This window comes from Methylacidimicrobium sp. B4, from assembly GCF_017310545.1.
In the GTDB taxonomy this organism is placed as follows: Bacteria; Verrucomicrobiota; Verrucomicrobiia; order Methylacidiphilales; family Methylacidiphilaceae; genus Methylacidimicrobium.
The window spans coordinates 951,600-1,007,463 of the sequence record NZ_CP066203.1; the positions used below are offsets into that span (position 1 = coordinate 951,600).

Genomic DNA, 55,864 nt, shown 5'->3' on the forward strand with positions numbered 1-55,864 from the left:
CCACCCTTCCCGCTCGCTCCGTCGCCTTCCCAGCGATAAGCACGGGAGCCTATCGCTTTCCGGCCGAACGAGCTGCCCGCATCGCCATGCAGGAGATGGTGAGCTTTCTCGCGAGCCACGCGCTTCCGGAAAAGATCGTCCTGGTCTGCTTCCGAGACGAGACGCTGCTCGCCTCCCGGAAAGCCTACGCCGCCCTCGGCTTGGAGAAAGGGCGACCCGAGGCTTGATCGCCCGTGCTCCCAAGAGCGTTCAGCCGTTCTTCGGGAGCGAGGAGCTCCGGGAAAAACGGCCGAGCCATGCCGTGTTGCCGCCGGGGAATCCGCTGGAGCAAATCCGCTGGAGCCTAGGGGATTCGAACCCCTGACCTCCTCAATGCCATTGAGGCGCTCTACCAACTGAGCTAAGACCCCGGCGAAGTTCCCCATCCTTGCCACTGTTCGAGCCTGCCGTCAAGGGAAAGGCCGTCTCCAGTTCAGCGCGCGGCAGGCTTGGCGGCCTTTTCCAGGAGAGAGAGCTCCTCCTGGGCCTCCGGATCTCCCTGCGCGGCCGCTTTTTCGAGCCAAGCTTCGGCCTCTTCCCGGTTGGGAGCCACCCCTTCCCCGGAGCGATAGAGATGGCCGAGCTCGCGTTCGGCCACGACGTCTCCCATTTCCGCTGCCTTCCGATACCAGAGGGCTGCTTCCCCCGGGTCTCTCGGGACTCCCTTCCCCTCTTCGTAGAGGCGCGCCAAGTGGCGAGCGGCTAACGGATAGCCATGGTCGGCGGCCTTGCGGTACCATTCTGCCGCTCGCTTGGCATCCTGCAGGGCTCCTTTGCCGGTTTCGCAAGCGTTCCCCAGGTTATCCTCAGCCTTGAGCTCTCCCTGCGCGGCCGCCTTTTCCCACCAGGATACGGCCTGCGCGAGGTCCTGGCGGACTCCCTTGCCCTCGGCATAGAGCACCGCCAGATCCGACTGCGCGAAGGGATCCCCGGCCCCGGCGGCTTTCTCGAGCCAGGCGGCTCCCTGCGCGTAATCCTGAGGAACTCCCTCCCCTTGGACGTAGGCGAGGCCGAGTCGGAATTGGGAGGGGGCATACCCCTGCTCGGCCGCCTTCCGATACCAAGACGCAGCCGCAACCGGATCGGCTGGGACTCCCCGCCCCTTGGCGTAGATCCGTCCCAGGCTGTGCTCCGCCTCTGCCTGTCCCGCTGCCGCGGCTTTCCGATACCAACGGGCGGCCTGCTCGTAGTTCTGCTCGACCCCGAGCCCGTGCGCATACAGAACGCCCAGGCTCCATTCCCCCAAGGGATCACCTTGCTCGGCGGCCCGGCGGCTCCACTCCAAGGCCCGGTGGTAATCCCGATCCACGCCTTGACCGACCGTGTAGAGCAGGCCAAGGGTGGCCTGGGCGGGCGCCCATCCCTTCCGAGCGGCCTTCGTGTACCATTGGACGGCCTTCTTCGCATCGGGCTCGACCCCCTGCCCTTCCAGATATGCGGCACCCAACCGGTATTGCGCCTCCGCGCTTCCGCCCTCCGCCGCGCGCACAAGCCTCCGCCAGCCGGCGGGAGCGGTTCCTTCGCCCCCGTGCGGCGGCCCGACGGTTCCCGTCGCCCCCTGGCCGCTCGGGAGAGCGGACCCAAGCACGATGACCAAGGCGAGGAAAAAGCACCGACCGGTCCAAGGACGCGCCAAGGGGATCCTCATGGCGAAAGGGTCTTCCCCGGATGGAATCCACCGCTCCCTTGGCTGATCAGGCACCGGCAGAAAACGCTTCTTGGATTCTCCGGCTGCTCTGGCGCAGCACCTTTTCCGTCGCCTCCCATCCCATGCAGGGATCGGTCACGGAGATCCCATAGCGGAGCTGTGCGAGATCTTCGGGAATCTTCTGGCTCCCTTCGTAGAGGGAGCTTTCGAGCATCGCCCCGATGATGGCGGCCGTCCCGCGCAGCCGCTGATCGAGGATGCTCGCCAACACGGTTTCCTGGACCGCCGGACGTTTCGCCGAGTTCGCGTGGCTGCAGTCGACCACGACGCGTTGGGGCAACCCCGCCTTGAGCAGCCGAATGCACGCTTCCTGAATGCTTTCCGGGTCGTAGTTGCTCCGCTTGTGCCCACCCCGCAGAACCACGTGTCCCCACGGGTTCCCCGAGGTCCGGATCACGCTCGTGAAGCCTTCCTGATCGATTCCGACGAAGCTGTGCGGCTGGAGTGCCGCGCCGAGTGCGTCGACGGCGATCTGCAGCGACCCGTCGGTGCCATTCTTGAAGCCGACCGGCATCGAGAGTCCGCTCGCCATCTCCCGATGAAGCTGCGATTCGGTGGTTCGCGCTCCGATCGCGGCCCAGCTGACCAGGTCGTCGATATATTGGGGCGTGATCGCGTCGAGGAACTCGCTGGCAGTGGGAAGCCCCATTTCGTTGATCTGGAGAAGGAGCTGCCTGGCCAGCCGCACTCCTTCCTGGATGTTGCACGAGCCATCGAGGAAGGGGTCGTTGATGAGGCCCTTCCAGCCGAGCGTGGTTCTTGGCTTCTCGAAGTAGGCGCGCATGACCAGGAAGATCTCGCCCTGCAGATCCTCCTGGAGCAGTCGGAGACGTTGGGCGTACTCCAAAGCGGACACCGGATCGTGGATCGAGCAAGGTCCTACGATCACCAGAAAGCGCTGGTCCTCCCCGGAGAAAATGCGCTGGAGGGTACTGCGGCTCTGATATACGGTCTGGTTCGCGGCCTCGGTCAGTGGAAGGCTTTCCTTGAGGGCGCGGGGCGAGACCAAGCGTTCCACGGAGCGGACGCGGAGGTCCTGGATCGGCAACATCATTTGTGAGAGGGTAGCTCATGGCCGCCAGAAGAGCAACCGGTTCCCGGACTCGCTTGCTCCTCTCGCTGGAACGGAGGCGGAGTCCCGGCGCAGGCGATCGCCAGGGCTCGTCGATGGGGGGCGGGAAGGGGAAGGCGTGCTAACTCCTCTGGAGCGACCCACTTCCCCTCTCCGTGCTCCCTTTCCTGCCAATCGGCCCGGAACAGGGTCAGGCATACGCGGTATCGGGTGATGGCGTAGGAGAGGCGGGCGGCTTCCCCGAGATTTCTCATCCGGTCCGAATCGAGCTCCGGAAGCCGCCACAGGCCGCGGTACCGCACTTGTCGCGAAGGCACAAGCCAGGTCAGGCCGTCCCGGACGATCAGCGCGGCGCACTCCTCGCAACGGGCCGGGGCGCTCTTGCGTCGGGAGGCGATCACCCCTCCTCGGCTCCGGCAGAGCTCGCCCACCGGGCAGCGCTGGCAGCAGGCTTTTCGTGGCATGCAGACCGTGCGGCCCATCTCCATCAGCGCCGAATTGAAGGCCGCGCAATCCCGGGCGGTTGGCAAGAGGGCCTCGGCGATCTCCCATAGCTGATTGGTACCCGTCTCCTCCGGAAGAGCAAAGAGCCGGTGGAAGAGGCGACGGACATTCCCGTCGACCAGGGGGGTCCGCTGCCCGAAGGCGAGGCTGGCAACGGCTCCCGCGGTGTAGCGTCCAATCCCCGGCAGGCGCTCGAGATCCTCCGTCCGCGACGGCAGCCTGCCTTGGTGTTCGGCCGCCAGCAGCCGAGCGATCCGGTGGAGGTTTCGCGCGCGGGCGTAGTAGCCGAGTCCCTCCCACAAGCGGAGCACCTCCTCTTCCGAAGCCTGCGCCAAGGCGAAGAAGTCCGGGAAATGCGCCATCCAGCGCTCGTAGTAGGCGACGACCGTCGCCACGCGCGTCTGCTGCAGCATGACCTCGGAGACCAGAACCGCGTAGGGATCGGGCCTCCGCCGCCACGGAAGATCCGCGGCTTCCTCGCGATACCAGGAAAGCAGGCGCCGGCGCAACTCTTGGCGAAATTTCCTCTCGATCCTCATCGGGATGCGCTAGGGTCTCCTTGTGGTTCCCCTTCTGACGCGGACGCTCCTCCGATCCAAGGACTTTTTCTCGTTGGGGGGCTCCGGATCGGACGATCCGCCTCCGTCCCCTTCGCGGCCGTCTGTATTTTCGTTCTCGCTTCTGCCCGGGCAGATCGCGGAGCTGGGGGAGCGCCTGCGGGAGAAGGGATTCGAGATCCGGACCCTCGAGCACGGGTTCTTCGACGCGCGCGGGCCATTGGTGATCGTCCGCGCCTACCGGAGCGGGAAGGTCCTCGTCCAAGGGAAAGGGGCTAGCGATTTCGTCGAGATGTTCCTGGAACCGGAAATCCTGGGCGAGGCGCGGATCGGATACGAGGAGGCCCGGGAGCCCGAGGCCGACGATCCTCATGCCGGCTCGGACGAATGCGGGAAGGGAGACTTCTTTGGACCGCTGGTCGTCGCGGCGGCGTACGTGGATCCCGAGATCGCCCCGGTTCTCCGCCGCCTCGGGGTGCGGGATAGCAAGGAAATCAAGAGCGATGCACGAGCTGTCCGCTTGGGCGAAGAGATCGCCAAAGCGGTGCGCGGACGGTGTGCCGTGGTGGTCCTTAGCCCGGCCAAGTACAACGAGCTCTACGAGCGTTTCAGCAACCTCAATCGGCTGCTTGCCTGGGCTCATGCGGCCGCCCTCGCCGAGGTCGCCCGCAAGGTCCCCTCCTGTCCGCGAGCCCTGGTCGATCAATTTGCCCGGGCATCCGTCCTCGATCAGGCGATCGGGCGGCAAGGGCTTTCCCTCCGCGTGGAACAGAAGCCCCGAGCGGAATCCGATATTGCGGTGGCCGCCGCCTCCCTTCTGGCTCGAGCAGAGTTTCTTCGCCGGCTTGCGCTTCTCGGAAAGGAGGCGGGGAGGACTCTCCCCAAGGGGGCTTCAGCACAGGTGCTGGCGGCAGCGCGCGAGATCGTGCGCCTCGAGGGAGCCGACCGGCTCCGCCGCTTGGCCAAGGTCCATTTCCGGACCTTCGCCCAAGCGGCGGCGAGCGGCTCTTCACCGGAACGGACCAGGATCTCGTGAGAATCCGCAGCGGTAGCTTCCTCGCGACCCTCTTGCACCGATCTCCAGAGTAAGTATGATGGAGTAGATCGACGGAAAGGGGGCAACCCGAAGGGAGGGCCCGAGCGGGACGACTGAAGGATCGTCTCCAGGCAGCGCCTCTTACAGGGTGCTCGGAGGCGAACATCCGATCCGGAGAGTGGCTGCCATGTACCGCCTTATGGAAGGGCAAACGACGTTGAAGAGCCCCTGGAAACGGGGAGGGGTCCTCGTTCTGGTGGCTCTCCTGGGCGTAGGGCTGGGCCTCGAGATCCGGGAGCTATTCTTGCCCTCCCCGAAGCCTGTCCCCCCACCCCCCGTCGCTTCCGAACCTTTGATTCCCCGCGCCATTCCCGTTCCGCACGGCCTGGAGTCACACGCCACCGCCGGCGGCCTCCTGCAGGAGATCAATCGGGAATATGTCGAAGTCCTCTCGCGGATCCTTCCGAGCGTCGTCAACATCTTCACCGCCCGGCCGGTGAGCGCCGACGCCGGAGAAGCGGTTCCGCCCGCGGAATCCGGCCCGCACAGCTCGAGGCGCACGCTCACGGACGAAGAAACCTCCCTCGGCTCCGGGGTCATCCTCAGCCCCCAAGGGCACATCCTGACCAACGCTCATCTGGTCAAGAATGCTCGGGAGATCCGCGTGCAGATCTTCGACGGCCGCCGCTACCAGGCCAAGCTCCTCGGGCTGGACGAGCCCGCCGACGTCGCTGTCCTGAAAATCGAAGCGAAGGGGCTGGTCCCCGCTCTTTGGGGAGACTCCGACCGGCTCGAGGTGGGAGAGCAGGTGTTCGCGGTAGGCAACCCGTTCGGCCTGAGTGGTTCGGTCAGCCGCGGCATCGTAAGCGCCAAGGGCCGCAACCCGAATCTCTCCGCATCGGGCTTCGAGAATTACATCCAGACCGATGCCGCGATCAACCCAGGGAATTCGGGAGGTGCGCTGATCAATGTCGAAGGGCTCCTGGTCGGCATCAATACCGCCATCTATTCGCGTAGCGGCGGGTCCAACGGCATCGGCTTCGCCATCCCGAGCAAGCTGGCCCGGTTCGCGTATGAGAGCCTCGTCGCGCGCGGAAAGGTCGTCCGCGGCTTCCTCGGGGTAGAGGCCCAAGAGGTCGACGAGGACATGCAGCAGGCCTTCAACTTGCCAGACACCTCCGGAGCCCTGGTCACTCGCGTGGAGCCCAACTCCCCGGCGGCCAAGGCCGGGCTTCGCCGCGGAGATGTGATCGTCCGATACCACGGGATGAACGTGCGTGATCCCGCAGAGCTGCGGCTCTATGTTTCCGAGACTTCGGCCTCCACCGAGATCCCCATCATCTTCTACCGGGACGGACGCTCCCTTACCGTGCAGGCGCAGATTACCGAGCAGCCGGAGCAAGGGGCGCGCACCGAGGAGGGCTCCCGGTGGCAGGTCGTCCGGACCGGAGAGCTGGGTAACGCGTTCGCCGGGCTTCAGATTGTGAACCTGGACGAAGGCTTGCGAGCCCAGCTTGGGCTTCAGGCTCGCGCCGCCGGGGTCTATGTGGTCGATGTCGAGGAGGGGGCGCCATCTCTCGATCTCCTGCAGCCGGGGGACGTGATCGAGGAGATCCGCAAGGTTGGCAAGCCTTCGGAGAAGGTGCGCAACACGGGCGATCTCCTGCGGATCGCCGCGGCGGAGCACGGCAAGGAGCCGGTTCTCTTCTACATCCGCCGGGGCGGCGCGCAAACCTTCGTGCTGGTTCGACCATAAGTATCTTTTTCCGCTTGAGCAAAATCCGCCAAGCCTGCTCTTTGTTTAGAAAAAAGGGAATTTACGACCGAATCGAGATTCGGCAGACTTTAAGCTCATGGGATACTGGCCTGGAGATGGCCGGGGAGAACCGGTTTTTCGTTTACAGAACCGTCCGGTCTACCTGACCGACATCTTCATCGCGTTTCATTGCCTTTCGTTCGTGGTTGGCGTCCTCTCGGTCGCCACCTACCGGCTCTCCTGGTTCCAAGAGCTCTCTCTGAGCCCGCAGGCGGTGCTCTCCCAGGGGAAGGTCTGGCAGATCTTTACCTATGCCTGGGTTCACTCCCCCTCGCTCTGGTTCGCGCTCTGGATGCTGATGTTCTTCTGGTTCGGGCGCGAGGTGGAATTCGCGCTCGGCCGGAGGAAATATTTTTTCCTCTACCTCTCGCTCATCCTGGCTCCCGCGATTTGCGCCGTCCTCTTCAGCCTGGTCGACCCGAGTGGTGGCACCTTCTACGGACCGGACGAAGCTCACATGGCGATCTTCGTCGCCTTCGCAGCACTTTCTCCGGCCGCAGAGCTCATCTTCGGCATCACCGCAAAGTGGTATGCCGTCGTCCTGCTCGCGCTCTACGTCCTCATCGATATTTCCGCCCATGCCTGGACTCCGCTGCTCATGCTCAGCGTCGCCTCCGGCATCGCCTACCTCTCTGTTCGGATGCCTACCGTTTCGTGGATGCACTCCTGGGGAGAGCGGTGGAGAAAGCGGAGCCGCCCCTTCCCGACGCCGCGTACTTCCCCTCCCCCGAAGGGAACGAATGCGCCGGTCGAATCGATCGACACGATCCTCGACAAGATTTCCCGGAATGGCATTGGCAGCCTCACCAAGTCGGAGCGCGAGGCGCTCGAACGGGCCCGCAAGGCTCTCTTGCGGAAGGAGCAACGGAAGTAGCGAGAGGTCGGCTCGCTTTTCGGCAGCGCCGTCGGGCATCTGCCTGCGCCAGGGGAGCGGTCATTCTCGGACGCTCTACACGTTGCCCCGGAGCGTCGCTAATCTTAGGAGAAGCGCGATTCTCTGGTCGATTCTGCCCAAACTTCCTTTTGGGCTCTCGGCCTCTCCCAGTGCCACCGGTAGTCGGTTTCCCCCAAGGAAGAGCCTCTGGATACCCTGAGTGCCGCTCGCACTTGGAAGCGATGCACTCGTTCTGGCCGGGCTCGAATGCCGCCAGCCGTCCTCAGTGGAAGTTGCGCACCCAGATGGTGATCCCGAGACCGAAGAAGATCGCGACCCAAGTCAAGACGATCGCCAATGCGAAGTTGGCGAGCCGCGCCACGGTCTTGCCGGCCACGTAGCGCCCCTCCACCTTTCCGGCCTGCCAGAGCATCAAGAGCAGGAAGCCGAGAGCTGTGCCACCAACGCCGAGGAAGGTGACGAAGAACAAGAGGGTCGAGGCCAGGTCGAGGTTGACCTTGTAGGTCATCGGATCGTAGCCGAGCGGGAGAAGCGCTCCCAGGCGGATCTCCTCCCGGGCAATCCCGACGATCAGGGTATAGCCGACGAAGAGTCCTTGGAAGAGATAGCCCTTCCCGGCCAGCCTCTCCGGCTTTTCCTCCCAGAGCAGAACAAGCAGCCCGACCAGAGTGACGACCGTGATCCAGAGGAAGGGATGGGATGCGGCCTTCTCGATCCCCGCAAACCAGGCCAAGGCGAAGAGGGCCTGCCCGACGAAGCCCCAGCAAGCCCACTGCCGGCCAATCCTCCGGCAAAGCTCCCGGTAGGGCTCCGGAAAGTCGTTCCGGGTGCGGAAATAGTCAGCGTACGCGAGAAGGAAGATCCCGGTTCCGGCAGCGGCGGAAGCGAAGAAGAAGGCAAACCGTGGAAAGGAGAAGGCGTGGACTTTCAGGCCCGACATGTCGGGCACGCCATGCGGCGCATACCAGTCGAGCCACTTGGCGGGAAGGATCGATTGGACGGAAAGGACATGCATCACCCATCCGTTCAGGGCAAAGAGGAGGACGGCCGCCACCGCCCAGAGAAGCTCGAAGGAGGAAGCCCCCTCCTTGTTGCGGAAGGAGAAGATAAACCAGCAGGTATATCCCAGGCCCAGCGCATAGATGAATCCCATGACCCATGCGGCGGAGAGGACGTTGGAGGTATACCACATCGGATCGTAGATCACCTGCGTGAAGAGCAGGGGCGCGACCCCCAGGACGATCGCCAGGGAAAGGGCGACCTTGGTCACTTGCGTCATCGCCCGGGAGAGCCGGCCCCAGAGGGGATCCTTCCGCCGGAGAAAGGCCGCGATCGCAAGGCTCCCACCCCCCAGCACCAGGTTGATGAAGAGGATGTGTAGGGCCCAGGTGAGCACCATGAGCCACTGGAAGAGAGCCGGGGGCGCCGGGATCCCTGCGGGATCGCGCAGGACGTTGAGCATCGATCCCAGGTCGGTGGAAGAAGCGGAGTGCATGGTCTTGGGTCTCCTGGTTCTAGGCTACCGAGATGACGGCGGCTTTGGCTCGACGCTCGACAGGGCGGCGGGCACTTCGGAAGCGTGGGCGATAAAGCAGGCGAGCGCCTCCCTCTCCTTTTCGGAAAGGGGGATCGCTGGCATGTATGGAATCGCTCCGGTGTAGAGCGGACCGTCGAGGAATGCTCGAATCACCCGCGGATCGGTCGTTCCGCCGAACTTCACCGGAAGCGGCCGCAGAAGGCCCGTCTTTTCGAGGCTATGACAGTTGGCGCAGGCGATTGCGGCGATTACTCGACCCGCCTCGAGGCGATTTTCTGGAGTAATCTCCTTGAGATCCGCGGGAACGAAGGGCTGGAGCGCGAGCAGCCCGTGCTGCTGAATGGCCGGGAGCTCCGCCTTGATCCCCTTCCCTGGGACATCACGGGAGATCACCTGGTTGCCGTAGATATACTGACCCGCGACATAGGGCTTGCGCATGCTCTCCCGGGCCCGCTCTTCCGGCCAAAGCCCGAAGAGGAGAAGGAGCAGGGTCATCACGGCTGCTACCGGCATGGGGAGCCAAGAGGGTCTCCAGGCGAGCCAAGCAAGGTAGAGGGCCGTGATTCCAAGCAGCCCGATCAGGAACTGCGAGGTATAGGCCGGGAGACGGGCCGCCAGGATGATTTTTGCGGTCGGGGGAAGCGTCTGGAGATACCAGAAGAAGAGTGGAACCAGCGCGATCAGCCCGACAAACCCCATCTTCGCGATGAAACGGGCGATCTCGCTCCGCTGCGCCTTGTCTCGGACTCCGGCGACGACGATGCTTCCGACGACGGCCGCCGCCACGCACATGAAGGCGGCCCGCATCGACATCTGCGCAAAGATGTTCAGGTTGTAAAAGGCGTCGAGGACCGACCCCGTCCGATACCAGCGCTCCCCTCCCGGCCACATCATGAAAGAGAGGATGCCGATGATCAGGAGGAGGGTTTCCAGGGAGGCGACGGCGAAGAGCCAGGTGAGCTTGAGATGGGTCTTCGGATCGATCTTCCCGATCGTGTAGACCAAGGCATAGACACCGATCACCTCCAGGACGAAAAAGACCCACTCGGTTGCCCAGACCCAGACGAAATTGTGAATCAGCCCGGAGATGCCGCGCGGGCTCGCCACCGTGGTCGAATACCAGATGCCCGGGCCAGTCACCGATCCCCAGATGTAGGAAAAGACCAGGAGAAAGACCCCATAGCGCCGGATGTAGTCGAGCAGCCAGGGCTTGTTCTCCCGATAGGCCTTGGTCTCCAGGAGAGCGAAGAGGAAGGCTGCGCCGATCGAAGTATGGGAAGCCAGAATGTGAATGGTTCCAGTGATTCCCATCACCCATCCCGATCCGATATAGGGCACATACCAAGTCGGATACATTCCCAGGCTTTCCATCGTGAATCCCTCCGCCTTCTCCATCTCCCGCGCGTTGTTGCGCTCCCAACTTGTTATGACAAGATAGCACGCCAGAGAGCGGAGCGTCAAACAACGCTGCCAACGCATGCTCCTCGTGTGACAGTTTTTGGCCGAGCTGCCACGGCAGGCGCACGGCCGGGAGCATCGTCTGGAAGGATGCGAACCGAGCCTCCGGCCCGCCGCCGCCGAAGATCGCTCGAAGAAGCGAGAGGCCCCGAAGGGGCGGCCGCTTTCCCCTTGCACTTTGCCTCCGGACGGGGAAGGCTCTGGTGCACAGAGTTCAATGAAGGTCCTCGTGATCGACATCGGGGGGCACAACGTCAAGCTGCTCGCCACCGGCCAAAAGCGTCCTCGGAAGATTCCTTCGGGGCGCGCCTTTACTCCTCAAGATTTGGTCGCTCGTGTCCCCGAGGCGGTCGGCAGCTGGCCTTTCGAGGCGATTTCAATCGGCTATCCCGGGCCGGTGCTCGGAGGGAGACCCGCGGCGGAGCCCCGCAACCTGGGCTCGGGCTGGCTCGGATTCGATTTTGCGCAGGCATTCGGGACTCCGGTGAAGGTGGTGAATGACGCCGCGATGCAGGCGTGGGGCAGTTATGCCGGGGGAAGGATGCTTTTCCTGGGCTTGGGAACGGGGCTCGGAATGGCACTGATCCTCGACGGTCTCCTCCATCCGTTGGAAGCGAGCCATCTCCCCTACAAGAAGGGCCTGACGTACGAAGAGGTGCTCGGAGAGGCGGGTCTCCTGAGCCAGGGGAAGAAGCGCTGGCGCGAGGAGGTCCGCTGCGTCATCAAGCTTTTCCGAGAGGCCTTCCAGGTCGACTACCTCATGATCGGTGGAGGCAACCGGAAGCTCCTCAAGTCGCTCCCGCCCTACGCGCGCATGGGAGACAACTCTTTTGCCTTCTTGGGGGGCTTCCGCCTGTGGGAGGAGACCGAGCGGGTCCTGGCGGAGGGACCCCAGCCGGCGGCGGATTCCGTGAACATCCCGCCCACCTCGCCTTCCGGCGAGGCTGCACGCCACTCACCCCCCCCGGGCGATGCCTCCTCCCCATCGGAGTAGCTGCTCGTCGACGTGATGCCTGGGGAAGGGAAGCCCCCCAGCAAACGAGCCATGGCCTGGGTCCTCTTCCTCGATTTGGATGCCTTCTTCGCCGCTGTCGAGCTCCTGCAGCGTCCGGCCCTCCGGAACGAACCGGTGATCGTCGCCGTCGGCCATCCGGGAGGGCGCGGGGTCGTTTCAACGGCGACCTATGCCGCCCGCCGCAGCGGTGTCTCGAGCGGCATGTCGCTGCGCCGGGCGCTCTCGCTCTGCCCGCAAGCTGTCGTTCTTCCCGCTCGCCATCATCTCTACGCGGCCTATTCGGAAAAGGTGCGGCAGATCCTCCACGCCCGCTTTGGCAAGGTCGAAGCCCTTTCGATCGACGAAGCCTGTGCGGAGCTGCCGGAGGGGACAGATCCCGAGATGGTCGCCCGCGAGGTTCAAGAGCGGGTGGCGGCGGACCTCGGTCTTTCTTGCACGATCGCCGTGGCAACAAACAAGCTCGTCGCCAAGGTCGCCTGCGACCAAGTCAAGCCGCACGGACGCATCGTAATCCCGCAAGGCACCGAACAGGCATTCCTGGCCCCGTTGCCGGTGGAGAAGCTCCCCGGGGTCGGTCCGCGTACGCAAGGCCACCTCCTCGAGCTTGGCGTCCGGACGATCGGGGAGCTGGCCGCCCAGCCGAAAGAGCGGCTGACCGGGACCCTCGGAAAGCACGGAGCCTACCTTTGGGAGGCCGCCCACGGCATCGACACCAGCCCCGTGCAACCGGAATGGGAACCCAAGTCGATCGGCCGCGAAACGACATTCGAGCGGGATCTCGCCGATTTCGCCATCTTTCGCAAGCACTTGGATCGGTTCAGCCGCGAAGTGGCAGAAGAGCTCCGAGCGGAGCGCTTCCTGGCGAAAACCATCACGGTGAAGCTCCGCTACGGAAACTTCGAGACCCTCGTTCGCCAGGTCACCCTACCCATCGCGACGGCCGATCCGAAGGAGATCGCCGATTTCGCCCTCCGTCTGCTCCGATCGACGTGGCAGAGGGGCAGACCGCTTCGCCTGATCGGCCTCGCAGCGCATGGGTTCGTGCGAGCTTGGCCGAAGCGGGACGCCGGCTCCGCGGCGCTCTGGGAAGGTTAATCCCTGCGGCACGGTCTGCAAAGATTGTAAAGACCCCACCCCGGCTGATAGATTGGCTCTCATCGTGCGGCCACACTCCCATCGCTCTCTTCGCTCTCGCGCGCTTTTTCTTGTGTTTTCGCTTCTCGCCGGTTGGCAATTGGCCTGCCTCAGGGAAGCCCACGCCGCGTCGGTCCCGGAATGGTATCGGAAGCAGGCCAAGGACCAACCCGCCTTTGCGGAGCTGCTGGCCAATCCTCTTGCGTATGACGGACGGGTCGTGATTCTTGGAGGAACGGTCACGCGGACCAAGAGCGCGGAAGGCGTTTTTCGGCTGCAGATCGTTCAACAACCGCTCTCGAAAGGGTGGGGCTCCTCCTACCGACCCAAGAAGGAGGAGACGTCGACCGGCTGTTTCTATGCGATCGTCCCCGGCTTCGTGGATCACTCCGATTTCGTTCGCGGAGCGGAAATGACCATCGCCGGCACGGTAAAAGGCGCTCAGCCCGGACAGGTCGGGGAGCAGAGCTATCTCTTTCCCGTGGTGCGTGCCTCCTGGATGCGGGTCTGGAACGGGCAGCACAGGGCGTCAAAGGACCGGTCGGACGGCGGCGGGGCGGGCCTTGGAGCCATGGGCATGTCTGGGCCCGCCAATCTGTACGGGCCGATGGGGATGGGAATGTACGGGCCGATGGGGATGTATGGCCCGATGGGGATGGGTCCCTGGTACTGAGCCGCAGGATTGATCTCGCGAACGCGGATCGACACAAGAACCCGGCATGACGAAAGAGGAAGCAACCCGACGGCACAGCCGGCTGGCCGAGGAGATCCGGAAGCATGACTACGCCTACTACGTCGAAGCCAAGCCGCTGATCTCCGATGCAGAGTACGATGCGCTCTACGACGAGCTCCGGGATCTGGAGCGGCGCTACCCGGATCTGGCCACCCCGGACTCTCCGACGCAGCGAGTGGGAGGAGCTCCCCAGCCCGGGTTTTCGCCGGTGGTTCACCGGGTCCCGATGCAGAGCCTCGACAACACCTACTCCCTCGGGGAGCTCTTCGGCTTCGTCGATCGTGTGGAGCGCGCGCTACCGAAGGAGAGTCCGACTTATGTCGTCGAACCGAAGATCGACGGGGTTTCGATCAGCGTCGTCTACCGCAACGGCCTCTTCGACCATGGGGCGACCCGCGGCGACGGGCAGACCGGAGACGACATCAGCGCCAATCTCCGCACGATTCGGACTCTCCCCCTTCGGCTCCGACTCCGTCCTCCCCCCGAACGGCTCGAGGTGCGCGGGGAGGCCTACCTCCCCACCAAGGCGTTCGAAGAGCTCAACCGGGAGCGATCGGCACGGGGCGAGCCGCCCTTCGCCAACCCGAGAAACGCCACTGCGGGCACCCTGAAGCAGCTCGACCCGCGAATCGTGGCGCAGCGCCCGCTCGCGGTCATCTTCTACGGAGCCGGCGAGCTGCGGGGCATCACCTGCGACTCTCAGGACCATTGGTATCGCCTGTTAGCGGAATCTGGCCTGCCCGCTCCTTCCCGCCACTGGGTCTGCCGGAGCAAGGAGGATTTGTCGGAAGCGGTAGAGGCCCTGGACGACTTCCGGAAGGGCTTGCCGTATGCGACCGACGGAGCCGTCGTGAAGGTGAACGAGTGGCGGCTCTGCCGGATCCTCGGTTCGACTGCGAAGGCGCCGCGGTGGGCGATCGCGTACAAGTATGGAGCCGAGCGCGCCCGGACTCACCTTCTCCGTGTACTCTTTCAAGTCGGGAGGACTGGAGTCATAACGCCGGTAGCGGAGATGGAGCCCGTTTTCCTGGCCGGATCGACGGTGAGTCGCGCAACCCTCCACAATTTCGAGGAGGTCAAACGCAAAGGGGTCAGGATCGGCGACTGGGTCTACCTTGAAAAGGCGGGCGAGGTCATTCCCGCGGTGGTGGAGGTCGATCGCATGGCGCGCACCGGCCGAGAAGAGGAAATCGTGCCTCCGGAGCGATGCCCCGCCTGCGGGACCTCCCTCTGTTGGGAAGGGATCTTCCTCCGCTGCCCCAATCGGAAGTGCCCCGGACAGCTCAAGGCCTTGATCCGCCACTTCGCCCGTCGGAATGCCATGGATATCGAAGGGCTCGGCGAATCTCTGGTCAACCAGCTGGTGGACAAGGGACGGGTCCAGGACGTTGCCGATCTCTACCATCTATCTCTGGAAGATCTGCTTCCGCTCGAACGAATGGGAAAGAAATCGGCGGCGAACCTGCTTTCGGCGATCGAGGAGAGCAAAAAGCGAGGCCTGGCGCGGTTGCTCTTTGGCTTGGGCATCCCCCACGTTGGAGAAACGGCCGCGGAGGCGCTGGCCTCCCACTTCGAGAGGCTCGACCGGCTCCTGGCTGCCTCCGAAGAGGAGATCGAGAGAGTGCCGACCATCGGTCCAATCATCGGCAAGAGCGTCGCCGACTATTTTCAGGATTCCTTCCACCGGGCGCGCGTCGATCGGCTCCGGCAGTCCGGGGTGAGGATGGAGGCCAAGCCTCCGCTGCGCCGGCAAGGAATGCTGCAGGGGAAGACCTTCGTGATTACGGGCACCCTCTCCGAGCCGAGGGAACGGATCGTAGAAAAGATCCGCGAGGCGGGAGGGAAGGTCACCGAGAGCGTCTCACGGAAGACGAGCTTCCTGGTCGCCGGGGAGGAGCCCGGATCCAAGCTCAAGCAGGCCGGGAAGCACGGGGTGCCCGTGATCTCCGAAGCGGAGCTGGCGAGGCTTCTCGATGCGGACAGGAAGGATCGCGATGCCACCTGAAACGCCCGGCTTCCGCTCTTCCCATCGTCAAAGAGGAGTGCTCTGGCTCTGCCTCTGCCTCTCCTCCTGCCTCTTTTGGGGAGGAATGCTTCCCGCACAGGGAGAGACATCGGAAATCATTCGTCAGCAGGATGAGGAGGAGGCTCGGAAGAAGGTGCTCCGCGCCTCGGACACGCTCGATCAGATCGAGGGAACGGTGGAAGGGCATACCCGCGAGCTACAGCAGCTGCAGCAGGAGCTGTCTCAGATGCGGGAAGAGCTTCGGCATCTTCGCGAACGCCTTGCGCAGGCTTCGGTCTCCCCTCCGGAGGCCGAGAAGGCGAAGGCCAAGGGAAAAGCAACCGCCAGCTCCTCCCCGCCCGAGCGAGCGGCAGCCGAGAGCGAGCCGCACACCAAGGTCGTGACCGGCTACTACTACAAGGTACAGGCCGGCGACACCCTCTCCGCCATCGCCGAGGCCTATCGGCAGAGCGGGGTCTCCGTGACCGCCGAGCAGATCCGCGCCGCCAATGGCCTCTCCAGGAAGGAGAGCCTTCGTCCGGGTCAGAAGCTCTTCATCCCCAAGGAAGGGTCCAGGAAGAGAGGCATTTCAGGCAAGCCCGCGGCTCCGCCCTCCTGAGCCGCCTTCCGGCGACCGATTTTTCCGGATTGCCCGACCGATCCCACCGGTAGAAAGTAGAAAAATGCCTTCGTTCGATATTGTTTCGGAAGTGGATGAGCAAGAGGTCGCCAATGCGCTCAATCAAGCGCGCAAGGAGATTGCCAACCGCTTCGATCTCAAGGGAGCCGGGGCCTCGATCGACTATGAGCGGCCCACGCTCGACTTGCGAGCCAACGATGCGTTCAAGCTCTCTGTGATTCGGGAGATCCTGCTGGCCAAGCTCGCTCGGCGGAACGTGAGCCTCAAGAACCTCGAAATCGAGGCTCCTTCGGTCTCTTCGACGGGAAGGGCATCTCAAGGGATCGTCGTCAAGCAGGGGATCGACTCCGATGCGGCCCGGCTAGTCACCCATGCCGTCCGCGAATTGGGTCTCAAGGTTCAAGCGCAGATCCAAGGGGACCAGGTCCGCGTCACGGGAAAGAACCGGGACGATCTCCAGCAGGTCATCACAGCCCTGCGAGCCAAGGAATTTCCTTGCTCCCTCTCGTTCCGCAACCTTCGGGATTAGCCCGCATCGGTCAGAAGCGTCCTTCGGCGGAGGGAGGCGGGATGGTTTCTACGCCCGCGCCCGATGGCGCGCCCCCCGTCCGGATCGAGGCTCGGCGAGCCACCGTTGCCCCAGGACTCGCAAACCTTCCAGCGTGAGATTGGGCCGGACGCACGCGACTTCTGCCAGCCCGCGCGCAACCAGGGCCGCATGACCTCCGGTCGCCACGGCGGTCAAGCGATCCGTGCCGAGCTCCTCGCGGATCCGCTCGAGCAGGCCGCGGATCATGGCGCGGTAGCCATGGACCGCCCCCACGCGAATCGCTTCGACCGTGCTCCGGCCAATGCCTCGCTTCGGCTCGAGCAACCGGACTCTCGGCAAGAGGGCGGTTCGCTCGTGAAGATAGTCGGTCATCAGGTCGAGGCCGGGAGCGATGATTCCCCCGCAGAAGGCCCCGGAGGCGTTCACGACGTCGAAGTTGGTCGCGGTCCCGAAATCAATGACGACCACGGGCGGTGTCCAGAAATGGAGAGCCGCCGCCGCGTTGGCGAGCCGGTCCCCTCCGATCTCCGAAGGCTTCGGATACTCGATCGCGAAGCCGAGGGGGGCTTTCCCGTGCACCAGGAAAAGAGAGCGGGAAAAGAGGGCGGCAAAGATCTCGGTCTTGGCCGGAACCACGCTCGCCAGAACCACCGGAGCGCCCGCGTGCCGTACCGCCAGGGATTGGAGGAAGGGACGATCGAGATCCGCGGTAGCCTTCCGCTCCACTTTGCCAAGCCCTCTCTCCCGGACGGTTGCGATTTTCGCAAAGGAGTTGCTGATGTCGACGACGACGAATCGGTCGGCCGGCATGGGGTAACGGGGCTCTAGCCCAGCGGGTTCTCGTCCCTCACGATCAGCGTGAGCCGCCTCACCCGCGCGACCTCCCGGCCGCACACGGTGACTCTGCCAGAAAAAGCGGCGACCCTCCCCAGGATCCTTGCGAGCCGCAGCTCGAGCTCGAGTCGATCCCCGGGGCCGGTCCTCCGAACAAATCGAGCGCCGTCGCTCCCGGCAAAGAGGATCTCGCCCGACGTTTCCTTGGCGCCGACGGTTCGCAGCCAGAGGCAACCCGCCTGGCCCAGGGATTCAAAGACGATCGCGGCGGGCGTGGTCGGATTTCCTGGGAAGTGACCGCGAAAGAAGTCCTCCTCCCCCCGGAGGAGGTAGCGGGCACGCACTCCTCGTTCTTCGACCACGGCTTCGTCTAAAAAGAGAAACGGCGGCTTTTGCGGCAGCAGCTTTTCGATCTGGCCGCGGGAGAGAACGAGCTCAGCCAGGGCGCCGTCGCCCGCCTGCCCAGGGCTGTCATCTCCCATTCCTCGGTCTTTTCCTACAGCCGGAGGGCGCCCAGCTAGCGCTTCACCACGACAAACCGGGTCATCCCGTGAGACCAGACTTGCAAGAGCACATCTCCCTGGCTGGCCTTCGCCGCCTCCTGTGCTTCCCGCACCGCATGAACGGGGTGATGGTTCACTTGCAGGATCACGTCGCCGGGCTGCAGCTGGTTCCGCCCGGGGCGGCCCGCGGGAGAATCCTGGTCGACATTGGTCACCACGACTCCCTGGACCTCCGCCGGAATCTCGAGCTGCTGCCGAGCCGCGCCGCTAAGATCCGAAATCTCGATTCCGGGAAGGAAGGTTCCCTGCTCCGATCCCCCGGGAGCGCTGCTGCTGGCAACCGGCTCGTTGGGTCGCTCCTTGAGGACGGTCTGAACGGTCAGTTCCTTTCCGTCGCGCCAGATCTTCAAGGAGACCTTGGAGCCGGGAGGAGTCTCCGAGACAGCCAAGCGGAAGACGCGAGGATCGATTACCTTCTGCCCGTTGAAGCCAATGATCACGTCCCCATCCTTGACGCCAGCCTGCGCGGCGGGGGCTCCCGGAGTCACCTGCTCCACCAAGGCCCCGATCGGCTCGGGCAGCTTGAAAGCCCGCGCCAGCTCCGGAGTGACTTCGGAGATGGTGACACCCAGGAATCCGCGAATCACCCTTCCGTGGGAGACGAGCTCCTGCATGACATACCGGGCCATGTTCGACGGAACCGCGAACCCGATCCCGAGATTGCCGACGCGACCGGGGCTTACGATCGCGGTATTGATGCCGACCAGCCGGCCCTCGACATCGACCAGAGCCCCTCCCGAATTCCCGGGGTTGATCGCTGCGTCGGTCTGGATGAAGTCCTCGTACTCCTCGATACCGACATCCTTCCGGCCCTTGCCGCTCACGATCCCCATCGTCACGGTCTGACTGAGCGCGAAGGGGTTGCCCACCGCCAGGACGATGTCGCCGACCTCGACCTGATCGCTATCCGTAAAAACGGCCGCCGGCAGGTCTTTCGCGTCGATCTTCACCAGGGCGATATCGCTGTAGGGGTCCTTCCCGACCACTTTGGCGGAATACTCCTTCTTCGCCTCGCCCACCAGGACCTTGATCTCCTCGGCGACCTCCACGACATGGTTGTTGGTCAGGATGTACCCATCCGGCGAAACGATCACCCCGGATCCCAGCCCGCTCTGTCGACGAGAACGCGGAGGCTGGGAAGGAGCTTGCCTCCTTCCTCCTCCCTGATCTTCCCCTTCCGGGGGGCCGAAAAAGCGGCGGAACGGAGGCTCGTTAAAGAACGGCGGGAAGGGAAAGGGCCAGCCTTCCGGCGCCTTGACCCGCTGAGTGGTCGTGATCTGCACCACACTCGGCACCACCTTCTTCACGATGGGAGCGAAGCTGGTCAGGAGGCCCGCTCCCTGGCGGGGAAGCGGGGCATCATCGATTTGAATCGAAAACGAGGTCTCCTTGGCCTGCTTCGAAGGACCCGCCAGCGAGAGCAACTGGACGGCTGCCGTCGAGCGGTCGGGAAGGGAGAGCAGGCAATATGCGACTAGGGCCAGGGTGGCGCCGGCTTGCCGGGGGAATTTCATACGTGGATGGATGCGTGGCGGTTAGGCGATCTTCCGATTGATTCCGCTGAAGTTGAACGGAAACCCGCGCCGCTTTCAAGCGATAAAGTGCCATGCAGCCCGTTCGTGCCGGAGGCACGACGGTTCGCAAGCAGTTGGGCCTTGACAGAGGGGCCAGGGTTGCGCCCACTAACGGGAATCGTGAGCAAACAGTCGAATAAGCTCGAAAAGCGGAGGCGGCGCAAGGCGTATCTCAAGAGGCAGCGCGAGAAGGCCCCGGTCGCGCCAGCGGCGCCGGGAAAGAAGTGAGGAGATGAAGACCGAGGCCGCCGCCAGGGAGCTTCCCGCCACCCCGGTGCTGGTCGTCGATGGTCATAGCGTGGTTTTCGCATGGAAGGAACTGCGAGAGCTGCACGCGCGCTCGCCCAATCAGGCTCGCCACCTCCTCACCGAGCGGCTGCGGCATCTGCACGACTCGGGGGCCTGGTCGGTGATCCTCGTTTTCGACGGACGTTTCGGATCCCGACCGGATCGAATCCAACCTGCGTCGGACGATATGGTCATCGCCTATTCCTCGCCCGATTGCACGGCGGACTCGCTGATCGAGGGCTTTGTCGCCCGGAGGAAGGATCGGCAGCGGGTGACGGTCGTTACGGCGGACCAGGCGGAGCGACGCACCATCGAGGCGCTGGGCGCCTGGTGCTCCTCGCCCGAATGGCTCTCCTCGGCGCTGGGAGAAGAGCAAGGCAATCTGGTAGAAGCCTTGGGGAGAGTCCATCGGAAAGCGCGCTGGTGACCCCGCCCTCACCTCGGGCCTGTGCTGCAACCGCCCGGTGGGCGACCCGGAGAGATCGTTCGCGAGGGCCCTTCTTCCGATAACATTCAGACCCATCACCCATGCGCATCTTGTCCGGCATCCAGCCATCGGGGTTCCTTCACCTGGGGAACTTCTTCGGCATGCTGCAGCGGGCACTCCGATGGCAGCAAAAGGGGGAGACTTTCCTCTTTATCGCCGATTTCCACGCCCTCACCACGGTCGGCGACCCTGAGGCATTGCGCCGCAACGTCCGGGAAGCCGCTCTCGCGTTCTTGGCATGCGGGCTCGATCCAAAGCGGACGGTCTTTTTCCGACAGAGCGCTGTGCCCGAGGTCCTGGAGCTCACCTGGCTCCTTTCCACGGTCACCCCGTTTGGTCTCTTGGAGAGGTGCCATAGTTACAAGGACAAGCTGGCCAAGGGGATCGCTCCGACCCATGCCCTGTTTGCCTATCCGGTGCTCATGGCCGCCGACATCCTGCTCTACCGCGCCGACGTCGTTCCCGTAGGGATCGACCAGAAGCAGCATCTGGAAGTGACGCGGGATCTGGCCGCGAAGTTCAATCAGGCCTTCGAGCCCGTCTTCGTGGTGCCGCGGGAAGACATCGAGGAGAACGTAGCCACGATTCCCGGGATCGACGGGCAAAAGATGTCGAAATCGTATGGAAACACCCTCGAGCTCTTCGGGGACCGCGAAGAGTTCCGCAGGAGGGTGATGGCGATCCGCACCGACTCGACCCCGATCGAAGAGCCCAAGCCGATCGCCGGCTCGGTGCTGGTTGCCCTCTATCGGCTCGTGAGTGAACCGCAGGAGCTCGAGGAATTCATCGCCTCCATGCGGCGGGGAGGCGTAGGCTATGGAACGCTCAAGAAGGAGCTTCTGTCCAAGCTCGAGCGCTTCTTAGCGCCCTTCCGCGAGCGATACGAGGAGCTGAGGGGCAAGTCAGGCCTCGTGGATGAGATTTTGGACGAGGGAGCCCGTACGGCACGCGCCGCGGCCGCTCCGACCTTGGACGCGGCACGGAGGGCGGTCGGCCTCGTCTAGGAAAAGCCGGATCGGCGCTGGGAGCCGGGCCGTATCGTGATGGACATCGCGACGCATCCGATAGAGCGGCGGAGAGGCTACCGGGTAGCTCTGTCGTTGGAGGCGCTTCCCCAAAGGCGCTTCCCCAATTCTGCGCAGTCCCGCAATCGGATCCGTCCGCAACGGGAGGCAGCCGATGACTGAGCCGCCCGGTTCGGAGCGGGAGATCGACCGGCTTCGCCGCAGGCTGGGCGAGATCGACCGTGAACTCCTGGCTCTTCTCAACCGGAGAATGGAGGTGGCCCGGGACGTCGGAGAATGGAAGCGTCGGAACGGTTTCTTTCTCTTCGATCCGATCCGGGAGGAGGCGGTGATCGCGGATCTGATCCGACGAAATGCCGGCTCCCTCTCCGATCGGGGAATCCGGGCGATCTTCCTGGAAATCTTTTCGAGTGCGCGCGGCCAGCAGGGTCTCCTCCGGATCGGCTGCGGCGGTGGAGCCGCCGGCCTCCTGGCCGCACACAGCCGCTTCGGCGCATCGGATCACTTCCTCATGGTCCGATCTGCTGCGGAAGGGCAGAGGCGGCTCACGACGCAATCGATCGATATTCTGGTCCTTCCCAAGGAAGGAGTGCTCGATCTTTCGCCCACGCTCCGGCAGACGCCGGGGGCGGTACCACAGTGGACCATCCGCGGCGAGATCGATCGCCCGTATGCTCTCGTTGGCGACCGGGCCTCCCGCTTCGGCTTCTACATCCTGGGCCTCGGAGAGGAGCCGCCCGGTCCGCGAGAGCTTCCGGAAACCCAGAAAGCCGTCTTCCTCCTGGTGGGAGGTTCCAGGGAATCGATCGATCGCTGGACTGGCCGCTTGGGCGGGTGCTGGATCGAGAGGGACAGGCGTCCGAGGGTCCAGCAGCCGACCGGCACGGCCAATCTCGCCGGACTCTGGGAGGCGTTCGCTCCCTCTCCCCCGGAGGTGCTGCAGGAGCGTTGCCGAGAGATCTGCGGAAATTCCGCTTGGATCGTGCGCTTGGGCGCTTACCCTATATCGACCGTTGCCCACTTATGAGCAATCGACCCGGCAAGGGGGACCCGCATTTCCGCTCGGAGCCTTCCGAAAGGGAAGCCGCCCGCCCCCCCCTCGCCTCCCGACGCGGCCCCAGGACGAACGGTCCACCCTGGATGTCGGAGAGCCGGGGAACCCACCGTCCACCCCGCTCGTTGTCCGGTTCGCAGCCGGGCGGGCCCGAAGGAAGGCGGAGGGCTCCGTCGCCGGTCGAGGGCCGACCCGCACCGCCCGATCCATTTCCATCGCCAGCCGCATGGGACGAGGAAGGTTCGAGCCCCCGACCGTCGACCGTCGTCTCCGACGAGGAGTTCCGCGAGCCGGTGCTCGGCGAAGAGAAGGCGACCAGACCCGGCATGAGCCGCGGCCTCTGGCTGGCCGCCTTTGCCCGCGTGCTCTTCTATAGCGCCGTAGCCGCTACGGGCCTCGGAACCTACTATTCGCTGCGCGAAACCCAGGTCGAAGGCCAGATCTTTCCCGGCAAGCTTCCCATGCCGGCCAAGGCGTATGTCGTCTACGACTTCTCGGGAGACGTCCGCGCCCTGCGGCGAGATTGCGGAAGCTCGGTCGAGCCCTATCGGCAGACCGCCCAAAATAGCGAAAACAACCTGCAGCGCGTCCGCTCTGACCTGGTGGCCCAGCAGGAACGCGTCCGCCTCCTGAAGGAGCAGCTTCATGCCGCCGAAGAGGAGCTCAAGAGCGTCGGGAAGGAGTCGCAGGAGAAGGGGAAGGAGCTTTGGGCGACGGAGGGGGCTGAGCTGGAGCGGGAATATGACGCAGTGGTCGCGGGGATCGAATCGAAGTTCCGGGAACGGAGCAAGCAGATCGGAATCCCGATCGAGGAAAAGGACCTCTCGATCCGGGCGCCCGAAGCATGGGCGAATGCCTACGAGCTGGCTCTCTACTCCGCCCCCCCCTCTGTCCACGTGACCGAAGAGCGGAAATGGGCGGAAGAAGGCCTGAAGGTCTGGCACGAATTTCAAGGCAAATACGAGCAGAAGCAGCAGGCGTTGAAAAGGAAGACCGAGGAGATCCAGGCGCAGGTGGCACCGAAGGTGACCGAAATTCGGAATCAGATTTCTCTCCTCGAGGGGCGGATCGCGGAATCCGAGGAGGAAATGGTCCCTCTCCAGCAGGAGTTCACGGCGAACCAGAACGAGCTCTCCGCTGCGACCGCGCAAGCGGAGATGGCGCGCGCCAATTTCCAAAAGCAGCTGCTCGAGCTGCCCCGACACTCGATCATTGCGACGATTCCGATCGGCGCGGACGGTCATTTCGAATGGCGACGTCTCGATCAGAACGGGCGCTTCCAGGCCGGAAATTATTTTCTCTGGCTGGTGACGGAAGAAGGAGGTCAGGAGTATTGGAGCCTCTTTCCGTTCTCAATTTCGCCGTATCGGAAGACGGAGATGATCGTACGAGCGAGCAGCTTTCTCCCGGTCCGTTTGCTTTGGCAGGGCTTGTAGGCCATCCTCCGAGATCCACCGGGCCGTTGGGATCGGATTTCGCAGCAACGCCAGGTCTTGAACAGTGAATTTACTTATTGCTTATTCCTGCGCTTTTGTGAATATTTCATACATAAATCGCAAGCTGGTAAGCATCCACGAAGCTGCCGAGTTCCTTGGTGTCTGTGCCCAAACGCTGCGGCGATGGGAGCGCGAGGGAAGGCTCATGCCGCACGAACGGACGCCTGGAGGGCGACGGCGCTACGACCTTGCCAGGTTGCGGCCTGGGCAATTCCATTCACCCGAATCGGAACGGCAGACCATCGCCTACGCGAGAGTGTCCAGTCATGACCAGAAGGATGATCTGGAGAGGCAGAAGCAGGTTCTGGAACGCTACTGCGCCCGGCAAGGATGGACGTTCGAGGTCATCTCGGACCTGGGTTCGGGCAGGAACGAGCACAAGAAGGGCCTCAAGCGGCTGCTGGACGCGATCATCGGCGGGAAGGCGGGGCGGCTCGTCATCACCCACAAGGACCGGCTGCTGCGCTTTGGGGCGGAGCTTGTGTTTGCCATCTGCGAGGCCAAGGGCGTCGAGGTCGTGATCCTCAACCAAGGCGAAGACACGACCTTCGAGGAAGACTTGGCGAAAGACGTGCTCGAGATCATCACGGTGTTCAGCGCCAGGCTGTACGGAGCTCGCTCGCGCAAGAGCCAGAAGCTGCTCGAAGGTGTCAGGGCCGCCGTGGAGGCGGCGCAATGCTGATCGCCCACAAGATCGCCCTCGATCCGAACAACGCGCAGGCCACCCATCTGGCCCGGGCTGCCGGCACGGCACGGTTCGCCTACAACTGGGCGCTTGCGGAGTGGAAAGGGCAATACGAGGCAGGGAAGGCCGACAAGAGATTGCCCAAGCCATCGCAATATTCTTTGCGCCGCCAGCTCAACGCCATCAAGCGCGAGCGCTTCCCCTGGATGCTCGAAGTCACCAAGTGCGCCCCGCAGATGGCGATCATCCAGCTGGGAAAGGCATTCCAGAACTTTTTGGCCGGTCGCGCCAGATACCCGACCTTTCGCAGGAAGGGCGTCCACGACCGGTTCACGCTCACCAACGACCAGTTCAGTCTCGACGGCTCCCGCACGCGCATCCCGAATCTTGGCTGGGTGCGCCTGCGCGAGACGTTGCGTTTTCCTGGGAAGGTGATGTCCGCCACGGTCTCCCGGGTGGCCGACCGCTGGTTCGTCCGCATCGTTGTCCAGATGCCGGAGGGGTTGCGTCCGCCAGAAGCCGAAAGCCAAGGCGTGGTTGGCGTGGATCTGGGCGTCTGGGCGCTGGCGACGCTCTCGACGGGGGAGAAGGTGCCTGGCCCCAAGCCGCACAAGGCGCGGCTGGGCCGCTTGCGCAGGCTCTCGCGGAGCCTGAGCCGCAAGAGGAAGGGGTCGGCCAACCGGCGCAAGGCCAAGGAGAAGCTGGCGAGGCTGCACGCCCGAATCGCCAATGGCCGCCTGGACGCCCTGCACAAGCAGTCGGCTGGCCTCAGGCGCCGGTTTTCGCTCATCGGCGTCGAGGACCTGAACGTGCGCGGCATGATGGGCAACCGGCGTCTGGCCCGGTCGATCGGCGACATGGGCTTCTTCGAGTTCCGGCGGCAGCTGGAGTACAAGGCCGCGATGCGGGGCGGAGAGGTGGTGGTCGCCGATCGGTTCTTCTCCAGCCGCAAGACCGGCTCCCACTGCGGCCATCGGCTGGAGAGCTTGCCGCTCTCGGTGCGGGAGTGGACCTGTCCGGCCTGCGGCGCGGAGCATGACCGGGACGTGAACGCCGCGATGAATCTCAAGAATGTGGCCGTGAGTTCCACGGTGTCAGCCTGTGGAGAGGAGGGCTCTGGCTCGGCACGCAAGCGCCGGGTGAAACCAGCCGCGGCGAAGCAGGAAGTCAGCTTTGTTCCTGTCCTAGCAGGAATGAGTAAGTCTGACGGAACGGTCTTCTTCGAGTGGACTTGGGTCTACCTCACCTATCGCCCGGGAGCCCGCAGTCTCCTCCGATCAGAGGCGACCGGAAGCCCGAGGCGACGCAGGTCGAGAGCAAGCTCCTCGGCCGAGGGTTGACCCGGGGCCGCCGGGGCGTCCAGGTAGCCGTAGACGAGCTCACTACCCAAGGCAGAGAGGACGATGCGGGAGAGCGCAGCCCACGGCCCCAGCCCCATGAGCGCCCATGCTTGCGATCGATGATCCAACAACACCCGCGCCAGCGAATGAAGATCGTGGAGCTCGCGAAGCCGTAGAGCGATCTTCGCCCAGTCCGGCTGAGCGCCTTCCAGGAAGGAGCAATGCTCCCGAATCTGCCCCTCGCCGGGGCTGCCCTCCAGCCAATGGACCGAAAGGATGCGCCACTTTCCTTCCGCTCGCGCACGCTCCCACCAGTGCCGCCATGGCTCGAGGGAGCGGTATTCCACATCGAGCGCGTCGATCACGGGGAAAAACTCTTCGAGCAGCCGCTCCCTCTCCCCTTCCGCCCAATGCCTGCGTCCTCCTTCTTCGGGAGCACGCAGCGTCAGAAGCGCGGGTCTGGCCCGCTCCGCCAAGGAGGAACGCAGCTCCTGGAGGGGTACCCCGGCTTCCCGCAGGGCATCGAGCCGGATTTCCACCAGGTGGGCCGGCGACTCGGCGCGCAGAAAGGGCAGTCCTTCGGCCGTGGTGACGGTTCCGACGATCCACGGCCCTTCCCGAAGCCTCTCGCCCCCGTCTCGTTTCGGCTCAGCCGCTCTTTCCATGGCTCCTTTCGAATCCCCGGGTCGCCTTCGAGAGGCTCGAGATCTTTCCCCAAGGAAGCACCCTGCGGACCAGACGAGGCAGATTGATCGAGGCTTCCCTTTTTTCTAGCAATCCACTCCCTTTTTTTTCAAGCTAGGGTTGCGGCCGTGAATAATCCTCCTCTCCTCGAACCGACTTCCCCGAAAGAAACCTCTTCTCCTCCGGAACGAAGCCATCTTAGCAAACGCTTGTCCCCCCAACTATGGGATTGGGCCGCATCCGCGCTCGCAAACGACATCGGCATCGACCTCGGAACAGCGAACACCCTGGTCTACATTCGCGGCAAGGGCATCGTCCTGCGGGAGCCCTCGGTCGTCGCGGTACACCCCGCGACCAAGCAGGTGGTGGCCGTCGGGGGGGAGGCTAAGCGGATGCTGGGCCGCACCCCGGGGAACATCCAGGCGATCCGTCCTCTGAAGGACGGGGTCATCGCCGACTTCCAGCTCACCGAAGAGATGCTCAAGGCCTTCATCCGCAGAGCGCAAGCAAGGATCCTGTTCCGGAGACCGAGAATCGTCATCGCCGTGCCGAGCGGAATCACGGAGGTCGAGCGGAGGGCCGTCGAGGAGTCGACGCGGCAGGCTGGCGCCCGGGAAGTCTACCTGGTCGAGGAGCCGATGGCGGCGGCTATCGGGGTGGGGCTCCCCATCCAAGAGGCCTCCGGCAACATGATCGTCGATATCGGGGGGGGGACCACCGAGGTGGCGATCATCTCCCTTTCCGGCATCGTCTACTCCCGCAGCGTCCGGGTTGCGGGCGATGAGCTCGACGAGAGCATCTCGAATTATCTCCGCCGGGCCTACAACCTGATGATTGGCGAGCGCACGGCCGAGGAGATCAAGATGCGGATCGGTTCCGCCCACCCGCTTGAGACCGAGACCGTCATGGAGGTGCGTGGACGGGATCTCGTCGCCGGTCTTCCGAAGACCTTGACTGTCACCTCCCAAGAGGTGCGGGAAGCGATGATGGAGCCGCTTTCCGTGATCGTCGAGTCCGTCCGAATCACCCTGGAACGTTGCCCTCCGGAACTCTCCGCTGACCTTCTCGAACGGGGCGTGGTCCTGGCGGGAGGCGGCGCTCTCCTGCGCGGCCTCGACCGCCTCCTGACCGAAGAGACCTCCCTGCCCGTCCATGTCGCCGAGGACCCGCTCAGCGCGGTTGCCGAAGGCACTGGAAAGATCTTGGAAGAGTATTCGGTACTCAAAAAAGTCGCCCGGGCGGAAGCTCGTCGTTAAGCTAGGATTCATGCCGAACCTTTTCGCGGTTTTCGAAGTTTCTTCGCATCATGCCGGTTGACGAAGATTCGCCTCTTGCAGCTCGCGGGGAACCGAGCGTCGGATCCCACCGCGGAGTGGGACGGGTTCCGCTCTACCTGGGCGCAGCCTCGCTCTTCCTTCTTCTGATCGGGCTCGCGCTTCCCCACGCATGGGAGCGGCAACTGCACAAGATCGGTCTGGAAATGGCCTCTCCGTTTCTCTCCATCTGGGACCACTCCGTCAAGTTCTGGGATGATTTCGAACTGGGCACGAAGACATTGAACCAGATCCAGGCCGAACTCAAGCAGCTGCGCGTCCGGAACACGGAGCTGGCGATGCAGAACAGCTATCTGAGCCATCTGCAGGAGGAAAACGACCGGCTCCGCGAAATGCTCTCCTTCCGGCAGAGCTCGTCGTTCCGCCTGCTCTCCTGCCGAGTCATCAGCCGGGATCCCTCGAACTGGTGGAGCAACATTTACGTCGACGTCGGCTGGGGCGACGACAGCCACCTCTCCTCGGATCTTCCGGTCGTCACTCCCCGAGGGGTCGTGGGGAAAACGGGGATCATTGCGCGCAACATAAGCCAGATCATTCTCCTCACGAATGAGAACTGCAAGATTTCCGCCATGAGCGAGGTGTCCAAGGATCAAGGCCTGATCGTCGGCGCCGGGACGCCGGCGGACAACAAACCCTACGCCCGCATGATCTATCTCCCGCGGAATGCTCAGGTCGCTGCGGGAGAACGCGTCCTGACGAGCGGCCTCGGCGGGGTCTTTCCTGCCGGTCTCTATGTCGGCAGCATCACGCAGGTGCTCCCTTTGGAGGCATCCCGTTCGTTCGGCCTCTATCGCGAGGCTACGGTGGATCCCGGGGTCGACCTGACACAGATTTCTGAGATGTTCATCGTCCTTCCCGGGCGATAGGGCGCTTCCTTCCCCCGCTTTCCATTGCTATCCTTCTCTTTAGGCGCTATAGAGGAAAGACGAATACTACGGATGGATCATCGTCGTTGGGGATTGCCCCAGCTTGGCCGAGAATCCGGGGCCGCGACGGCTCGCCGTGAGGAGAGAACTCGGATTGAACCCTGCCCTTGGGGATTCGAAGGGCGGGAAAGACTGGATGGCTGGGCGACAATGGCCGGTGGAGGAATCACGATGCGCTGGGTAGGCAGCGGATTTGCCCGCAAGGCTCTCTGCACGGTACCAGCCCTTGTCTGTCTTGTCTGTTGCTTCATCGCGGTGCCCCTGCAGATGATTCTCCCGAGCCTGCCCGTGATCGTTGCCAAGCCGGATTTACCGTCCCTGCTGGTCGCCTACGTGGCCTTCCGCCTTCCGCTCATCCCTTCCTTCAGCCTTGCCGCGGCTGCGGGATTCTGGCGCGATCTTCTCACGGCGGGCCATATCGGCCCGGACCTGCTCGCCTTTACACTGGCCGCGATTCTGGTCTTCCTCCTCCGACAGGCGCTGTTCTTGCGAAGCATCCGGTTTTTGCCGCCGCTTGCCGCCCTGGCGACTTTCGTGATCCTGGGGAGCTCGCACACGATCCGATTGCTGGAGCTGGGTGTATGGAGGTGGATTGCGGCCTCTTGGGGAGAGTTTGTGATCGCGTCGGTGCTGACGGCCCTGATCAGCCTTCCCATCGGGTGGTTCTTCGACTGGAGCCTCGGGCTGCTTCTGTCCCGAGCTTCGATCGAGAAGGAGGACGATCTGGTAGAGATCGAACTGCTCTGATGGACCCGCTCACTTCCCGTCCGTCCTACCTCCCCAAGCTTCGGGTCGGCATCGTTGCCGTGGCGATTACAGCGTGCCTGGGGCTTCTGATCGCCCGCCTCTGGGTGCTCCAGGTGGTCGAAGGGCAAACGTACGCGAGCCGGCTCCGGAATCAGACGACGATCGCCCTGCGCCTCGACGGCGCCCGCGGCCCCATCCTGGATCGGAACGGCATCGCCCTCGCCGAGAACCGCGCTACCTACGAGATCGACCTCTACCTCGATCAGCTGGTGCGTGACTACCCGAAGCGCCACCGCGGACGGGTGCCCCGCATTCAGGTGGAACGGAGAATGGGGGGTGCCACCTTGGTCCGCAAGGAGCCCGATATCTATCGGGTCGTCATGACCGACCTCATCCCCATCGCCAACGCCCTGCATCTGGAGGTCAAGCTCGACCCAAAGGAGCTTCAGCGCCACTATTTCACGAGCCCGACGGTCCCCTATCGCTTTGCGTCCGAGCTCAGCTACGTCACGGTCGCACGGTTCGCCGAGCAAAACCTGGGCGTTCCGGGAATCGACGTTGCGGTGCGCCCGGTCCGCCACTATAACTTCGGCGCCTTTGCCTCGCACATTCTCGGTTATGTCGGACCACCGGGAGAGAAAGAGCGCCTCGGGCCCGACGGAAACGACTTGGAGACGATCGGCCGCATCGGCGTCGAGCGGCTGATGGACGGGCAGTTGCAGGGGAAACCGGGAGGCAGGATTCTCCGCGTCAACTATCGCGGCTATATCGTCGCAGAAGAGGGATATACCAACCCGGGCCTCGGTGCTTCGGTCTACCTGACCCTCGATGCGCGCATTCAAGCGATCGTGCAAGAGGCTCTCCGCGACGTGGGGCGGGGCGCGGCGATCGTCATGGACCCGAATACCGGGGACATCCTGGCCATGGCTTCTGTTCCCGATTTCGATCCCAACGGATTTATCCCGAAGATCAGCCAGGAAGACTGGAAGAGGCTCACTTCCGATCCGACGCGGCCGCTTCTCAACCGGAGCGTCGCCGCCTATGCCCCTGGCTCCACGTTCAAGGTACTGGTCTCCCTGGCCGCCCTGAAATACGGGGCCATCACGCCGAGCACGCAGATTTACTCCCCAGCCGCGGTCGATATTGGCGGCCACCTCTTTCACGACTGGACCAAGACAGGGCGTGGGAACATCACCCTCGCCGAGGCGCTCCAGTATTCGTGCAACACGTTCTTCTACCAAGTGGGCATCCGCACGGGGATCAAGCACCTGGATGAGATGGCCAGCCTTTGCGGCTTCGGGGAGCCGACCGGCCTACCTTACCTGGGTGAGGCTTCGGGGATCCTCCCAGGACCGGCGTGGATGAAGGTCCATCATCCCCTGGAGCGATGGACAACCGCCCATACGGCCAACCTGTCGATCGGGCAGGGCTTCCTGGAGGTCACTCCCCTGCAGATGGTGCTCCTGATGAGCTCGGTCGCCAATGGCGGCACCCTTCTCTACCCCCGGCTCGTCGTCGGGGTCAGCGACGATCACGGCCGCCAGATCGCCTCCATCCCTTCCCGGCCGCGTGCCGATCTGGGAGTGCGCCGGGAAGATCTGGACGCCATCCGGAAGGGATTGCTCGCCGTGGTCGAGAACGGAACCGGCCACTCGGTGGCGATTCCGGGAATAGCGATCGCCGGCAAGACGGGTTCAGCCCAGGCGAAGCGAAAGTGGAACGGAAAGCTCTACAATGATACCCGTGCCTGGTTCATCGGCTTCGCGCCCTACGACCATCCGAGATACGCCTTCGGCGTGATGGTGGAAGGGGGCATCGGGGGAGGGGCTACGGCTGGACCGATCGCCCACAAGATCGTCGAGGGGATCCTGGCCATGGAACGGAGCGGGGCCTCTCCGCAACTCGTCTATTTCACCCCCGCCAAGGGTAACTTCAACGGCCTTTCCGAAATTCAGCCCAAGACCGACACGGCGCAGCCGGCGGCTCGCCCAGCCATCCCGGTGCGCGAAGAGGAAGACAGCCAGGACAGCGCCTCTTCGGATCAGGGGTAGGAGGCAACCAGATGGCGGAGAACGAGCGGCTGAGCTTCCTGACCAAGGTGATGCGCTTCGACTGGTCCCTTTTGATCGTAGCGGTGGCTTTGTCGGCTTTCGGAATCGTCGTCGTCTACAGCGCGACCTACTCGAGCGAGAGCCAGGATTTCCGCAACGCGGCCTTTTCCCAATCCGTCTGGCTTCTGCTCGGCTTGGCAGCTTTCTTCGCCCTCTCCTTCGTCGACTACCGGATCTGGGTGAAGTGGGGGTGGCTCTTTTTCCTGGCTTCTCTTCCGGCACTCGTGATCGTTCTCGTGGTCGGTCAGACCGTTAACGGGGCCAAGAGTTGGCTGCGCTTCGGCCCGATCAGCATCGAACCCGCCGATTTCACGAAGGTGGGCTTTGTTCTGCTGGGCGCATGGTGGCTCAACCAGGCGAAGAACCGGGGCCTCCTCTTCGCCGCTCCCCTCGTGCTCGCCATGATCCTCCCCACGATCCTGGTCTTGAAGCAGCCGGCACTCGGTTCCGCTGGCGTCTTCCTCCCTCTCTGCTTCGCCATCCTCTTCGTCGGCGGCCTGAAGATGCGCTACGTCCTTCTCGGGGTGGTCGGCCTTCTTGCGGTGCTCGCCTACGCCTATGTGGGGGTGGGCAAGCTCGGTTGGGACATCCCCGGGCTCAAGCCCTATCAGATGAACCGGATTCGCACCTTCTTCGATCCGACGCTCGATCCCCTGGGCGCGGGTTGGACGATCAATCAATCGCTGATTGCGATCGGCTCCGGCGGGATGTCCGGCAAAGGTTATCTCAAGGGCACCCAGAACATGCTCGGTTTCCTTCCCAAGAACATCTCCTATACCGACTTCATCTTCTCGGTGATCGGGGAGGAGTGGGGCTTCCTCGGGGGTGCAGCGGTCATCGCCGGCGAGTGCCTTCTGCTCCTGCTCTGCCTTCGGATCGCCTTCGGCGCTCGAGAGCCCTCGGGGCGAGCCCTTGCCGTCGGGATCGCCACGATTCTTTTTACGCACATTTTCGTAAATGTCGGGATGACCATCAAAGTAGTGCCGATTACCGGCATCCCCTTGCCTTTCATCAGTTATGGAGGAACCTTCCTCATCAGTTGCCTGGCAGGGTTGGGGCTAGTGGAAAGCGTATGGATCCATCGGAAAGCCGAAGACGCCCATTTGCGCGGAACCTGACGGGACTGATCCGTGTCATCGCCGCCATCCCGAGCCGACTTGCTGCCGGAGCCAAAGGAGTGCATCCGCCGCCCGCGGCGGAGCCGCATCCTGGTCCCGAGCTCAAGAAAACTTCGCGAAACAACCCCCGACCGGAATGCCGCCCCACCTGCGGCTCCCGGCGAAGGGGATGGCAAGAAAAGAAGGAGACCATTCATGTTTTTCGACCGAATCCGACGTTGGGTCCGCCTGAAGCCGAACGCCGACAGAAAGGAAATCGCGATCAGCTGCGAACCGCTCGAGTACCGGGTCGCCCTCTTGGAAGATGGCCTGCTCGAAGAGCTGGCGCTTGAACGGCGGGAGCAGCGCGGGATCGCCGGCAACGTCTACAAGGGACGCGTCAACAATGTCGAGCCCGCGCTGAAGGCACTCTTCGTCGACATCGGGGTCGGCAAGAACGCCTTCCTCCACTATTGGGATGCCATCCCCGCCGCCCTCGACGCGAGCTTCGAAACGGTCGAGCGGCGCAAGCGCAAAAGCAAGTCGCGCACCCCTCGGGCCGAGGACATCCCCAAAATCTACCCGGCCGGCGCCGAGGTAGTCGTCCAGGTCACCAAAGGCCCCATCGGCACGAAGGGGGCCCGCGTGACGACCAATATCAGCCTCGCGGGCCGCTATCTCGTGCTGAGCCCGTTTAGCGAGCAGTTCGGGATTTCCCGGAAGATCGACAATCCGAAGGAGCGCGCGCGTCTCCGCAAAATTCTCGATTCGCTCGAGGTCCCCGACGGAATGGGCCTCATCTTTCGCACGGTAGGGGAGGGGGCGCGCGCACGCTATTTCGTGCGCGATCTGGCCTTCCTCCTCCAGCAATGGCAGGAGATCAACGACAAGATCCGCTCGCTGCCTGCCCCAAGCCTCGTCTACGAAGAGCCGGATCTCGTCCAGAGGACGGTGCGGGATTTCCTTACCGAGGATGTTGAACGCATCCTGGTCGACGACGAAGAGGAGGCAAAGCGCATTCGCGAGATGGTAGGCCTCATTTCCTCGCGATCGCAGAGAAAGATCGTCTCGTACAAAGACCCTACCCCTCTCTTCGAGCGGCTCGGTATCGAAAAGCAGATCGACAGTGCCTTCGGACGGAAGGTGGAGCTGCCGAGCGGGGGCTACATCGTGATCGACGAGGCGGAGGCGCTCGTCGCCATCGATGTCAATACGGGTCGGGCTCGCGGAGGACGGGAACAGGGCGGCGCCATTTTTCAGACGAACATGGAAGCCGCCCGCGAAGTCGCCCGGCAGCTGCGCCTGCGCAACATCGGGGGCCTGATCGTCATCGATTTCATCGACATGAAGGCGCGCCGGGAAGGGGAAGCGGTCGTGCAGAGGCTCAAGGAGTGCGTACGTCGAGACAAGGCCAAGACCAACATTCTGCCGATGTCCGACTTCGGCCTCGTCGAGATGACCCGACAGCGTGTCCAGGAAAGCATCCGCCACTCCCTCTATCTCCCCTGCCCGACCTGCCACGGGAGGGGCATGGTCAAATCGCCGGAGACCATGAGCGTGGAGATTCAGCGGGCCATTGTCCGAGCCATGCGGCTCCACCCGGAAATCAAGGAGCTGCGCGTCCTCGTCCATCCGTCGACCCTCGAAAGGTTGAAAACCGAAGACGAGGAGCTCCTGCTCGACCTCGAGCGCCGACTCCAGGGGAAGCTCTATTTCCGACCCGACACGCACCTCGGCGCCGAACAGTTCACTCTTCTCAACGCGATCACGGGCGATGAGATCGCCTGAGGTTGCACGGGTTTCCTCATGCTCGACATTCACTGGCTTCGCCAATATCCCCAAGAGGCCCGCGAGCGCCTGAGGACTCGCGGTCGCGGAGATGAAGGGCTACTCGACCGACTTCTTGAGCTCGACGAGGAGCTCCGAGCCGTCATTCACTCCGTCGAAGCGCTCCGCGCCCAGCGCAACCAGGTGAGCCGGGAAATCGGATTTCGCCGCGGAAGGGAGGAGCCGCCCGCAGAGCTTCTGAGCGCCATGCGATCTCTGGGAAAAAGGATCGAGGAAGACGAAGGCAAGCGGCAGAGGCTGGAAGAGGAAGTCAAGGATCTCCTCCTGCTCCTTCCTAACCTCCCCCATCCCACCGTTCCCGTCGGCAGCGATCCGGAGGCGAATCCGACGGTGCGCTCGTGGGGCACCCCGCGCTCGTTCTCCTTTGCGCCCAAGCCCCATTGGGAGATCGGCGAAAAGCGCGGCTGGTTCGATTTTGCCGCCGCCGTCAAGCTGGCGGGTAGCGGATTTGCTCTCTTTCGCGGTGAGGGAGCCCGCCTGCAGCGAGCCCTCATCCGCTTCATGCTCGACCTGCATACCCGGGAGCACGGATATACGGAGATCTGGCCTCCCTTTCTCGTTCGAGGGGAGGTCGCGGTCGGCAGCGGCCACCTCCCGAAATTCGCCGAAGAGATGTATCACATCCCTTCTGACGACCTCTACCTCCTCCCGACCGCCGAGCTTGCGCTGGCGAATCTCCACCGAGAGGAAGTCCTTCCGCAATCCGGGCTTCCTCTCCGGTACGTCGCCTATAGCCCCTGCTTCCGGAGGGAAGCGGGGAGTGCGGGAAAGGACACCCGCGGCCTTCTCCGGATCCATCAATTCGAAAAGGTCGAGCTCGTGCAGGTGACACAGCCGGAACGCTCCTACGAAGCGTTGGAAGAGCTCGTCCACCATGCGGAAAAGGTCCTCCAGCGACTCGAGATCCCCTACCGGATCGTGCTTCTCTGCTCCGGAGACATGGGGTTTGGCGCTGCCAAATGCTACGACTTGGAAGTCTGGGCCCCCGGGGTGGGCGCCTGGCTCGAGGTCTCCTCTTGCAGCAACCTGGAAGATTTCCAGGCCCGCCGGATGAATCTTCGCTACAAGCCCGATCCGCCGGGCAAGCTGCGCTACTGCCACACCCTCAATGGCTCCGGGACAGCTCTACCCCGTCTCCTAGCCGCTCTCCTGGAAAATCACCAGGAGGAAGACGGGCGGGTGTTGCTCCCCGCAGCATTTCGCGCTTATTATGAGAAGGAACTCGTATGAGAGGCCTTTTGCGTCGTCTTTGGCTCTTCGGCCTGCTGCTCGCACTCGCACCGGCGGCGTTCCCCGCCGAGATGGATCAGACGCAGTGTGGAAAGGTGGCCAAGCTCGTTGCGATCTTCCTCCAGCAAGCTCACTTTTCCCAGAAACCGTTCGACGAGCACGTCTCGCAGACCTTTCTCCGAAACTACCTCGACGCCCTCGACTTTAACCACTCGATCTTCCTTCAACCGGACATTGACGAGTTCGAGAAGAAGTATGGCACCACCCTCGGAGACTACACCCGCAGGGAAGACATTTCACCGGCTCTGGACATCTACAATCGCTTTTTGACGCGAGCGGCAGAGCAGGAGCACGGTGTCGAAACCCTGCTCGCCGAGCCGCACGACTTCTCGAAGGAGGAAACCTACCGGCCGGATCGCAGCAAGCTACCCTGGCCGAAGGACGAGGCCGAAGCGCACGATCTCTGGAGAAAGCGCGTCAAGTTCGAGCTTCTCCAAGGGCTATTGTCGAAGGAGAGCCCGGCGCAGACCCGGAAGACGATCGCCCGCCGGTACAGCCGCTTCCTCAAGGAGATGCGGGAGGCGGACACCGAGGAGATCCTCGACTATTACTTGAACGCGCTGGCGCACGCCTACGACCCCCACTCTGATTACCAGTCGCCGAGCGAGGCGGAAAACTTCGAGATCAACAGCATCAAGCTCTCCCTGACCGGAATCGGAGCGGTCCTGAAATCCGAAGACGGCTACCCGAAGATCGTCAGCTTGGTCCCCGGTGCGCCGGCCGATCTGGACAAGCGGCTGAAGCCCAACGACCGGATCGTCGCCGTCCAGCAGGAGCACGGAGAGCCCGTCGACGTGGTGGACATGAAGCTCAACAAGGTCGTTGAGCAGATTCGCGGCGAACGAGGCACCAAGGTGACCCTGCTGGTGATTCCGGCGGACGCGGCGGACGAGTCGGTACGCCGCTCGATCACCCTCTCCCGCGACGTGGTCAAGCTCACCGAGCAGCACGCAAAGGGCTTCGTTTACGAGCGGACCGACACCCAGGGGCATCCGACCGAGCGGTTCGGTGTCGTCCAGCTGCCCGGCTTCTATGAGAAATGCAGCGATGACGTCGCGCTGCTCTTGAAACGCCTCGAAAAGGAGCGCATTTCCGGTGTGATCCTCGACCTCCGCCGTAATGGAGGAGGCATGCTCGAAGAGGCGATCAACTTGACGGGGCTCTTTCTGCGGGACGGGCCTGTCGTTCAAGTGAAGGACTATCGCGGTCGCACGCAATCCTTCCGCATCCCCGGGAATCACCTCTGCTATGCCGGCCCCTTGCTTGTCCTGGTCAGCCGGTTTAGCGCATCCGCTTCGGAGATCGTGGCCGCCGCGCTCCAGGATTACGGCCGGGCCGTGGTGATCGGTGATCAGACGACGCACGGCAAGGGGACGGTGCAAACGCTGCTTCCACTTTCCGATTATGTTCCCTGGGATTTTCACGGGGATCCCGGGAAGCTCAAGGTGACCGTCCAGAAGTTCTACCGCGTGACAGGGCTGAGCACGCAGCAGCGGGGGGTCGCCTCCGATGTGGTCCTTCCTTCGGTGGACGATTACCTCGAGCTCGGCGAGTCGGCGCTGCCGAATGCCCTTCCCGCGGATGCCATCCCGCCGGCCTACTATCAAAAAGCGAGCGGGGAGGCGGCCTTCCTTCCCATCTTGCAAAAGCGCTCCTCGGAACGGGTGGCGTCGAATCCGGACTTCTCCTATGTGTTGACGCAGATCGACCTCATCAAGCGGAAGAACGAGGACAAGGCCGTTTCCCTCAACCAGTCGATCCGCCTCAAGGAAAAGCAAGAGGCGGAGGAGAGCAAGGCGGCCCTGGAGGCAAAGCGTGCGCGTCGTCCCCCGCACAACGAGTCGGTCTACTACTTGGACATCGAATCCGCGCGGAGCCGCAAGCCGATGAAGCTCTTGCCGCGCTCCACCGCAAAGAGCTCTCCTGGCGAAGCGTCGGGCGACACGTCGGCTATCCGGGAGATCGAAGAGAAGAACTGGGACGACGGCACTCCTCAGGTCGGCAACGATTTTGCCCTGGAGGAAGCGCTAAACGTATTGGGCGATTACGTCACCCTGCTGCAGAAGCCGGGCAGTTCCTTGGCCCTACAAAAAGACCAGTAACGGAATTCTCCGGCTCTATTGCACCATGACCACACCGAATACCATCGAAGTTGAAGGCACGATCGTCACCATTCTCCCGGGAACGATGTTCCGGGTAGAGCTGGACGAGAGCCAGCACCAGGTGCTCGCGCACATTTCCGGAAAGATGAGGAAGCATTTCGTCCGATTGACCTGCGGGGATCGCGTCAAGCTGGAAATGTCTCCCCACGACCTGACCAAGGCGCGTATTCTCTACCGGCTGGACCGCCCCTCTGAGGTTCGCAGGCCAGCGCGCAGGAGCCATAAGTTCCGGCGCGGAGGCCGCCGACCCTAACCCGCCCCGGCCTCCCTACGGTGCACAGCTCCAAGCGGCCAAAGAGGGGTCGGCGCAACTTTCTCCTGGACGTCTTGCTGCCCTCGCTCTTCGCACGGCGCGGGGGAGTTCGCCACTCTCCTTCCTTCCCGATGCTCACCGAGGGCCAGCTCTGCCTCACCTGGGTCGGCCATGCATCGTTCCTGGTCCAGACCCCACGGCACAACGTCCTGATCGACCCCAACTGGGCCAATTGGATGATCGTGATCCGCCGGCTCAAACGAGCGGGAATCGCCATCCGGGACCTGCCCGACATCGACCTGGTACTCATCACCCACGCACATTTCGACCATCTCAACCGGCGCTCGCTACGCGAAGTCGCCGCCCGCCAGCCGGTGATCGTTCCAGAGAAGGTTGGCAACCTGGTGCACGACTTGGGGTTCGAGCAGGTGCGGGAGATGGCCTGGTGGGATCATTGGGACTTCGCAGGACTCTCGCTCACCTTCACCCCTGCGCACCATTGGGGAGCGCGCTATCTCGCCGATCGCGATCGCGGCTACGGGGGCTATGCGCTCTCGTACAGCGGTCGCACCGTCTACCACTGCGGAGACACCGCCTACTTCAAGGAGTTCCCGGAAATCGGACGGCGACTCCGACCGGAAATCGTCCTCATGCCGATCGGCTGCTATGATCAGCCCTCGAAGCGCGTCTCCCACATCACGCCGGAGAAGGCGGTCCAGGCTTTTCTGGAGCTGCAAGGTCGGGTGCTTATCCCCATGCACTTCGGCACCTACCGGATGAGCTATGAGCCGCTTCATGAGCCGGCCTATCGGCTGCTTGTCGCCGCGAGCCGCGCGGGCATTCTTTCCCAAGTCCACTTTTTGCATGAAGGGGTTCCCCGGATTTTCTGATCGAAGGCGGTCGAATGCGTCTCCTGCGGAGAGGAGCGCGCGATCCTCCGGCGGAAGGGAAGTTTGAGGAGATTTCCATTGTCAGCCGCCGGAATCCTGGAATATGGTGGCACTTCTTCCATGGGATGGAATCCCTGCGAAACGTCACTCGCCTGGTCGGAAGAGGGGCGCGTCGGATCAACCAGGGAGCCATAGCTCAATTGGTTAGAGCGCTGCCCTGTCACGGCAGAGGTTGCGGGTTCGAGACCCGTTGGCTCCGGTTCGCGAACTATGCGGTTGAAAGAACGGCTGGGAGAGAGCGGCAATCTCTCCGTCCGCAGGGGAGTCTGTCTCCAGGCAGGATGGGGCCGTCGGGCTCTGTACCTTCTCGTCGTCCAAGCTCTCTTCGTGCTTCCCTCTCCGTTGGCCCACGCTGCGGCTCCGAGCGTGCTGGTCCGCTGGTATGGTCACGCCTTCATCTATCTGATCGCCTCCACCGGAATTCGGATTGCGGTCGATCCCTTCGGGGACGAAACGGTTCACTACCATTTCCCGGGATCGCTCCAGGCCGACGTCGTCCTGATCAGCAATGAAGCAAACGATCGATCGGCGGGTGAACGCATTCAGGGTTCTCCCCAGATCTTTCGCAGCGTCGCGGCCCTCGGCACGAATAACGCCCGCGGTCTTCTCTTCCGAGGCATCCTTACCTTCCGTGACAAATCCCAAGGAGCGATTCACGGGCACAATACCGCCTTCGTCTTCGAGCTCGACGGAATCCGCTTTGCCCACCTCGGGGACTTGGGGCATCCTCTCAGTCCGGAACTGCTGGCCGAATTCGGAAAGGTAGACGTTCTCTTCCTCCCGGTCGGTCGAGACAGCCTGATGATCTCCGAACTCGATAAGATTGCGAGCGATCTTTCCGCACGGATCATCGTCCCGATCGCGTATCGGACTGAGCTTAGCGGCGACCTGGAATTGCGGTCGCTGGAAGGCTATGTGGACAGTCGCCCCAATATCCGGTGGATCGACGGTGCAGAGTTTTCCCTCAGCGCGTCGGAGATCCCTCCCACTCCGATGATCTATGCCTTTCGAGGCACGCCATGAAGGTGCTGGTCGTCGGAGGCGGTTCGCGCGAGCATGCCCTCTGCTGGGCGCTCCGTCAGGACCCGGCGGTGGAACGCATCTACGCCGCACCCGGTAATGCCGGCACGGCGCTGCTCGCCGACAACCTGCCGATCGCCGCCGATGACATCGACTCTCTCGCTCACCAAGCCCAAGAGCTACGGCCGGACTTGACCATCGTCGGACCCGAAGCCCCCCTCTGCGCCGGCATCGCCGACACATTCGGCCGGCACGGCCTTCCGGTCTTCGGTCCGACTCGTCGTGCGGCACGACTGGAAGGGAGCAAAGTGTGGACGAAGGAGCTCGCACGGCGCTTCGGCATCCCGACCGCGGAGGCGCATTCCTTTGACGATCCCCGCCAAGCGCTCGCCTTCAGCCGCCGCTTCCCCTTTCCCCAGGTCATCAAGGCGGACGGCCTCGCTTCCGGCAAGGGGGTGTTCATCGCAACGGACTTTGCGCAAGCCCGGGATGCCATTACTTCCCTGATGGAGCGTCGCCTTTACGGATCGGCCGGGCACCGCATCCTGGTCGAGGCCTTCCTGGAAGGAGTCGAGCTCTCCGCTTTCGCTCTTTTTGATACCCGGCAATACACGATCCTGGGTTTCGCCCACGACTACAAGCGGATCAACGATGGGGATTCCGGGCCCAATACGGGCGGTATGGGCGCGTTTTTGCCGAGCCCTTTGCTCTCCCCCTCCCTCGTCCGGCAGATCGAGGAATCGATCTTTTCCCGACTGCATGCCGCCTGCATCGAGGAGAAGCTCGAATACCGCGGAGTCCTTTACGCGGGGCTCATGGTGACCGAGAAGGGCCCTTTCCTCCTGGAGATCAATGTCCGCTTCGGGGACCCCGAGGCGCAGGTGCTCCTTCCGTCCCTGAGAACGCCTCTCAGCGAAATCGCCCAAGCGGTTTGCCGCGACGAGCTGAGCGGGCTTCGTCTGGTCCGACATCCGCGCTCGGTCGTGGGTGTGGTGATCGCGTCCTCCGGGTATCCCGACAACCCTCGGCAGGGCGACCGGATTACCCTTTCTGACTCCCCGTCCTCGGCGTCGGGAAGGCAGGGCGTTCTCTTTCACGGCGCCACCAAGCGGAACCAAGGGCTTCTCCGAACGGCCGGCGGGCGGGTGTTCACCGCCGTCGGGTGGGGCGATCGCCTCTCCGAGGCTAGATTGCACGCGTACCAAGAGGTAGACGCGGTGTCCTTCCCTGGAATGCACTTCCGCAAGGATATCGCCAGCTCCCTGGCCGGCCATCCCGTGGCCGAGCCTCACGAGGCCTAGCCCGCCTTGCGTTTCCGCCGACCCCGATTATACTATTGCCCATGATCAAGCGCATCTTGCTATTGACGGTCACCAACGTCGCAGTCCTGGTACTGCTGACGGCCGTCATCTCGGTATTGCACCTCGATCGCTGGCTCACCGCAGCCGGCATCAATTATCCGCTTCTTCTCGTCTTCTCCTTGGTCGTCGGCTTCACAGGAAGCTTCCTCTCGCTCGCCATCTCGAAATGGATGGCCAAGATGACCTACAACATCCAGGTCATCGATGCTCCACAGACCGACGGAGAAGAATGGCTGGTCCATACCGTGCGGGAGCTTGCGGCCCGCGCCCGGATCGCCATGCCGGAAGTTGGCATCTACCAGAGCCCGGAGGTCAACGCGTTCGCTACGGGACCTTCCCGCTCCAACGCGCTCGTTGCGGTGAGCACGGGCCTTCTCTCCCAGATGGATCGCCACCAGATCGAAGGCGTTCTCGGTCACGAGATCACGCACATCTCAAACGGGGACATGGTCACCATGACCCTGCTCCAAGGCGTGGTGAATACCTTCGTGGTCTTTCTTTCCCGCATCATCGGCGTAGCGATTGACAGCTTCCTTAGCCGCGGCGAGGAGGAGCGCCGAGGCGTCGGAATGGGATTCTACATCGGCATGTTCCTCTCCGAGATCGTATTAGGACTGCTCGCCTCCTTCATCGTCGCCTGGTATTCGCGGCAGCGGGAGTTCCGGGCAGACGCAGGGAGTGCTCGAATCGCCGGCCGAGAGGCCATGCTTTCGGCGCTTCGCGGGCTCCAGGCCCTCACCGAGGGCGGACCGGTGATCGATGAGCGCTCGGCGAGCCTCAGCTCCCTCAAGATCAACGGAAAACCGGGCGGCTTTCTCTCCCTGTTGGCCAGCCATCCTCCGCTGGAAGAGCGAATCGCGGCCTTGGAGCGCCTCCCGGAACCCGCCTGACTGCTCTTCGGCCGGTACGCTTACGTCGGGGGAGCCGGAGGCACCAGGACGATCTTTCCGGAGGCTCCCGGCTCCATCACAAGTCTCTGCGCCTGCGCTGCCGCAGTCATGGGCAGCACGGCTCGAATGACGGGCCGCAGGAGCCCTTTCTCCAGACGTGCGGCCACTCCGGATGCGACAATGCGCCGTTCTCCGGCGGAAGCGCAGAAGAGCGACATCCCCAGGACGGAAAGATCCCGGGCGATCAACCCGCGCGGATCGATCTCAACGAGCCCTCGCGACCCGATGACGACGACCTTCCCTCCCGGAGCGGTGACGTCGCAGTCCTTTCCCAGGTTGGCGTTCGCCAGCATCTCGAGCACGATGTCGACACCCTTTCCCTTGGTGATCTCCAAGATCTGGCGAAAATGCTCGGGGGATCGATGATCCAAGGAGTGATGCGCGCCTTCCCGGGTAATGAGTCGCCTCCCCTCTTCCCCGCCTGCGGTCCCGATGACGACCAGTCCGGCCGCGCGAGCGAGCTGGACGGCCGCCAGGCCCACGCTTCCGCTCGCTCCGTGGACCAGGACCACCTCTCCTGCCTCCGCCTGAGCACGCAGAAAAAGCGCTCGATAGGCGGTTCCAGCGGGAATTCCAACGGCGGCTCCGCGAGCGAAATCGAGCGCTTCCGGAAGAAGCTCCGCCTCTTCGCAGGGGCAGACCACTTTCTCGGCGTAGGAGCCCGTTTTCCCTCGCAACGAAAAGTAGACGCGGTCCCCCGGACGGAACCGGCAGGCTCCCTCTCCGACGTCCTCGACCACGCCTGCCCCGTCGAACCCCGGGATGAGCGGCAGAGCCGCGGTGGGGTATCCACCCGATCGAAGGGAGACATCGATCGGATTGACCCCCGCTGCCCCCACGGAGAGGAGAAGCTCACCCGCTCCCGGACGCGGGTCTTCCCGCTCTTCCCACGACAGGACCTCCGGGCCTCCGTACGTTCTGATGACGATGGCATGCATGCGCCCGATCCTGAAGCCGGACGGCGGTCGGGGCAAGGTTGCTGTCCTGACCGAATTTGCGGGGAGCCCGATTTTTCCTTCCTTTTCCGGGTAAGACTTCCTAGGGTCTCGTCATCATGCAGACTAGCGCGCGCAACTGTTTCACAGGAAAGATCGTCGTCATCAAGAAAGGTCCCATTCTCGCTGAGCTGGAGATTGCGATCGGCAAAGAGGCCTCGCTCATCTCCCACATCGCCTTCGCAAGCCTCTCCGAGCTGGGTCTTGCGATCGGCTCACCGGTTCAAGCATTGGTCAAAGCTTCCCAGGTGATCTTGCTTACCGAAGCACCCCCGGTTCGCCTGAGCACGCGAAACCGCTTTTGCGGATCGGTGGCGGCCCTCCAACCGGGTGCGGTCAACACCGAGGTGGTGATCCGGATCGAAGACGGGCTGTCCGTGGTTGCGATCGTCACCAACGAGTCGGCGAAGGAGCTCGATCTCCAGGTTGGCAGCCGAGCCTGTGCCGCTTTCACTCCCTCGAGCGTTCTGCTCGCGGTCCCTGCGTAGCCGGACCGCCCGCCAGCAGCCCCTTCGGACCGAGCAGGGCCGCGACCTCGCGGCAGTACGCCTCGATATCGGCGGCATGGAGAATGGCCGAAACCATCACGACCCGATCCGCTCCGGCGTCCAATACCTCGGGCAGGTTCTCCTTCCGGATTCCTCCGATGCAGAAGAACGGCTTGCTCAAGCGTTTCCGCACCTCCCCAATCAGGGACAGACCGACCGGCTCGGCCTCGGGCTTCGTCGGAGTGGCGAAGATGGGTCCGACCGCAATGTAGTCCGCACCCTCCCGCTCCGCAGCCAATGCCTGATCGAGCGAGTGGGTTGACCTTCCGATCAACTGCCCATCGGCCAGAATCGTCCTCGCCTCCGCGGTCGAGAGATCCGCTTGCCCTAGATGGACGCCGTCCGCGTCGCACCGACAAGCGAGCAGAGGCCAGTCGTTGATCAGGAGAAGGACGTGGCCCGAGTCGGCCACTCGCCGTAATGACCGGGCCAGCTCTTCCAGGGATTCCGGCTCATGGCCCTTCGCTCGCAGCTGGAGGACGTCGACCCCGCCGGCCACCATCCGCTCGGCCGCATGGACCGGGTCGTTCGCCCCCAACACTCCCAGGTCGACGATCCCGTAGAGACGAGACTGGCGCAGGCGCAGCTTCCGAAGCCATCGCCGCTCCTCGCCGCTCATGGGCGCGCGACCTTCTGCGCCCCCTTGGAAGCCAGCAGCCGGGGCAGGAAGGTGGTGGAATACTGGCCTCTGCGGAAGTCGGGATCCTGAAGAATCGCCTTCCCGACAGGGACGGTCGTCTTGATCCCCTCGAGCACAAGCTCATCCAAAGCTCGTCCCAAGCGCGCCAGGGCATCTTCCCGCGTCTGGCCGGATGCGATGATCTTGGCGAGCATCGAATCGTAATAGGGAGGGATCGTCGAACCGAGAACCAGGTGGGAGTCGATGCGAATGCCAGGGCCGCCGGGAAATTGAAGAGCCTCGACCTTCCCCGGAGAGGGACGAAAATCCTGCCAGACATCTTCCGCGTTGATGCGCATCTCGATCGCATGCTGGAGGGGCTCCCGCGACTCCCAACTCTTATCCAGGGGATAGCCCGCCGCGATCTTGATCTGCTCTTTCACCAGGTCGATCCCATAGGCCTGCTCCGTCACGGGATGCTCGACCTGAATCCGAGCGTTCATCTCGATGAAATAGAAATTGCCGGCCCCGTCGACGAGAAACTCGACGGTCCCGACGTTTTCGTAGCGAATGGATTCCGCCAGCCGAACCGCAGCCCGGCCCATCTTCTTCCGCAATCCAGCATCGAGGATGGGAGAGGGAGACTCCTCCAGAAGTTTTTGATTCTTGCGCTGAATCGAGCAGTCGCGCTCGCCCAGATGGATGACCCGTCCTCGCTGATCCCCGACTACTTGAATCTCCACGTGGTGCGGATCCTCGATCAGCTTCTCCACATAGAGGCTCCCATCCCCAAAAGCCTTTTCCGCCTCGACGCGTGCGGCATGAAACCCCTGGACCAGGCTGACATCATTGTGGGCGACCCGCATGCCCTTTCCACCCCCGCCAGCCACGGCCTTCAGCACGATCGGGAACCCGATCCGCCGCGCCGCCTTCAGTGCCTCCTGCTCGCTCTCGACGACCCCTTCGCTCCCAGCAGGAACAGGAACCCCGATCTTCCTCGCATGGAAACGCGCCTGCACCTTGTCCCCCACCTTGGCGATCGTGGAGGCCGCCGGTCCGATAAACCGGATGTTGCAGCTCGCACAGATCTCGGCAAAGCTGGCGTTTTCCGCAAGAAAGCCATATCCGGGGTGGATGGCATCCACATCTCCGATCTCCGCCGCGCTGATGATGCGGTCCACACGGAGGTAGCTCGAAACGGCCGGCCCCGTTCCGATGCAGATCGCTTCATCTGCCAACCGCACGGCCAAGGAGTCCCGATCCGCGTCGGAGTAGACGACCAGGGTCCGTACCCCAAGCTCGCGACACGCCCGAATGACCCGGACCGCAATCTCTCCCCGATTCGCGATGAGGATCTTGCTAAACATCCCTATCGTCCGTCCGCGCTCTGGACGGGCCTCCCAAGCAGCCTCCCAGGTCATGCCCGCCCCTTGGGGGCTCAGGAGAGCTCGCTTCCGCTCCTTCTGGCCGGAATGAAATCATCTTTCGGGGAAGCCCCCCCTTCGCCGCTCTTCGCGATCAGGCCAAAGGCTCGCCCAGTTGATAGCGGACGAAGCGTCGGACGACGATGTTCTCCCCGATCTGGCCGATCTTTGCTGCCAATACCTCGCGCACCGTCGCGTTCTGATCCTTGATGAAGGTCTGCTCCAGGAGGCAGTTCGTCGCAAAAAACTTCTCCAACCTTCCCGCAACGATCTTTTCCAGGATCGCCGGCGGCTTCCCGACATTATCAGCAGCAATCTCTTCGCGCACCCGCTCGACTTCCGCCGCGGGCACCTGATCCCGGCTTACATATTGGGGATTCGCCGCAGCAATCTGGAGGGTGATATCCTTGACCAGATCCCGAAAGGCCGAGTTCCGCGCGACGAAATCGGTTTCGCAGTTGACCTCCACCAGAACCCCCACCTTGTCTCCGACGTGAATGTAGGAGGCGATTACCCCTTCGGGAGTCTCCCGGGCAGACTTCTTCTGGGCCTTGGCAATCCCCTGCTTCCACAGCCACTTCTCCGCCTCCTCCAGCGCCCCGCCGGACTGCTCGATCGCTCGCTTGCAGTCCATGATTCCAGCCCCGGTTTTCTCCCGAAGCTCCTTGATGAGCTCGACCCCGATCGGTTCTTTCATGTTCCCGTCACTGTTTTCGGCTATCGACATCGAGGCGCCGTACCCCGCAGAAGCCCCTACACCGAAGCGACATCCGCCAGCGAATCCGGAGAAGCCGCTTCCTCGCCAGCGGTCGCCGTTTCCGCGGCGACGGCGGGTTTCCATCCGAGCCGCATCTTCCCCTCGATCACGGATTGGTTGAGCTCCCGGAGGATCAGCCGGATCGAACGGATCGAGTCGTCATTGGCCGGAATCGGAAAATCGATCCCCTCCGGGTCGGCATTCGTATCGACGATCGCCACGATCGGAATGCGCAGCTTCCTGGCTTCCGAGACGGCAATCGCTTCGCGCACGACATCCACCACGATCAACACCTCGGGTATTCTTTCCATCCCCCGGATGCCCCACAGATGCCGGTGCAGCTTGGCGTTCTCCCGGCGAAGAACGGCAACCTCCTTCTTGGGCATCCGATCCATCAGGCCCTTCTCTTCAAGATGATCGATCCACCGCATCCGCTCGACCGATTTGCGGATCGTAACGAGGTTCGTAAGCGTTCCCCCCAGCCAGCGATGACTGACATAGAAGGATTCACTGCCCTCCGCGCACTCCCTGACCATCGGCTCCGCCTGCCTCTTGCAGCCCACGAAAAGCACCTTGCCGCCCTCTTCCGACACCTTCTCCAGGAAGCGCGCCGCGTTCTCCAACTGTTGCCTCGTCTGCTCCGGATCGATCCAATGGATGCCACCCCGCGAACCGGCGAGATACCGCCGCATCCGAGGATGCCACTTGTCGGTCCGATGACCGAAGTGCACCCCGGCCTCGATCAATGCCTTTACGTCCACCATCTCCTATCCTTGCTTTGCGATGCGGATCCGTTTCATCCCGGCTTTCCGCGTCTTTTTGCGAGCCCTTCCCGAGCGGGCACGACCGAGCCGCTTCCCGCGCCTTTCCTGGACCCTTCTCCCTCCTGCATTCCGTGCGAAATTGCCACGCTACGCGATGAACCAGCGTCCTGCCAAGCCAAATCGCTGCCGCCCGCGCCATCCCGCAAAAAGAGGGGAAATGGATTTGACAGCGGGAGCGTAAGAGGCTAGCAGAAACTGAACTTATTGATGATGAAATCGGGCCAGCTGCTCACCAGCCGCATACGGGCGCCCCTTGGAGCCTTGCCCCTTCTCGCCCTGGTGCTTCTCCCGACCCACCGAGTCGGGGCCGCCTCGGAAAAGGGTTCCCTCCCATGGCACAAGAGCATCGTGACGACCGTGTTTTGGATCGGGCAGGGGAGGACGCCCATCAGCGCGGCAACGAATGTCGCCAGCGCATGGGACGTCCATTGGACTCGCAACTACGGAGGACTCGACGATCCCAGTCGCCGCGTCGGCTACCTTCCCCGCCGCTTCGCGGTGACGCTCAATCCGTTCTACGTGGCCCTGCCGTTCAATGACGTTGCCTATCCCGATCTGGCTCGACGATGGGTGCCCTGGTATCACGAGCCCTCCCGAGGCGGTCGCTACGTCTCACAATGCAAGGGCCACTGGGTGCAAATCCGACACAAAGGCAAGGTCGCCTACGGTCAGTGGGAAGACGTCGGGCCGCTCCGCTCCGATTTCCCGTCCTATGTCTTCGGACCGGATCGACCCCAGATGTACAATGGCGCGGGCCTCGACGTCTCTCCTGCGCTCAGGGATTACCTCGGCTTGCACGGCCTGGACCTCACAGATTGGCGCTTCGTCTCGGAGGAGGAAGTTCCCCCCGGCCCGTGGATGAAATATGGGGAGCAAGCGATCCTGTTGCGCGCGATCCTGAATGAGGAGCGAAGGGCAGCCGCGCAATCCTCCCCGATGTTCGCGCCGGCGCTCTTTCCCGGCCAGCGGTAGCTCCCCGCTCCCATAAGCGCTTCATGCTCGACGCGACTCGCGGGGCCCGTTCGTGCCGGTTTCGACGCGGGGCGACATGCCCTGACCTTCGTTGCCCGGGAACGGGCGGCCTTCTACCATCTCCCGACGTCTCGAAGAATGGATTCGCGCAAGAGGGCAACGCCGGAGGCCGCCGCCCGATACGGCGGACCAAGCCATGATCAACCTCGTTTACTTTGATCTCGAGACGCAGAAGGGAGCGAACGAAGTCGGCGGATGGCGCAATAAGGGCGCGATGCGCATGTCTCTCGGTGTGACCTACGGCACGGCCCGGCAGGGTTACCAGATCTATGCGGAGCAAGACGTCGAAGCCCTCCTTCAAGAGCTCCGGAGCGCAGACTTAGTGGTCGGATTCAACGTCCTCGGTTTTGATTTCCCCGTGCTCGAAGCCTACACCATATTCGATCTACAGGATCTGCCCACGTTGGATCTCCTGCGCGACGTGGAGGCACAAACCGGGAGGCGCATGAGCTTGGAGAGCCTCGCGCGGGCGACTCTCGGCATCGGGAAGACGGCAGAGGGAGTGCAGGCTCTCCGCTGGTGGAAGGAGGGCAAGCTCCTCCAGATCGCCGAGTACTGCTGTTATGACGTAAAGGTCACCCGCTTGCTCCATGAGCACGGCGCGCGCCACGGAGAAATCTACTACTTCAACGAACAGACGCAGCGCAAAGAAGCCATCCCGGTGCGCTGGACACCGTCCTGAGAAGACAGAAGAGCCCGCATGGAACGGATCACGCAACAGAAGCTCGCGATTGCCGCCGTGCTGGAAGGCGCGGAGACCCCGCTGACCCCCCCCGAAATTCTTGCCCGGGCATCCAAGGCGGTGCCTCGCCTCGGTGTTGCCACCGTCTATCGAGCCCTCCGTTCGCTCCGGAAAGAAAAGAAGATCGTCGTTGTGGAGATTCCCGGCGAGCCTCCCAGGTACGAAACCGCAACCCGCGGGCACCACCACCATTTCTTCTGCAACGACTGCCGCCGGGTCTTCGAGGTTCCGGACTGCTCCTCAAAGCTGGCCGAACTCGCCCCGCCCAAGTTTCAAGTCCTCGATCACGAAATCATCCTTTACGGAAGGTGCCCCGACTGCCAAGGCTGAAGCGGATTCTTCCCAGGCGCAAAGAGCGCCGGCGGTCAATCGCGAGGAGCTTCGGTCACGCCGAGGCGTCGCAAGTCGGTTACGCGCAGGCCGAGCATCTCGGCGGCCCCTCTCTCATCGCCGCCCTGTCGGCTTGCGATCCGTTCGACCAGGCGCTCCAGAAGCTTCGGGACGACCTCGGTGGTGCCATTCTGCCAGACGAGCTCGGTGAGGAGTTGCACCGCCTGGTCCAGCACGCGTTCTTCCACGGAGAGCCGCCCTCCGGGCGCCGCGGAGAGTTCCTCCTGAATTTCTTCCGGGAGGTTGCTCACCTCGATCGTGGTGCTCGCCGCCAGAACCATGGCGCGTTGAACGACGTTTTCGAGCTCCCGGATGTTTCCCGGCCATGGGTAGGCCTGCAACGCCCGCATCGCGTCAGGCGCAATCCGTGTCGCCGCTTGAGGCAGGTAGCGCCGATGCTTCTGAAGAAAATGAGCGGCGAGAGCGGGAATGTCTTCGGCACGTTCGCGCAGCGGAGGCAGGGAGACTCGAACCACGTTGAGGCGATAAAAGAGGTCGGCCCGAAATTCCCGGCGCTGTACCGCCGTTGCCAGATCCTTGTTCGTCGCGGCGATCACGCGCACATCGGTCCGGATCGACTCGTTGCTCCCCAGCCGGGAGACCTCGCCCTCCTGAAGCACCCGCAAGATCTTGCTCTGGGTCGCCAGCGGCATCTCGCCGATCTCATCCAGGAAAATGGTGCCTCCGTCGCCCTGCTCAAACTTGCCGATGCGCTGCGCCATCGCTCCGGTAAAGGATCCCCGTTCGTGCCCGAAGAGCTCGCTCTCCAACAGATTTTCGGGAATGGCCGCGCAGTTGATCGCAATGAACGGCTTGTTCGATCGCATGCTATGCTGATAGATGGCCCGAGCGATCAATTCCTTCCCGGTGCCGCTCTCCCCGGTGATCAGCACGGTCGCGTTGGTCTTCGCCACCTGTCCCACCAGCTTGTAGACCTTCTGCATCGCCGCGCTGTCCCCGACGAGTGAGAGCCCCTGACGATCCGCAACCATGGCCGCCGCCTGGCCTTCTTCCTGGGCGAGACGGGCCGCCTCGAGGGAACGCTCGATCAGGTGGCGGAGCTCGGGTATGTCGAAGGGCTTGAGGATATAATCGTACGCCCCGAGCTTCATGGCTTCGATGGCCGTATGGGAGGTCCCGTAGGCGGTCATCATCAGGACGATCGCCTTCGGCGCCAGGCGTTTCATCTCCCGGAGCGTCTCCAGGCCGTTCTTGCCGCCCATCCGGATATCCATGATGACGACTTCCGGCGGCTCCTTCCGGAGCATCTCGATCGCCGCCTCTCCCGATGGGGCGGCTCGAACCTGGATCGGCAGATCCTCCAGCAACCTCTGGAAGGAATAGTGCACGTCCGGTTCGTCATCGACGACGAGAATGGACCGCCGATGGGCGGGTTCTTGCTCCTCTTTCACCGGCTTGTCCGTCTCTTTGGCAGTGGTCACGCACATGAAAAATGGAGCCCTTTCCTACGGGAGCCAAGAGGAAAATCCGCCCGCGACTCTTCCCCTGGGCCGATGCAGGCGCACCACCGGCGAATTTGCCAAAGATCCAGCCGGACTGTATCCTCGGGCCCATGGATCTCGTACGCGCCGCCCGGCGGCTTCCCAGTGGGCGATTGGCCCTTCTCGTTGCTTGGATTCTTCCCCTGCTCTTCTCGGCCCCCGCTTTCGCCGAGTCTTCGCACTGGCTGACGGATTTCCCCGCAGCCCTCAAGGAAGCCAAAGCCCAGAAGAAGCTGATTCTGGTCAACTTTACTGGCTCGGACTGGTGCCCCTGGTGCCAGAAATTGGACAAGGAAGTTTTTTCCACCCCGGACTTTCAGCAGTACGCCAAGGAACGCTTGGTCCTGCTCGAGATTGACTTCCCCCAACGCAAACCGCAATCGGAAGCGTTGAAACGGCAGAACAAGGAATTGGCGGACCGCTATCACATCGAAGGTTTCCCCACGATCGTCCTGCTCGATGCCGAAGGGCAGGAAGTCGCGTCCTTGGGGTACATGCCTGGGGGGCCCAAGCCCTTCCTGGATAAGGTGGAGGAGCTCCGTCAGAAGGCTGCCGCCGGGAGTTGAGTGGCCGCCCCCCCCGGCGCGAGATCGGGCGCAAGCACAAGCCGCTCGACCCATCGCCTTCCGGGATTCAAAAAAGACTTCCTCAAACGTTCCGCTTCCTCTACGATTCGCCCGCATCCGTTTTCCGGAACCCACAACTATGAAACTCCAATGGTCCCTTGGGGCGAAGGCCCTGTCGGCGAGCGCCCTGGCGCTCTTTCTGTCTCTCCCGCTTCATGCACAGGACGCTTCGAGCTCCTCCGAGGCAGTGGCGGGCCAGAACTCCACGCAAGAGAGCCCGTCCCCTCAGTCCGTTCATCCCCGGTGGCACCGCCAAGCTCGGGAAAATCATGAGAGGATGCGGCGCCTCATGGAGCGACAGGACGCCGAGCTGCGTCGACTGACCGACGCGATGAACCAGGCCCCGCCCGAGAAGAAGCTCGACCGGGCCTGCGCCGTGATCAACAAGCTCGTGGAACAGCGAAGGGAGATGCATTCCGAGATGGAAGGGATGCACCAGAAGATGATGCATCAAGCAGACGCCGGGAAGTAACTTTGACCTCCACCGCTCCGCGGTGCCGGACGGTTGTCTGCCGCCCGCGGAGAAGGAAGGAGATCGGGCCGGATCTCGCAACCTCGCCATGCTCCGGAGGGGATCCCGCTGCGACTTCTAGAATGCGGCTGGGTACCCGCCGCCTTTCCGTCGTGATCCCACCCAGCCCTTTTCCCCATGACGCTTTCGCATAAGCGACACTCCTCCGTCGATTCGATTCGATCGCCTCTTCTTCCCCGCATTCGCCTCGCGCTCGTGACGCTTGCGCTCCCGGTCATTGCTTCCCTTCTGCCCTTGGGGGTTGCACAGCCGATCGCTCCCCCTGCCGGCGGTCCCCGCCACCCTACTCCCGCACAGCAGCGGCAGATTCAGCAGATGCAAGAGCACCTGCGAAAGATGGTCCGCGAACAGGACGACGAGCTGGAGCGGCTGATCTCCGAATTGCACGGAGCCTCCCGCGATCAGAAGATCGATCTCCTCACCCGCATCGTCACCCGTCTCATCGAGCAGCGAAGGGCCTTTCACCAGGAAAGCGAATCGGTCCGCCTGAGGATTCTCGACATGCAGAATCCGCCGGCCCCGCTCCCGCGGGCGCCCGATACGGCCGCCCCCGCCCCTGCCGTGGAGCAGCCTTCTTCCGCTCAGCCGGCGGATACTCCGCCACCGGCTTCCGACCAGGGCTACGTTCCCCAACAGCCGCAGTAACGCTCAGGTTCCAGCGGACGGCCTATCGCCCGCCTCCATCGAATTCCGCATCGACCTCTTCGACGACGTCATGATCGAGAAACTCCGCATAGGCCGGAGGCGGCCCCTTCTCGCGCTTCAGCAGACGATACCCGGCCCATGCAAAGCTCCCCATCGCAGCCATCCCGAGAAGGAGCAGGAAGAGCGTCGCGGCCAGCGCGGCATGCTCGGGTCGATCTCCACAGCAAGCGACGATCGGGTGGTGAGCAAGCAGCATAGTCAGCCCTTCTTCCTTTCGCCTCCGGATTCGCTCTCGCCCATCGCGCAACCTGCGACCACCTCCGCGCGGCCGCTCCTCCAGGCCCGCGGCCGCTTCGCGCCCCTCCGGGTGCCATTGGCCGGCCACCCTTTCCCGGCGGCGCCTCGAAGCGCTACCCGGTCGAGCGCATCACTCCTTGACTAAACGTGCGCCGGTTCGCTCCGTACCTTCTCCTCGGCTCCCGGCTCCCACTGAGGGAGAAAATCCCTCTGCGCCCCGGGTACGCTATACTCGTAGGGCCCACGATAGACGGAAGGAGCGACCGGAAAGTTCCCATGCGCGAGAGGCGGGGTCGGAGTCGCCCATTCGAGGGTCGTGGCCTGCCACGGATTCTCCGACTTCGCCTTCTCTCCATGTTTGGCACTCCAAAAGAAGTTGATGATGAAGGGAATTTGCGCAAGCGCGAGCAGCCACGCGGAGATCGACATCACGTGGTTGAGCCAGAGGACGTTCTGCGCGTACTGCCATCCCGCTCCGCCATCGTACCATCGCCGGTGAACGCCGTTCATGCCCTGAATGAGCATGGGGAAGAAGACGCCGTTGAAGAAAAGAAGCGTCGGCCAGAAATGAAGCTTCCCGAGGAATTCATTCATCATGCGACCCGTCACCTTCGGATACCAGTAGTAGATCCCGGAGAAAAGCGCCATGAGCGAGGTCGGCGCCATCATGTAATGGAAATGCCCGACGACGTAGTAGGTATCGTGAAGGACCAGATCCGACGAGCTCCAGCCGTTCGGAAGCCCGGTCAGGCCGCCAATGGCGAAGAGTGGCAACCAGGACAAGGCGAAGAGCATCGGCAGGTTGATGCGGATCGATGCTCCCCACAGTGAGAGAAGAAATACGGTCCCAATGAGCACGGAGGGAATCGAGATGAGCGTCGTGAAGATCTGGAAGAAGGTCGTCACCCCCTGGCCCATGCCGGTCATGTACATGTGGTGAGCCCAGACGACCATCCCGAGGAATCCGATGGCGATTTCGGAGTAGACGATCATGCGGTAGCTCCAGAGAGGTCGACGCGTGTTGTTCGTCCAGATTTCCGCAATGATCCCCATGGTCGGAAGGATCTGGACGTAGACCTCGGGATGGCCGAGAAACCAGAAGAGATGCTGCCAGAGAAGGGGCGCGCCACCTCCGCTGACGGCCACCCGCTGGCCTCCGACGATCAATCCGTCGGGAGAGAAGAAGCTCGTTCCGGCAAGCCGGTCCATGAGCTGCATGACGGCGGCGGACTCGAGCGGTGGGAAGGCCAAGAGCATGAGAAAGGCCGTCACGAGCTCGGACCAGACGAAGATCGGGAGCCGCATCCAGGAGAGCCCCGGGGCGCGGAGCTGGAAGATCGTCGTGATCATGTTGACGGTCCCCAGCAGAGAGCCGGTGATGTTGAAGGCCATTCCGAGCAGCCAGAGCGTTTGCCCGTTGAGCACCGGGTGAAAGCCGGGACCGGAGTCGGCCAGATTGGCGAGCGGGGGGTAAGAGGTCCATCCCGACTTCGCCGCTCCTCCGGGAACGAAGAAGCTCGCCACCATGATGACGACACCCACGAAGAAGCACCAGAAGCTCGCCATATTGAGCCGAGGGAAGGCCATGTCGGGAGCCCCGAGCTTGAGCGGGACGATGTAGTTTCCGAACCCGGCGAAGAGCGCAGGCACCAGAGCCATGAAGATCATAATGGTTCCGTGGATCGCTCCAAAGGAGTTGTACAACTGCGGAGTCATCACCCCGCCCGGCGCCATGTTGACCCCCACGAGCTGCTGCAGCAGCTGCGCGAAGAGGGGAACGGGCTTCCCGGGGTAGGAGAGCTGCCAGCGCATGAAGATCATGAGGACAAAACCGAAGAGCCCCATCAGGAGGGAGGTGATCATGTACTGGATGCCGATCACCTTGTGATCGGTCGAGAAGACCCACTGTCTCCACCAGGGCAGAGCCGCTTCGTGCCCATGCTGCCCCGGATGCACCGGATTTTCCGTCATATGGCCGTCCATCCCTCTTCCTCCTCCACTTCCTCCAGCTTCCTCGCGCCGACTCCGGGGCCGCCCAAGGGCCCGCCGCCGGACCAAAGGCCCGCTATCGCTGCATCAGGGTAGCCGCCAGTGGTTGCGCGGGCTATTCTGGTGGTCTCCTCTCCTTTCCCTCAGGCAAGATCCGGGGGGAT

Annotated in this window: 53 protein-coding genes and 2 tRNA genes (1 of these 55 running past the window's edge); 37 read left to right on the forward strand and 18 right to left on the reverse strand. The window is 63.2% G+C overall.

What is annotated here, in order from left to right; genetic code table 11:
• Positions 1 to 227 carry the 3' end of an O-acetyl-ADP-ribose deacetylase gene (locus MacB4_RS04630; protein WP_206864680.1) on the forward strand. The gene continues 322 nt to the left of window position 1, outside the view, so the window shows 227 of its 549 coding nt (coding positions 323-549); the start codon falls outside the window, past its left edge; the stop codon is at positions 225 to 227.
• A 110-nt stretch (positions 228 to 337) separates the two neighbouring features.
• On the opposite strand, the gene MacB4_RS04635 is transcribed toward MacB4_RS04630, so the two are convergent.
• From MacB4_RS04635 to MacB4_RS04650, 4 genes are all read right to left on the reverse strand, one after another.
• Positions 338 to 410 (reverse strand) — tRNA-Ala (locus MacB4_RS04635).
• Between the two features lie 62 nt (positions 411 to 472).
• Positions 473 to 1,687, reverse strand: a complete 1,215-nt coding sequence (locus MacB4_RS04640) for a tetratricopeptide repeat protein (protein ID WP_206864681.1) — start codon at positions 1,685 to 1,687, stop codon at positions 473 to 475.
• Positions 1,688 to 1,733: 46 nt separating this feature from the next.
• Positions 1,734 to 2,798: a 3-deoxy-7-phosphoheptulonate synthase gene (locus MacB4_RS04645; protein WP_206864942.1), complete on the reverse strand. Its 1,065-nt coding sequence runs from the start codon at positions 2,796 to 2,798 to the stop codon at positions 1,734 to 1,736.
• On the reverse strand, positions 2,798 to 3,862 hold the full coding sequence (locus MacB4_RS04650) for an A/G-specific adenine glycosylase (protein WP_206864682.1): 1,065 nt from the start codon (positions 3,860 to 3,862) through the stop codon (positions 2,798 to 2,800). The genes MacB4_RS04645 and MacB4_RS04650 overlap by 1 nt, the downstream gene beginning before the upstream one ends.
• A gap of 22 nt (positions 3,863 to 3,884) precedes the next feature.
• Here MacB4_RS04650 and rnhC point away from each other — a divergent pair, with 22 nt between their 5' ends.
• From rnhC to MacB4_RS04665, 3 genes are all read left to right on the forward strand, one after another.
• Positions 3,885 to 4,916, forward strand: coding sequence for a ribonuclease HIII (rnhC, locus tag MacB4_RS04655; RefSeq protein WP_206864683.1), 1,032 nt, complete (start codon positions 3,885 to 3,887; stop codon positions 4,914 to 4,916).
• Between the two features lie 199 nt (positions 4,917 to 5,115).
• A complete protein-coding gene (locus MacB4_RS04660) occupies positions 5,116 to 6,672 on the forward strand; it encodes a trypsin-like peptidase domain-containing protein (protein WP_206864684.1) in 1,557 nt (518 codons plus the stop codon).
• Between the two features lie 97 nt (positions 6,673 to 6,769).
• Entirely contained in the window at positions 6,770 to 7,606 is an 837-nt protein-coding gene (locus MacB4_RS04665; RefSeq protein WP_206864685.1) for a rhomboid family intramembrane serine protease, read from the forward strand.
• Positions 7,607 to 7,889: 283 nt separating this feature from the next.
• Here MacB4_RS04665 and MacB4_RS04670 read toward each other — a convergent pair whose 3' ends face one another.
• Entirely contained in the window at positions 7,890 to 9,122 is a 1,233-nt protein-coding gene (locus tag MacB4_RS04670) for a hypothetical protein (protein WP_206864686.1), read from the reverse strand.
• Positions 9,123 to 9,146: 24 nt separating this feature from the next.
• Positions 9,147 to 10,559, reverse strand: a complete 1,413-nt coding sequence (locus MacB4_RS04675) for a cytochrome ubiquinol oxidase subunit I (protein WP_242529336.1) — start codon at positions 10,557 to 10,559, stop codon at positions 9,147 to 9,149.
• A 280-nt stretch (positions 10,560 to 10,839) separates the two neighbouring features.
• On the opposite strand from MacB4_RS04675, the gene MacB4_RS04680 reads away from it, so the two are divergent.
• The 6 genes from MacB4_RS04680 (at position 10,840) to MacB4_RS04705 (ending at position 16,678) form a co-directional block, all read left to right on the forward strand.
• Positions 10,840 to 11,616 (forward strand): ROK family protein, encoded by a 777-nt coding sequence (locus MacB4_RS04680; protein ID WP_206864687.1) that lies wholly within the window; start codon positions 10,840 to 10,842, stop codon positions 11,614 to 11,616.
• A gap of 51 nt (positions 11,617 to 11,667) precedes the next feature.
• Complete coding sequence (gene dinB, locus MacB4_RS04685) at positions 11,668 to 12,732, forward strand: DNA polymerase IV (protein ID WP_206864688.1); 1,065 nt, start codon at positions 11,668 to 11,670, stop codon at positions 12,730 to 12,732.
• A gap of 112 nt (positions 12,733 to 12,844) precedes the next feature.
• Positions 12,845 to 13,444: a Slp family lipoprotein gene (locus MacB4_RS04690; RefSeq protein ID WP_206864689.1), complete on the forward strand. Its 600-nt coding sequence runs from the start codon at positions 12,845 to 12,847 to the stop codon at positions 13,442 to 13,444.
• Positions 13,445 to 13,490: 46 nt separating this feature from the next.
• Positions 13,491 to 15,509, forward strand: a complete 2,019-nt coding sequence (gene ligA, locus MacB4_RS04695) for an NAD-dependent DNA ligase LigA (protein ID WP_206864690.1) — start codon at positions 13,491 to 13,493, stop codon at positions 15,507 to 15,509.
• Positions 15,499 to 16,128, forward strand: a complete 630-nt coding sequence (locus tag MacB4_RS04700; RefSeq protein ID WP_206864691.1) for a LysM domain-containing protein — start codon at positions 15,499 to 15,501, stop codon at positions 16,126 to 16,128. The genes ligA and MacB4_RS04700 overlap by 11 nt, the downstream gene beginning before the upstream one ends.
• A gap of 64 nt (positions 16,129 to 16,192) precedes the next feature.
• Entirely contained in the window at positions 16,193 to 16,678 is a 486-nt protein-coding gene (locus MacB4_RS04705; RefSeq protein ID WP_206864692.1) for a YajQ family cyclic di-GMP-binding protein, read from the forward strand.
• Between the two features lie 48 nt (positions 16,679 to 16,726).
• Here the strand turns inward: MacB4_RS04705 and MacB4_RS04710 are convergent, their stop codons facing one another.
• The 3 genes from MacB4_RS04710 to MacB4_RS04720 are packed head-to-tail and all read right to left on the reverse strand — an operon-like array spanning position 16,727 to position 19,610.
• A complete protein-coding gene (locus MacB4_RS04710; protein WP_206864693.1) occupies positions 16,727 to 17,509 on the reverse strand; it encodes a type III pantothenate kinase in 783 nt (260 codons plus the stop codon).
• A 14-nt stretch (positions 17,510 to 17,523) separates the two neighbouring features.
• Positions 17,524 to 18,015, reverse strand: a complete 492-nt coding sequence (locus MacB4_RS04715) for a 3-hydroxyacyl-ACP dehydratase FabZ family protein (protein WP_206864694.1) — start codon at positions 18,013 to 18,015, stop codon at positions 17,524 to 17,526.
• 35 nt (positions 18,016 to 18,050) lie between these two features.
• Entirely contained in the window at positions 18,051 to 19,610 is a 1,560-nt protein-coding gene (locus MacB4_RS04720; RefSeq protein WP_206864695.1) for a DegQ family serine endoprotease, read from the reverse strand.
• A gap of 292 nt (positions 19,611 to 19,902) precedes the next feature.
• Between MacB4_RS04720 and MacB4_RS04725 the strand changes: the two genes are divergently transcribed.
• From MacB4_RS04725 to MacB4_RS04750, 6 genes are all read left to right on the forward strand, one after another.
• Positions 19,903 to 20,385, forward strand: coding sequence for an NYN domain-containing protein (locus MacB4_RS04725; protein WP_206864696.1), 483 nt, complete (start codon positions 19,903 to 19,905; stop codon positions 20,383 to 20,385).
• 101 nt (positions 20,386 to 20,486) lie between these two features.
• On the forward strand, positions 20,487 to 21,449 hold the full coding sequence (trpS, locus tag MacB4_RS04730; RefSeq protein ID WP_206864697.1) for a tryptophan--tRNA ligase: 963 nt from the start codon (positions 20,487 to 20,489) through the stop codon (positions 21,447 to 21,449).
• Between the two features lie 175 nt (positions 21,450 to 21,624).
• Positions 21,625 to 22,497 carry a chorismate mutase gene (locus MacB4_RS04735; RefSeq protein ID WP_206864698.1) on the forward strand — a complete coding sequence of 291 codons (873 nt, stop codon included), beginning with the start codon at positions 21,625 to 21,627 and terminating at the stop codon, positions 22,495 to 22,497.
• 320 nt (positions 22,498 to 22,817) lie between these two features.
• Positions 22,818 to 23,960, forward strand: a complete 1,143-nt coding sequence (locus MacB4_RS04740; RefSeq protein ID WP_206864699.1) for a hypothetical protein — start codon at positions 22,818 to 22,820, stop codon at positions 23,958 to 23,960.
• 112 nt (positions 23,961 to 24,072) lie between these two features.
• Positions 24,073 to 24,702, forward strand: a complete 630-nt coding sequence (locus tag MacB4_RS04745; protein ID WP_206864944.1) for an IS607 family transposase — start codon at positions 24,073 to 24,075, stop codon at positions 24,700 to 24,702.
• Positions 24,696 to 26,045 carry a transposase gene (locus tag MacB4_RS04750; RefSeq protein ID WP_242529337.1) on the forward strand — a complete coding sequence of 450 codons (1,350 nt, stop codon included), beginning with the start codon at positions 24,696 to 24,698 and terminating at the stop codon, positions 26,043 to 26,045. The genes MacB4_RS04745 and MacB4_RS04750 overlap by 7 nt, the downstream gene beginning before the upstream one ends.
• On the opposite strand, the gene MacB4_RS04755 is transcribed toward MacB4_RS04750, so the two are convergent.
• Positions 25,952 to 26,710, reverse strand: a complete 759-nt coding sequence (locus MacB4_RS04755; protein WP_206864700.1) for a type I 3-dehydroquinate dehydratase — start codon at positions 26,708 to 26,710, stop codon at positions 25,952 to 25,954. The two genes, MacB4_RS04750 and MacB4_RS04755, sit on opposite strands and share 94 nt — an antisense overlap.
• A gap of 228 nt (positions 26,711 to 26,938) precedes the next feature.
• Between MacB4_RS04755 and MacB4_RS04760 the strand changes: the two genes are divergently transcribed.
• From MacB4_RS04760 to htpX, 14 genes are all read left to right on the forward strand, one after another.
• Positions 26,939 to 27,985: a rod shape-determining protein gene (locus MacB4_RS04760; protein ID WP_206864701.1), complete on the forward strand. Its 1,047-nt coding sequence runs from the start codon at positions 26,939 to 26,941 to the stop codon at positions 27,983 to 27,985.
• A gap of 116 nt (positions 27,986 to 28,101) precedes the next feature.
• Positions 28,102 to 28,929 (forward strand): rod shape-determining protein MreC, encoded by an 828-nt coding sequence (gene mreC / locus MacB4_RS04765; RefSeq protein WP_206864702.1) that lies wholly within the window; start codon positions 28,102 to 28,104, stop codon positions 28,927 to 28,929.
• A gap of 231 nt (positions 28,930 to 29,160) precedes the next feature.
• The gene (locus tag MacB4_RS04770) at positions 29,161 to 29,736 is read left to right on the forward strand and encodes a hypothetical protein (RefSeq protein ID WP_206864703.1); all 576 of its coding nucleotides are present in this window, start codon (positions 29,161 to 29,163) and stop codon (positions 29,734 to 29,736) included.
• Positions 29,736 to 31,787, forward strand: coding sequence for a penicillin-binding protein 2 (gene mrdA / locus MacB4_RS04775; RefSeq protein ID WP_206864704.1), 2,052 nt, complete (start codon positions 29,736 to 29,738; stop codon positions 31,785 to 31,787). Before MacB4_RS04770 ends, mrdA begins: the two co-directional genes overlap by 1 nt.
• Positions 31,788 to 31,798: 11 nt before the next feature.
• Positions 31,799 to 32,965 carry a rod shape-determining protein RodA gene (rodA, locus tag MacB4_RS04780; RefSeq protein WP_206864705.1) on the forward strand — a complete coding sequence of 389 codons (1,167 nt, stop codon included), beginning with the start codon at positions 31,799 to 31,801 and terminating at the stop codon, positions 32,963 to 32,965.
• 195 nt (positions 32,966 to 33,160) lie between these two features.
• Positions 33,161 to 34,732, forward strand: a complete 1,572-nt coding sequence (locus MacB4_RS04785; RefSeq protein WP_206864706.1) for an Rne/Rng family ribonuclease — start codon at positions 33,161 to 33,163, stop codon at positions 34,730 to 34,732.
• Between the two features lie 18 nt (positions 34,733 to 34,750).
• Positions 34,751 to 36,022: a serine--tRNA ligase gene (gene serS / locus MacB4_RS04790; protein WP_206864707.1), complete on the forward strand. Its 1,272-nt coding sequence runs from the start codon at positions 34,751 to 34,753 to the stop codon at positions 36,020 to 36,022.
• Positions 36,019 to 38,184 (forward strand): carboxy terminal-processing peptidase, encoded by a 2,166-nt coding sequence (locus MacB4_RS04795; protein WP_206864708.1) that lies wholly within the window; start codon positions 36,019 to 36,021, stop codon positions 38,182 to 38,184. The genes serS and MacB4_RS04795 overlap by 4 nt, the downstream gene beginning before the upstream one ends.
• A 25-nt stretch (positions 38,185 to 38,209) precedes the next feature.
• Complete coding sequence (gene infA, locus MacB4_RS04800; RefSeq protein ID WP_206864709.1) at positions 38,210 to 38,497, forward strand: translation initiation factor IF-1; 288 nt, start codon at positions 38,210 to 38,212, stop codon at positions 38,495 to 38,497.
• A gap of 20 nt (positions 38,498 to 38,517) precedes the next feature.
• A complete protein-coding gene (locus tag MacB4_RS04805; RefSeq protein WP_242529338.1) occupies positions 38,518 to 39,387 on the forward strand; it encodes an MBL fold metallo-hydrolase in 870 nt (289 codons plus the stop codon).
• Positions 39,388 to 39,572: 185 nt separating this feature from the next.
• Positions 39,573 to 39,646 (forward strand) — tRNA-Asp (locus tag MacB4_RS04810).
• Between the two features lie 11 nt (positions 39,647 to 39,657).
• Entirely contained in the window at positions 39,658 to 40,470 is an 813-nt protein-coding gene (locus MacB4_RS04815) for an MBL fold metallo-hydrolase (RefSeq protein WP_206864710.1), read from the forward strand.
• Positions 40,467 to 41,768, forward strand: a complete 1,302-nt coding sequence (gene purD, locus MacB4_RS04820) for a phosphoribosylamine--glycine ligase (protein WP_206864711.1) — start codon at positions 40,467 to 40,469, stop codon at positions 41,766 to 41,768. The genes MacB4_RS04815 and purD overlap by 4 nt, the downstream gene beginning before the upstream one ends.
• 41 nt (positions 41,769 to 41,809) lie before the next feature.
• Positions 41,810 to 42,718: a protease HtpX gene (gene htpX / locus MacB4_RS04825; protein WP_206864712.1), complete on the forward strand. Its 909-nt coding sequence runs from the start codon at positions 41,810 to 41,812 to the stop codon at positions 42,716 to 42,718.
• 20 nt (positions 42,719 to 42,738) lie between these two features.
• Here htpX and MacB4_RS04830 read toward each other — a convergent pair whose 3' ends face one another.
• A complete protein-coding gene (locus MacB4_RS04830) occupies positions 42,739 to 43,716 on the reverse strand; it encodes an NADPH:quinone reductase (protein ID WP_206864713.1) in 978 nt (325 codons plus the stop codon).
• 116 nt (positions 43,717 to 43,832) lie between these two features.
• Between MacB4_RS04830 and MacB4_RS04835 the strand changes: the two genes are divergently transcribed.
• A complete protein-coding gene (locus MacB4_RS04835) occupies positions 43,833 to 44,261 on the forward strand; it encodes a molybdopterin-binding protein (RefSeq protein ID WP_206864714.1) in 429 nt (142 codons plus the stop codon).
• On the opposite strand, the gene thiE is transcribed toward MacB4_RS04835, so the two are convergent.
• The 4 genes from thiE to rpsB all read right to left on the reverse strand — a co-directional run bounded on the left by thiE (position 44,224) and on the right by rpsB (position 47,885).
• Positions 44,224 to 44,940: a thiamine phosphate synthase gene (gene thiE / locus MacB4_RS04840; RefSeq protein ID WP_206864715.1), complete on the reverse strand. Its 717-nt coding sequence runs from the start codon at positions 44,938 to 44,940 to the stop codon at positions 44,224 to 44,226. The genes MacB4_RS04835 and thiE overlap by 38 nt on opposite strands.
• Positions 44,937 to 46,307 (reverse strand): acetyl-CoA carboxylase biotin carboxylase subunit, encoded by a 1,371-nt coding sequence (gene accC, locus MacB4_RS04845; protein WP_206864946.1) that lies wholly within the window; start codon positions 46,305 to 46,307, stop codon positions 44,937 to 44,939. The genes thiE and accC overlap by 4 nt, the downstream gene beginning before the upstream one ends.
• A 151-nt stretch (positions 46,308 to 46,458) precedes the next feature.
• Complete coding sequence (gene tsf / locus MacB4_RS04850) at positions 46,459 to 47,061, reverse strand: translation elongation factor Ts (RefSeq protein ID WP_206864716.1); 603 nt, start codon at positions 47,059 to 47,061, stop codon at positions 46,459 to 46,461.
• A gap of 56 nt (positions 47,062 to 47,117) precedes the next feature.
• Entirely contained in the window at positions 47,118 to 47,885 is a 768-nt protein-coding gene (rpsB, locus tag MacB4_RS04855; RefSeq protein WP_206864717.1) for a 30S ribosomal protein S2, read from the reverse strand.
• Positions 47,886 to 48,152: 267 nt separating this feature from the next.
• Between rpsB and MacB4_RS04860 the strand changes: the two genes are divergently transcribed.
• From MacB4_RS04860 to MacB4_RS04870, 3 genes are all read left to right on the forward strand, one after another.
• A complete protein-coding gene (locus MacB4_RS04860; RefSeq protein ID WP_206864718.1) occupies positions 48,153 to 48,917 on the forward strand; it encodes a hypothetical protein in 765 nt (254 codons plus the stop codon).
• 196 nt (positions 48,918 to 49,113) lie between these two features.
• Entirely contained in the window at positions 49,114 to 49,659 is a 546-nt protein-coding gene (locus MacB4_RS04865; protein WP_206864719.1) for a ribonuclease H-like domain-containing protein, read from the forward strand.
• 18 nt (positions 49,660 to 49,677) lie between these two features.
• Positions 49,678 to 50,049, forward strand: coding sequence for a Fur family transcriptional regulator (locus tag MacB4_RS04870; protein ID WP_206864720.1), 372 nt, complete (start codon positions 49,678 to 49,680; stop codon positions 50,047 to 50,049).
• 35 nt (positions 50,050 to 50,084) lie between these two features.
• Here MacB4_RS04870 and MacB4_RS04875 read toward each other — a convergent pair whose 3' ends face one another.
• Positions 50,085 to 51,551 carry a sigma-54-dependent transcriptional regulator gene (locus MacB4_RS04875; protein WP_370569407.1) on the reverse strand — a complete coding sequence of 489 codons (1,467 nt, stop codon included), beginning with the start codon at positions 51,549 to 51,551 and terminating at the stop codon, positions 50,085 to 50,087.
• Positions 51,552 to 51,682: 131 nt separating this feature from the next.
• Between MacB4_RS04875 and MacB4_RS04880 the strand changes: the two genes are divergently transcribed.
• From MacB4_RS04880 to MacB4_RS04890, 3 genes are all read left to right on the forward strand, one after another.
• Entirely contained in the window at positions 51,683 to 52,177 is a 495-nt protein-coding gene (locus tag MacB4_RS04880; RefSeq protein ID WP_206864722.1) for a thioredoxin family protein, read from the forward strand.
• A 349-nt stretch (positions 52,178 to 52,526) separates the two neighbouring features.
• Entirely contained in the window at positions 52,527 to 52,709 is a 183-nt protein-coding gene (locus MacB4_RS04885) for a hypothetical protein (protein ID WP_206864723.1), read from the forward strand.
• Between the two features lie 177 nt (positions 52,710 to 52,886).
• Complete coding sequence (locus MacB4_RS04890) at positions 52,887 to 53,414, forward strand: hypothetical protein (protein ID WP_206864724.1); 528 nt, start codon at positions 52,887 to 52,889, stop codon at positions 53,412 to 53,414.
• A 22-nt stretch (positions 53,415 to 53,436) separates the two neighbouring features.
• On the opposite strand, the gene MacB4_RS04895 is transcribed toward MacB4_RS04890, so the two are convergent.
• Positions 53,437 to 53,670, reverse strand: coding sequence for a hypothetical protein (locus MacB4_RS04895; RefSeq protein ID WP_206864725.1), 234 nt, complete (start codon positions 53,668 to 53,670; stop codon positions 53,437 to 53,439).
• A 182-nt stretch (positions 53,671 to 53,852) separates the two neighbouring features.
• The gene (locus tag MacB4_RS04900; RefSeq protein WP_206864726.1) at positions 53,853 to 55,694 is read right to left on the reverse strand and encodes a cbb3-type cytochrome c oxidase subunit I; all 1,842 of its coding nucleotides are present in this window, start codon (positions 55,692 to 55,694) and stop codon (positions 53,853 to 53,855) included.
• Between the last annotated feature and the right edge of the window lie 170 nt (positions 55,695 to 55,864).

Coding starts and splice junctions, on each gene's coding strand:
- MacB4_RS04640 (WP_206864681.1), bottom strand. CDS start 1,687: ATGAGGATCCCCTTGGCGCGTCCTTGGACCGGTCGGTGCTTTTTCCTC.
- MacB4_RS04645 (WP_206864942.1), bottom strand. CDS start 2,798: ATGTTGCCGATCCAGGACCTCCGCGTCCGCTCCGTGGAACGCTTGGTC.
- MacB4_RS04650 (WP_206864682.1), bottom strand. CDS start 3,862: ATGAGGATCGAGAGGAAATTTCGCCAAGAGTTGCGCCGGCGCCTGCTT.
- MacB4_RS04660 (WP_206864684.1), top strand. CDS start 5,116: ATGGAAGGGCAAACGACGTTGAAGAGCCCCTGGAAACGGGGAGGGGTC.
- MacB4_RS04665 (WP_206864685.1), top strand. CDS start 6,770: ATGGGATACTGGCCTGGAGATGGCCGGGGAGAACCGGTTTTTCGTTTA.
- MacB4_RS04670 (WP_206864686.1), bottom strand. CDS start 9,122: ATGCACTCCGCTTCTTCCACCGACCTGGGATCGATGCTCAACGTCCTG.
- MacB4_RS04675 (WP_242529336.1), bottom strand. CDS start 10,559: ATGGAGAAGGCGGAGGGATTCACGATGGAAAGCCTGGGAATGTATCCG.
- MacB4_RS04680 (WP_206864687.1), top strand. CDS start 10,840: ATGAAGGTCCTCGTGATCGACATCGGGGGGCACAACGTCAAGCTGCTC.
- dinB (WP_206864688.1), top strand. CDS start 11,668: ATGGCCTGGGTCCTCTTCCTCGATTTGGATGCCTTCTTCGCCGCTGTC.
- ligA (WP_206864690.1), top strand. CDS start 13,491: ATGACGAAAGAGGAAGCAACCCGACGGCACAGCCGGCTGGCCGAGGAG.
- MacB4_RS04700 (WP_206864691.1), top strand. CDS start 15,499: ATGCCACCTGAAACGCCCGGCTTCCGCTCTTCCCATCGTCAAAGAGGA.
- MacB4_RS04705 (WP_206864692.1), top strand. CDS start 16,193: ATGCCTTCGTTCGATATTGTTTCGGAAGTGGATGAGCAAGAGGTCGCC.
- MacB4_RS04710 (WP_206864693.1), bottom strand. CDS start 17,509: ATGCCGGCCGACCGATTCGTCGTCGTCGACATCAGCAACTCCTTTGCG.
- MacB4_RS04715 (WP_206864694.1), bottom strand. CDS start 18,015: ATGGGAGATGACAGCCCTGGGCAGGCGGGCGACGGCGCCCTGGCTGAG.
- MacB4_RS04720 (WP_206864695.1), bottom strand. CDS start 19,610: ATGAAATTCCCCCGGCAAGCCGGCGCCACCCTGGCCCTAGTCGCATAT.
- MacB4_RS04725 (WP_206864696.1), top strand. CDS start 19,903: ATGAAGACCGAGGCCGCCGCCAGGGAGCTTCCCGCCACCCCGGTGCTG.
- trpS (WP_206864697.1), top strand. CDS start 20,487: ATGCGCATCTTGTCCGGCATCCAGCCATCGGGGTTCCTTCACCTGGGG.
- MacB4_RS04735 (WP_206864698.1), top strand. CDS start 21,625: ATGACTGAGCCGCCCGGTTCGGAGCGGGAGATCGACCGGCTTCGCCGC.
- MacB4_RS04750 (WP_242529337.1), top strand. CDS start 24,696: ATGCTGATCGCCCACAAGATCGCCCTCGATCCGAACAACGCGCAGGCC.
- MacB4_RS04755 (WP_206864700.1), bottom strand. CDS start 26,710: ATGGAAAGAGCGGCTGAGCCGAAACGAGACGGGGGCGAGAGGCTTCGG.
- MacB4_RS04770 (WP_206864703.1), top strand. CDS start 29,161: ATGCGCTGGGTAGGCAGCGGATTTGCCCGCAAGGCTCTCTGCACGGTA.
- mrdA (WP_206864704.1), top strand. CDS start 29,736: ATGGACCCGCTCACTTCCCGTCCGTCCTACCTCCCCAAGCTTCGGGTC.
- rodA (WP_206864705.1), top strand. CDS start 31,799: ATGGCGGAGAACGAGCGGCTGAGCTTCCTGACCAAGGTGATGCGCTTC.
- MacB4_RS04785 (WP_206864706.1), top strand. CDS start 33,161: ATGTTTTTCGACCGAATCCGACGTTGGGTCCGCCTGAAGCCGAACGCC.
- serS (WP_206864707.1), top strand. CDS start 34,751: ATGCTCGACATTCACTGGCTTCGCCAATATCCCCAAGAGGCCCGCGAG.
- MacB4_RS04795 (WP_206864708.1), top strand. CDS start 36,019: ATGAGAGGCCTTTTGCGTCGTCTTTGGCTCTTCGGCCTGCTGCTCGCA.
- infA (WP_206864709.1), top strand. CDS start 38,210: ATGACCACACCGAATACCATCGAAGTTGAAGGCACGATCGTCACCATT.
- MacB4_RS04815 (WP_206864710.1), top strand. CDS start 39,658: ATGCGGTTGAAAGAACGGCTGGGAGAGAGCGGCAATCTCTCCGTCCGC.
- purD (WP_206864711.1), top strand. CDS start 40,467: ATGAAGGTGCTGGTCGTCGGAGGCGGTTCGCGCGAGCATGCCCTCTGC.
- htpX (WP_206864712.1), top strand. CDS start 41,810: ATGATCAAGCGCATCTTGCTATTGACGGTCACCAACGTCGCAGTCCTG.
- MacB4_RS04830 (WP_206864713.1), bottom strand. CDS start 43,716: ATGCATGCCATCGTCATCAGAACGTACGGAGGCCCGGAGGTCCTGTCG.
- MacB4_RS04835 (WP_206864714.1), top strand. CDS start 43,833: ATGCAGACTAGCGCGCGCAACTGTTTCACAGGAAAGATCGTCGTCATC.
- thiE (WP_206864715.1), bottom strand. CDS start 44,940: ATGAGCGGCGAGGAGCGGCGATGGCTTCGGAAGCTGCGCCTGCGCCAG.
- accC (WP_206864946.1), bottom strand. CDS start 46,307: ATGTTTAGCAAGATCCTCATCGCGAATCGGGGAGAGATTGCGGTCCGG.
- tsf (WP_206864716.1), bottom strand. CDS start 47,061: ATGAAAGAACCGATCGGGGTCGAGCTCATCAAGGAGCTTCGGGAGAAA.
- rpsB (WP_206864717.1), bottom strand. CDS start 47,885: ATGGTGGACGTAAAGGCATTGATCGAGGCCGGGGTGCACTTCGGTCAT.
- MacB4_RS04860 (WP_206864718.1), top strand. CDS start 48,153: ATGATGAAATCGGGCCAGCTGCTCACCAGCCGCATACGGGCGCCCCTT.
- MacB4_RS04865 (WP_206864719.1), top strand. CDS start 49,114: ATGATCAACCTCGTTTACTTTGATCTCGAGACGCAGAAGGGAGCGAAC.
- MacB4_RS04870 (WP_206864720.1), top strand. CDS start 49,678: ATGGAACGGATCACGCAACAGAAGCTCGCGATTGCCGCCGTGCTGGAA.
- MacB4_RS04880 (WP_206864722.1), top strand. CDS start 51,683: ATGGATCTCGTACGCGCCGCCCGGCGGCTTCCCAGTGGGCGATTGGCC.
- MacB4_RS04885 (WP_206864723.1), top strand. CDS start 52,527: ATGGAGCGACAGGACGCCGAGCTGCGTCGACTGACCGACGCGATGAAC.
- MacB4_RS04890 (WP_206864724.1), top strand. CDS start 52,887: ATGACGCTTTCGCATAAGCGACACTCCTCCGTCGATTCGATTCGATCG.
- MacB4_RS04895 (WP_206864725.1), bottom strand. CDS start 53,670: ATGCTGCTTGCTCACCACCCGATCGTCGCTTGCTGTGGAGATCGACCC.
- MacB4_RS04900 (WP_206864726.1), bottom strand. CDS start 55,694: ATGGACGGCCATATGACGGAAAATCCGGTGCATCCGGGGCAGCATGGG.